We start from the raw sequence: 56,678 nt of genomic DNA on the forward strand, positions 1-56,678 counted from the left end.
GCGGACCAGGGATTCGCCGAGGAGGGTGGACACCCGGCGGACGTCGGCGCGCAGTTCGGCGGCGAGATCGGTGCCGGAAGTCATTGCAGTGTCAGCCATGGAAACATCTTTCGAGGGTTCGACGTGGCTCGTACACTGCGCTGGATACTGTGAGCCGGGTTACTTGTACCCATGGGATGTTACCCGGCTCACGCGAGAGCCGGGAATCCGTCTCACCTAGCGTCCCGCCCTGTGGGGTCCGGCGCAGGGCTATCCGGGCGTCCGGCGGACCTCGATCCGCCCCTCGTTCAGGCGCGTCTCGTAGCGGGGCTGCGGGCGGGTCGCGGGGCCTCGGACGACGCTGCCGTCCTTCAGGCGGAAGGTGCTGCCGTGCCAGGGGCAGACGACGCAGCCGCCGTCGATCTCGCCCTGTTCAAGCGGGCCGCCCATGTGGCTGCAGACGCTGTCCACGGCCAGGATCCTCGAACCCGAGCGGTACAGCAGCACCGAGACCTTGCCGGCCTCCACCTTGCGGTGGCCGCCGTCGGGCAGCTCGGCGTCGTCGAGCACCGGGGTCCATTTCGCCGGGCCGGTCCGGTTGGCCGTCCGGTTCACGTTCACCCCATTGGCGTAGCTGAGGTGGCCGCCCAGGAAGCCGCCGACCATCAGGATGCCGAATCCGGCCAGGCCCAGCGTTTTGCCCAGCCCGCGGCTTCCCTTCGACCGGGCGACGCCGGACGCGGCGTAGAGGCCGAGCGCCGCGCTGTTGGCCGCGGCGTGCACCAGCCCCACCCGGCGGGGTTTTCCCTGGGTGTCCGACCAGTCGTTGAGCCCGGCCGCGGCCGTCGGAACGGCGGCGGCGATCCCGACGGCCACCAGGAGGTCGGCGGCGGGCTTCATGGTCTCGCCGCCCAGGGTGTCCAGCAGGGCCGCCATGCTCCAGGCGCCGATCGGGAGATCGGTGAGCAGCGGATGGACCGGGTGGCCGATGAGGGTGCCGCTGAGGACGTTCCGGACAACTCGCGGTTGCACCGCCTTGCCGACCACCCCGGCGAGGGCGGCCGAGACCCCGTCCAGCCGGTCAAAGCGCTCGATCGAAGCTACGAGGGAATCCAGCGGGTTCATGTCTACTCCTGGGTTTCGGGCCGGAGAAGTGCGCAGGGCACCCAGTGTTCCACCCGGCCTGCGGGCGGATCAAGGCCCGAAAGCACCCCTAGCGGGCAATCTTGAAGTTGAAGTCCGCGTTGCCGAGGGCGCCCCACAGCCGGAGCCAGATCGGCAGGAGCATCTCCGTGCCGCGGGCCGTGGTGATGTCGCCGAGGTCGATGATGTCGCGGTGCCCCAGCTCGGCGAGCAGCCCCGCCACCACCGCCTTGGCATCCGCGTCGTTGCCGGAGACAAACACCGAGTGGTCCCCGCCGGCCACGCTCGCCGGGTCGACCATGACGGCCGCGTTCATCGTGTTGAGCGTCTTCACCACCCGGGCCTCGGGAAAAGCGCGCTGGAGCTGCTCGCCGAGGCTGTCCGTGTTCACCGGATTCAACGACGGCGGGAAGCCCTGGGAGAAGTCGAGCGGGTTGGCGATGTCGATGACGACCTTGCCAGCAAGGTTGCTTGCACCCGCTGCGGTCAGGGCGTCCAGCGAGCCGCTGCCGTTGGTGGCGTTGACCACGATCTCGCTGCCGGCGGCTGCCTCCGCGAAACCGGTCAGGGGGATCCCGCTGTGTTCGGCGTGCCACTGCGAAAACGGCGCGCCGCCCATCGGACCGGCCTCGGTCCGGGCCAGCGTTGCCTGCGGGTCGCGGGTGCCGATGACGACGTCGTGGCCCAGCGCGGCGAGGGCGGCCGCGACCGTGGGGCCGACCGTGCCGGTGCCGAATACTGCGATTTTCATGGGGACCTCATTCGGGAAGAAGGGATTGGGCTCGCAACGGGTAGACAAGTTCGTCTACCGCAAACGAGACGCTATCAGACAGAACTGTCTACGGCAATCACTGTTTGGACAGACTCGTCTGTGTACCATGAAGTTATGACCCCGTCCGCAGCCGCCGCCCCCACCGCCGCCGCCGAGGCCGGCCCGCGGGCAGCGCGGACCCCGGCCGGAGCAGCCCGGGAGAAGATCCTCGCCACCGCCTTCCGGCTCTTTTACGCCCAGGGCCTCCGTGCCGCCGGCGTCGACACGATCATCGCCGAGTCCGGCGTCGCCAAAGCAACCTTCTACAAGTACTTCCCGGCCAAGGACGACCTGATCCTGGCGTATCTGGAGCAGGTCGACGGCGTGTGGACCGGGCAGTTGCGCGCCGCCGCCGAAGCTGCGGGCCCGGACCCCGCGGACCAGCTGGTCGGACTCTTTGACGCGCTCTCCAGCGCCTGCCGGCGCGACGGTTACCGGGGCTGCGCGTTCATCAACGCCGCCGCCGAAGCGCCGTCGGGCACGCGCGTGCATGAGCGCACGGTCGCCCACAAACAGCAGATCCTGGCCTGGATCCGGGGGCTGGCCGAGCAGGCGGGGGCCGCCGACCCGGACCAGCTGGCGCGCAGCCTCACCCTGGTCCTCGACGGCGGGCTGGCCAGCGGCGTGCTCGACGCCGACCCCGCCGCCGCCACCGCCGCCCGCAACACCGCCGCGCAGCTGGTGGCCGCCGCCCTTCCGTCCCCGCCTGCCCGCCACTGACCTGCCGGAGAATCTCATGACCACCGACGCTCCCGCCGCCGACGCCCAGCTGGTCCGCTGGCAGCGCTTCCGGAAGAACCGCAACGAAGCCTTGGCCGCCGATTACGGCTGGCTCACCCTAACGTCCTTCCAGTGGCTCCCGGCGTCGCCCGCCGCCGTCGAAACCGCCCCGGGACTGTGGTCCACCGACGGCTCGACGGCGGTTCTCACCGCTGCCGCGGCCGACGGGCTGACCCTCGTGGAGACCGGCGAACCCGTGGACGGAACCATCCGCGCCGTCCTAGCCGACGAGGAGTCCCTGCTCTGGGTCCAGTTCGGCGGGGCGGACGGGCGCCGGGTCCGGGTGGAACTGGCCATGCGGGCCGGCAGGTACGCGATCCGCACCCGGGATTCGGCGTCGCCGGTGTTCACCGGGTTCGACGGCGTGCCCACCTTCGACTACCGGCCGGACCTGGTCATCGAAGCCCGCTTCGAGCCCTACCCGGAGCCGGTGGACGTGCCTATCGGGACCGCCAACCCGCTGGTGGACGGGGTGCACCGGTCGGTGGGCGAACTCGTCTTCCGGCTTCCCGGGCAGGCGCATGAGTGCCGCCTGCAGGCCGAGGAGGAAAAACTCGGCGCCCTGACGGTGACGTTCCACGACGAAACCAACGGCGACACGACAGACGAGTGGCGCAAGGTGTCGACGGCCCGGCCAAGGCCCGACGGCAGCGTCATCCTAGATTTCAACCGGGCGATCAACTACCCCAGCGCCTTCACCCCCTACGGCACCTGCCCCATGCCGGTGAAGATCAACAGCCTGGACTACCGGATCGAAGCCGGCGAGAAGGCCCCGTTCGCCTGATCCCCCAGCGCGAACGGACACTTCGCGCCCAAAAAAGCGCGGCGACGCAGGGCCTGAAGTGTACGTTCGCGCGCAAAGCACGCAGACGCAGGGCCTGAAGTGTACGTTCGCGCGCAAAGCACGCAGACGCAGGGCCTGAAGTGTACGTTCGCGCGTAAGGCCGCCGACGCAGGGCCTGAAGTGTACGTTCGCGCTCTGGGGGTTAGACGATGGCCGACACGCCAGTCACGGCCCGGCCCACGATCAGGGTGTTGATCTCGTACGACCCCTCGTAGGTGTAAATCGCTTCGGCGTCGGCGAAGATCTTGGCCATCCGGTAGTCGGTGACGATCCCGTTGCCGCCCAGCAGGGACCGGCCCATCGCGACGGTTTCCCGCATCCGGGCGCTGACATACGACTTCGCCAGCGCCACCTGCGGCATATCCGCGGCGCCGTCGGCCTGCAGCTGCGCCAGCCGGACCATCATGCCCATGCTTGCCACCGCGTTGCCCAGCATCGCCACCAGCTGCTGCTGGACCAGTTGGAACTTCGCCAGCGGCCGGCCGAACTGCTGGCGTTCGACGGCGTACTGCCGGGCGACGTCGAACGCGGCCAGCTGCTGGCCCACACCCTGCCAGGCGACCATGATCCGGGAGCCGCGGAGCAGTTCGTTGGTGTCCTCGAAGCTGTTGATCCCGGCGAAGCGGTCGGCCTCGGCCACCCGGACGTCGGTGAACTCGATGTCCGCGTTCTGCACCGTGCGCAGCGCGATCTTGTTCTCGATCCGGCTCCGGCGCACGCCGGGCAGCGCCGCGTCGACGATGAACCCGCGGATGCTGCCGTCGGCCTCGTCGCGGGCCCAGACCAGCATGTAGTCACAGAACGTGCCGTTGCCGATCCAGCGCTTGGCGCCGTTGAGCACCCAGTAGTCGCCGGAGTCCCCGCCGGACACGCGCCGCGCCGTGGTCTCCATGCCGCCGGCGACGTCGGAGCCGTGGTCCGGCTCGGTCAGCGCGAAGGCCCCGGTGGTGCGCAGGGCAGCCGCGTCGGCCAGCAGCCGGGCCTTCTGGTCCTCGGAGCCGAAGCCGTAGAGCGACTCCACGAACAGGTCGTGGTGGACGAGGAAGAAGGTGGCGAGCGAGGTGTCCACCCGGGTCATCTCGGCGATGACGAGCCCGGCGAAGAGGTGGCTGTAGCCGCGCTGCGCCGGGGCGCTGAGTTCCAGCGCGGCGAGCTTGGGCAGGATGTGCGCCGGGAATTCGGCGTCATTCCACCACTGGGTGGCGAACGGCGCCACCTCGCGCGCCAGGAAGTCCCGCAGTTCCGCCAGCTTGGCCTGCTCCGCGGCGCTGAGCAGCGCCTCGAACCCGTAGAAATCCGCGGTCGGCAGCCCGGCGGCGCCGCCGGCGGGAGTGCCGGAGGCGGCGGGGGCGTCCACGCCGAGGCTCACTTCGGTCCCATGCGGATGGCGCCGTCGAGCCGGATGGTTTCGCCGTTGAGCATCGCGTTGTCCACGATGTGCGCGGCGAGGTTGGCGTACTCCGCGGGTCGGCCGAGCCGGGACGGGTGGGGCACCTGCGCCCCGAGGGAGTCCTGCGCTTCCTGCGGCAGGCCCGCCATCATGGGGGTCTCGAAGATGCCGGGGGCGATCGTCACCACGCGGATCAGCGAGCGCGCCAGTTCCCGGGCAATCGGCAGCGTCATCGCAGCCACCGCGCCCTTGGAGGCGGAGTAGGCTGGCTGGCCGATCTGGCCGTCGAACGCGGCGACCGAGGCGGTATTGATGATGACGCCGCGCTCCGGGCCGCCGAGCTCCGTGGCGACCGGCTCGGTGGCGGCCATCGCGGCGGCAGCCAGGCGGATGACATTGAACGTGCCCACCAGGTTGATCTGGATGACGCGGCTGAAGGTCTCCAGCGGCAGTACGCCTTCACGGCCCAGCACCTTCCCCGGGGTGGCGATGCCGGCGCAGTTCACCACGATCCGGAGGGGGCCAAGGTCGACGGCGGCGTCGACGGCGGCCTGCACCTGCTCCTCGCTGGTGACATCCGCGGGGACAAAGACGGCCCGGTTGGCCGCTTCGGGCGCGCCGCCGCCGGCCGACGCGTTGAGATCGGCAGCGAAGGCTTCCCCGGCCGAGTTTGGCAGGTCGACCAGCACCACGGACGCCCCGGCGTCGAACAGCCGCCGCGCGGTCGCGGCCCCCAGCCCGGACGCGCCGCCCGTAATCAGCGCAACAGTACCCGAGACGTCCATGCATCCTCCTTGATGTGGAACGAAACCCCGGCACTGACACCTGTCGGGCCCGCCGGCCGGGGAACGCTTAGTTAGTTTAGGTTAACTGGAATAGGAATGTTGCGCACCCCCGCGCCGGGTTTCCGCGCTGAAGCCGCGGCCGCCACTAGGCTTGGTCCATGACCGCAGCACCCGCCCACTCCCCCGCCCCGAACTGGTCCTTCCGCGCCGACGAGGCCGCGCGTTCGGTGACCCGGCTGTTCGGGCAGCGCCTCTTCTTCCTGCCCAGCACCCACATTGCCGCCATCACCCGCCCCTCGGGCCGGCTGAAGAACCTGGCCCGGCCCTGGCATTACTGGTGGCAGGCGCACTACGTGGACGTCCTGGTGGACACCGGCCGCCGCGAACTCGGCACCGACGGCCACACGCCGGGGAAGTTCGACGGCGACAACCTGCCCAGCGCCGGCAGGCTCGCCTCCCGGCTGGTCACCGGCATCCGGCTCCGCAACTTCCTGAGAATCGTCAACAACTACTACGACGACATGGCGTGGCTGGCCCTGGCAACCCTGCGGCTGGAGACGCTGGCCGCGGACAGCCGCAAGACCGCCGGCCGCCGCCGCAACGCCAAAGTACTCCGGAGCCTGACCCTCCAGTTCGATTCGGCCTCCACCGACGACCTGGGCGGCGGCACCTTCTGGAGCAAGAAGCGGGACTTCAAGAACACCCCCGCCACCGGCCCCGTGGCCCTGTACTACGCCCGGACCGGGCAGGCCGGGAAGGCCCAGGCCCTGCTCGACTGGCTCGACGCCAAGCTTTACGACCCCGAACAGGGCATGTACCGCGACGGCCTGCGGATCACCCCCGGCGGCGAGCCGGTCCTGGAGGACGCCATCTACACCTACAACCAGGGCCCGGTGCTGGGCGCCCTGCTGGAACTGGGCGGCGAGTCCAACCTCGAGCGCGCGGCCGCGCTGGTGGCGGCCGCCGGACGCAGCCTGACGGTGGACGCCCCGCTGATGGGGCGGAAGGCGACCGTGCTGCGTTCCGAGGGGACGGGCGACGGCGGCCTCTTCACCGGGATCCTGGTCCGATACCTCGCCCTGGCCGCGGTCGACGAGCGGCTGCCCGCGGAGACCCGGGCCGAGGCGGCCCTCCTGGTAACAGACACGGCGGAGGCCTTCTGGGAAGGCAGGCGCCTGGTCGCGGCACAGGAGCCGCTGGCACGCCGGGGAGCCCGGCTGGTCTTCTCGGCCCGCCCCGAGCTGCCGGCCCGCCGCACCTACCCGTCCGGATCCGCCGTCGAACTCTCCACCCAGCTGCAGGCCTGGATGGTCCTGGAGGCGGCCGCCTCGATCGCCGGGAAGCTCCCCGCGGTGGGCGCGCCCGCCCCGGCATCCGTGCCGGCCGCCGCACAGGAACCCGCCCCCACGGATCCCGCCGCGCAGGACCCCGCCCCCGCGGACCCCGCGCGACCCGCCGCTGGCAATTAAGTCACGCAATAGTTTCGTAATTCGTGTGATCCTGCTCACTTAAGGCCTTCTCGGCTTGGTTACTTAGGTACGGCTAACTACAGTTTTTCGTAGTGAGCATGCCCTAACTTCCCCGCTCACGGAGGTTAGGCACCAACGCCCATTTCCTTGCAGAAAGCAGTCCCATGAAGATCCGCACCAACGCGCTGGCAGGCATCGCCCTGGCCGCTTCCGCCGCCCTTGGCCTGTCCGCCTGCGGCGCCGGCACCTCGACCTCCGGCAGCACTACCGGAGCCGACGGAAAGCCCGCCGGCGAAATCACGGTCTACAACGCCCAGCACGAATCCCTGACCAAGGAGTGGGTGGACGCCTTCACCGCGGAGACCGGCATCAAGGTCACCCTCCGCCAGGGCGACGACACCGAGATGTCCAACCAGATCATCCAGGAAGGCGCAGCCTCCCGCGCCGACGTCTTCCTCACCGAGAACTCCCCCGCCATGGCCCAGGTCGAAAACGCCGGGCTGTTCGCGGACGTGGACAAGGCCACCCTCGACCAGGTCCCCGCCGAATTCCGCCCCTCCACGAACAAGTGGACCGGCATCGCCGCCCGCTCCACCGTCCTGGTGTACGACAAGACCAAGCTGTCCGCCGACAAGCTGCCAAAGTCGATGCTGGACCTGGCCAAGCCGGAGTGGAAGGGCAAGTGGGCGGCATCGCCGTCCGGCGCCGACTTCCAGGCGATCGTCTCCGCCCTGCTCGAACTCAAGGGCGAAGCCGCCACCGAGGAATGGCTCAAGGGCATGAAGGAAAACTACAAGGCCTACAAGGGCAACAGCACGGCCATGAAGGCCGTCAACGCCGGCGAGGTGGACGCCGCCCTGATCTACCACTACTACTACTACGGCGACCAGGCCAAGACCGGCGAGAACTCCAAGAACGTCACGCCGTTCTACTTCAAAAACCAGGACCCCGGCGCGTTCGTGTCCGTCTCCGGCGGCGGCGTACTGAAGTCCTCGAAGAACGCGGCAGGCGCCCAGGCGTTCCTGAAGTTCATCACCGGCAAGAAGGGCCAGGAAGTCCTGCAGAAGGGCAACTCCTTCGAGTACGCCGTCGGCTCGGACGTCCCGTCCAACGACAAGCTGGTTCCGCTCAAGGAACTGCAGGCGCCCAAGGTCGACCCGGCCAAGCTGAACTCCGCCAAGGTCACCGAGCTGATGACCAAGGCAGGCCTGCTCTAAGCAGTGGCAAAAACGCTAACGGCTTCCGGAACCACCGGAGGCACGACGACGGCGGGCAGGGGCAAGCGCCCCCGCCCGCCTTTCGGCGTTTCCGCAGTGGGCGTCGTGGCCGTCCTGATCGCGCTCTTTTCGCTGATCCCGCTCGGCTACGTGGTCTTCATGACCGTCGCCACCGGCTGGGACACCGCCGTCGCCCTGATCTTCCGCTCGCGGGTGGGCGAGCTGCTGCTGAACACCGTGCTGCTGATGATTGTCACCGTGCCGCTGTGCGTCGTCCTCGGCGTCGGCGGCGCCTGGCTGGTGGAACGCACCAGCCTCAAGGGCCACAAGGTGTGGGCCGTGCTGCTCGCGGCCCCGCTGGCCATTCCCGCGTTCGTCAACAGCTACGCCTGGGTTTCCGCGGTGCCCTCGCTCGGCGGGCTCTGGTCCGGCGTGCTGATCGCCACGCTCTCCTATTTCCCCCTGGTCTACATTCCCGCCGCCGCGACGCTCAGCCGGCTGGACCCGGCGATCGAGCAGTCCGCCGCCTCCCTGGGCCTCGGCGCGTGGCGGGCCTTCTTCCGCGTGGTGCTGCCCCAGCTCCGGATCGCCATGACCGGCGGCGCGCTGCTGGTCTCGCTGCACCTGCTGGCCGAATACGGCGCCTTCGCGATGATCCGCTTCGACACCTTCACCACCGCGATCATGGTCCAGTACCAGTCGACGTTCAACGGAACGGCCGGGAACATGCTCGCCAGCGTGCTGGTGTTCTTCTGCCTGATCCTGCTCCTGGTGGAGGTCCGCGGCCGCGGCACCGCGCGCTACGCCCGCGTCGGCTCCGGCGCCCAGGCCCGCGCGCTGCGCCTGCCGCTGCATGTCTACCAGGTGCCGGCGCAGCTGGCCCTGCTGGCCCTCACCGCGCTGGCCTTCGGGCTCCCGCTGACCTTCGTGCTGCGCTGGATCTTCGCCGGCGGACCGGAGATCTGGGCCGCCGACGAGTTCGCGCCGGCGCTGCTGCAGACCCTCGGCTACGGCCTGGGCGGTGCCGCGGCCACCGTCGTCGTCGCCTTCCCCATGGCCTACCTCGCCGTGCGGCACCCGGGCTGGTTCAGCAAGGCCCTGGAACTGTCGAACTATGTCACCAGCTCCATGCCCGGAATCGTCGTCGGCCTCGCGTTCGTCACGGTGAGCATCCGGATGGCCCCGGACCTCTACCAGACCACGGCCGTGCTGCTCGCCGCGTACGTGCTGCTGTTCCTGCCGCGGGCCCTGGTCAACCTCCGCTCCGGTCTCGCCCAGGCGCCCAAGGAGCTTGACGAGGCGGCGCAGGCCCTCGGCAAGCCGCCGCTGCTGGCGTTCCTGCGGGTCACCCTGCGCCTCACGGCCCCGGCGGCCGCGGGCGGCGCGGCGCTGGTCTTCCTCGGCATCGTCAACGAGCTCACCGCCACCCTGCTGCTCTCCCCCAACGGCACCCGCACCCTGGCCACCGAGTTCTGGAGCAAGAGCAGCGAAATCGACTACGCCGGAGCGGCCCCCTACGCGCTGCTGATGATCCTGATCTCGGCGCCGATGACCTACCTCCTCTTCCAGCAGTCCAAGAAAGCAGCGGGACAGTGACCGAACAAAACCCCTCCCGGCTTCCGGAGCCCCGGATCGCACCGTCCGTGGCGCCCAGCACCAACAGCCACTTGGACGTGCAGGCCGTGACCAAGAACTTCGGGCCCCAGGCCGTCCTCAAAGGCGTCAACCTTGCCGTGGCCAAGGGCGGAACGACGGCGATCGTGGGACCTTCCGGGTCCGGCAAGACCACGCTGCTGCGGCTGATCGCCGGGTTCGAACACCCCGACACCGGAACCATCTCGCTCAACGGCAGCCCGGTGGCCGGCGACGGCGTCTGGGTTCCGGCGCACAAGCGCCACGTCGGTTACGTCGCCCAGGACGGCGCCCTGTTCCCGCACCTGAACGTGGGCCAGAACATCTCCTTCGGGCTCGACGCCGGGAAGCTGCCCGGCGGCCACCGGGGCGTCAAGTCCCGGGTCGCCGAGTTGCTGGAGATGGTCGCCCTGGACCCGGCGATGGCCCGGCGCCGGCCGCACCAGCTCTCCGGCGGCCAGCAGCAGCGCGTCGCCCTGGCCCGCGCGCTGGCCCGGGAGCCCGAGCTGATGCTGCTCGACGAGCCGTTTTCCGCCCTCGACGCCGGCCTGCGCGTCGCCACCCGCCGCGCCGTCGGCAAGGTGCTGCAGGACGCCGGCGTCACCACCATCCTGGTCACCCACGACCAGGCGGAGGCACTCTCCTTCGCGGACCAGGTCGCGGTGATGCGCGGCGGCAAGCTCGCCCAGATCGGCAACCCGTTCGTGGTCTACACCCGGCCGGCGGACCGGGCCACCGCCGAGTTCCTGGGCGACGCCGTCATCCTGGATGCCTGGATGGAGGGCTCCCTGGCCACCTGCTCGCTGGGCGGCATCCCGGTCCGGCGTCCCCCGGCGCAGGGACGGGTCCAGCTCATGCTCCGGCCCGAACAGATCCGGATCGCCGAGGACGGCCCGATCCGCGGCACCGTGGTGGACACCGACTACTTCGGCCCGGAAACCACGGTGCGCCTCAAACTCTCGGTGCCGCCGGTGCTGGCCCAGGGCGCCGTCGCGGACCACCGCTACCCCGGCGGCGGGGAAATCATCACCATCCGGCACTGGAACGCCTCCATCGCCCGGCCCGGCATGGAGCTCTGCCTCCGAGTGGTCGGGGAGGCCGTGGCCTTCCCGATGGAGGACACCACCGAGGACTGAGCCCGGCCCGCAGGCTAGGTCCGGCCCCGCCCTCCGGCATAGGGTGGGCGCATGACTGTTCAGCCTGCGCTTCACCGACAGCACTGTTCCGTGGCAGCCCCCACCCAGGTCTGGCTGGACGCCGACGGCCGCCTGGGCGGCGCGGGCGGCGGGGGCGACGGAGGGCAGCCCGGGTGGTTCACCGGGCTGCTGCACGGGGACACCCGGATGCTGTGCCGCGCCGAGGTGACCGTCAACGGCTTCGCACCGGAACCGGCCACCGTGGAGGCCTCCCCCGGCGGCGTGCTCCGCGTCCGCGGCCTGGTCCGCGGCATCGAGGGCCCCACCGAAGACCCCGCCGTCGAACTCCTGCAGACCTGGACCGTGACGCCCGGCGCCGTCCGCGTGGCCCTGCGGCTGAGCACCTCGCTGGAGGCGCTGGACGCGGAGATCGAGGTGCGGCTCGCAGCGGACTTCACCGACATGGCCGCGATCCGGCTGGGCCGGTTCCGGGACCCGCTGCCTCCATCGGCAGCGGATGACTCCTCCCTGCGCTGGGCGGAGGACGGAAAGACCCTGACCATTGCCGCGCCCGGCCGGGTCGGCCCGGGCGAACGACTCACCTGGCGCGGCACCGCCGGCCGCGGGGCACCCCTGACGGCAGAGTGGCAGGCCGTGCTGTCCGACGACGGCGACGCCGTGCTGGCCGCCCCGCCGTCGACCACGGCCCGGGTGCAGCGCCGCCCCGAGGGCGCCCTGGGCCTGCTCCTGGACAACGCCCTGGACGAGCTCAACGGGCTCCGGCTGGCGACCCGCACCGCGCCCGACGCGCCGTTCCTGGCCGCCGGCGCCCCCTGGTACTTCACCCTTTTCGGCCGGGACTCGCTCTGGGCCGCACGGCTGTTGCTGCCGGTCGATACCGGGCTGGCCGCCGGCACCCTCCGGGCCCTCGCTGCCTACCAGGGCACCGGGACCGACCCCGCCGCGGCCGAGGAGCCGGGCAAGATCCTGCATGAACTGCGGGCCAAGGAACTCGTCCTCGAAAGCCAGTCCCTGCGGCTTCCCCCGGTGTACTTCGGCGCGGTGGACTCCACCCCGCTCTGGCTGTGCCTGCTCGCCGAACTGGGCCGGACCGGTGCCGAGGACGCCGCGGTCCGGGCGCTGCTGCCCAACGCCGCCCGCGCGGCGCAGTGGCTGCTGGCGGCCGGCGCCGCCACGGACAACACGGCCAACCGCGGGTTCCTCAGCTACCTGGATACCTCCGGGCACGGCCTGAGCAACCAGGGCTGGAAGGACTCCCGCGATGCGATGCAGTTCCGGGACGGGCGGCAGGCCGACGGGCCGATCGCCCTCGCGGAGGTGCAGGGCTACGCCTACCAGGCAGCCGTGGCGACAGCGGACCTCTTCGACGCCTACGGCGAACCCGGGGCCGCGGAGCTGCGCGACTTCGCCGCGGCGCTGCGGCAGCAATTCCGCGAACGGTTCTGGGTGGAGGACGACGGCGGACGGTTCCCCGCGATTGCCCTCGACGGCCACGGCGAGGCGCTGGATATCCCCGGGTCGAACATGGGACACCTGCTGGGCACCGGACTGCTGGATCCCGACGAGGCGCGGCTGGTGGCGGACCGGCTGCTGAGCCCGGAACTGTTCTCCGGGTACGGATTGCACACTCTGTCCCGACGGGCGGCGGGCTTCTGGCCGTTTAGCTACCACTGCGGGTCGGTCTGGAGCCACGACACCGCGATCGCCGTCAGGGGCCTGCTGGGCGAGGGATTCACCGCCGAGGCGCAGGTCCTCGCCGGCGGCCTGCTGGCGGCGGCCGGGGCCTTCGGAAACCGGCTGCCTGAACTCTTCGCCGGAGTCAGCACCGCGGAGTCCGGCCAGGCGGTGCCGTATCCGGCCTCGTGCCACCCGCAGGCGTGGTCCTCGGCGTCCGCGGTGGTGCTGGCCCAGGCCCTGGGCGCCGCGGTCTAGGCGCCGCGGCCACGGGCAGTACAGCTAGGGCAGCCGGCGGGAGGGAGCCGCGGCCTCCGGGGTGGCCGTGACGGCCGGGACGGCCTCGCCGGCGGGGTCCCGGCGTGCTGCGCGGAGCCCGTCGACCAGGATGGCGAGGCCGGTTACGGCCACCGCGAGGCCGAGCGACGCCACGACGTCGGTGAGCCAGTGATAGCCAAGGTAGAGCCGGCTGAACGCCACCAGCAGCGTCCCCAGCGCGGCGCCGGTAAAGGCGAGCACCGCCGTCGAGCGCCGTCCCGGGCCGGTGCGGCCGAGCAGCAGGTAGACGAGCACCAGCAGGAATACGCCGGTTCCGAAGGTATGGCCGGACGGGAAGGACAGGGCGTCGTCCGGCCCCATCAGGAAGTCCGCGGCGGAGGGCCGGCCGCGCCCGATCTGGTGCTTGATGAAGGTGGAGGCCGCGAAGGTGGCCGCCATCGCCCCGAGCAGCAGCCCGGGCCGCCACAGTTCCCGCTTCCGGACCGCCCAGGCCAACGCCACGGCTGTGCCGATGGCCGCCATCGCGCCCGGGGAGGTCACGGTGCTGACCGCGGCCAGCACGCCTGTGGCCAGCGGCGACCTGCCCGCCACCAGCTTGTTGTGGACGGCGCCGTCCAGCAGCGCCAGTCCCGAGTCCGTCTGGACGGCGGCGAGCATCAGCCAGAAAACGGCGTCGCCGGCCACCAGCAGTCCCGCGGCGGCGAAGAACAGCCGGCGCTGGGATCGCGGGGTGGGCTCGGCGCTTCGGGGCTGTCCGCGTTCTAGGGAAGGCATCCATCTACTTTGCCATGACCGGCTGCGGGTTGCCCGGACGGGTGCTGGGAGCTTACTGTCCGTCCGGCTCCGGCCGCCGCTTTTGCGGATGCGGGGTCTCGTGGCGGGCCAGCATCTCTACGAAACCCGCGATTCGGCGCTGCCGGGTGGCGGCCTGTTTGGCGGAGTTGGTCCGGTAAATCAGCGCGTACCGGTTCACCGAGGTCAGCACCTCGAACATCGCCTGCGCCCGCGGCTCGGCCGCGATGGCCGCGGCCAGGTCCTCCGGCACGTCAGCCGTCCCCTGTCCGGCGTAGGCCGCCTCCCAGCGGCCGTCCGCCTGGGCGCTCTCGACGGCGGCCCGCCCGGCCGGGGCCATCCGGCCCGCGGCTTCGAGCCGGCCGACCCGCTCCACGTTCCGCGCGGACCACACGCTCCGGCGGCTGCGCGGGGTCATCCGCTGGTAGGAGGTTTCCGCGTCCCGGCGCCTGCCCTGGCCGTCGATCCAGCCAAAGCACAGCGCCTCCTCGAGGGCGGCCTCGTAGTCCAGTTCCGTGACGGAGCCGCCCTTCTTGTGCAGCACCAGCCACACGCCGGGACTCTCGGCGTGGTGCCGCTCAAGCCAGGCCCGCCATTCGGCGGCGTCGCGGACCAACAGTTCCCTTAGTTCGGCAGCCATGGCACCATTGTGCTCCCAGCCCCGACCCGCCAGGGAGATTGCCATGCTGCGCGTGCGACCCATCCACTTCACCTCACGCCTCGACCAGTGGGAGCGCCTGCTGATTGACCTGGGCCTGGTCAAGACCGTCGACGAGGCCACCTGGCGGGAGTTCGACGCCGGCGGCGGCCGGCTTGCGCTGCACTTCGCCGAGGCGGGGTCGGCGAAGGACGGCTCCACCTCCTTTGGCGTGGAAGTGGGCGACCTCGCCGAATTCGCCCGGCGCACCACCGAGGCGGCCGGCGACGGCGGCACCACGGCGGAGGTCATCGAGGCCGACCACGGCTCGTCCTGCCGGGTGACGGCCCCCGACGGATTCGCGTTCCTCGCCGACCCTGCCGTCCGCGCCACGGACGGCAGCTGGGCCGGATCCCCGGAAGCGGAGCCGGACCTCACCGTCGTCGAAATCTGGTTCGCCGCGGACCCGACCGCCGCCACCCGGACGCTGCGCGACATCGGCGCCCGCCCCCGGGTGCCCGGAGCCCCGGGCGCGCCCGCTGCAGACCCCGGCGAGAGCGAGACGTTCACCGCCAAGAACGGCGGCGTGCTGATGGTCGGTGCCGGGACCGGACCGGCGGCCGGCAGCGCCGGGCTGGCCTTCGAATACGCCGGGGACCTCGTCGCACTCCGCGCCCGGCTCGCCGAGGCCGGCCACGAGGTGGCCGCCGTGGAGGACGCCGCCGTTCCGCTGCTGCACGTCGCCAATCCCGACGCGGACGGAGGCGCCGCCCACCCGCATGCCCTCTGGATCTCGGCGGCGCCGGAGACGTCCTAGGCGCCCTCGGCCAAGGCTCCCTCGCACAGCCGGCCGAGGACCTCGGTCAGCATCGCCACCCCGGCCACGGTGTCCTCGTCCCGGGTGAATTCGTGTTCGTTGTGGGAGATGCCGTCCACGCTGGGAACGAACAGCATGACGGTAGGGACCAGGTCCTTCATGTTGGTCGAGTCGTGGCCCGCCAGGGTCATCACCTCGCGGCTGGACAGGCCGAGGTCGGCGGCGACCTTGGCCGCGAGCTCCACTCCCTCGGGCTGGTAGGGGGTCACCGGCCAGGAGTGCGAGTGGTGGCGCTCGACTGAGACGTTGGCCAGCTGCTCGATCTCGCTGATCCGCCGGTGCAGCAGGGCGTCGGCTTCGGCCAGGACCGCTTCGTCCGCGCTGCGCAGGTCCAGCAGCAGGTTCACCCGGGAGGGCACGACGACGGGCGAATTGGGGTAGACGGTCAGCTGTCCCACCGAGGTGTGCAGGACGCCGGGGAACCGGTCGGCGAGTTCCCGGGCCGCCACCACCATCATCGAGGCACCGAGCAGGGCATCCCTGCGGTCGGCGATCACCGTGGAGCCGGTGTGGGCCTGTTCGCCGAGCACCACGAACTCGTACTTGTTGGCCGCCCAGTTGGAGTTGACCAGCCCGATCGTGACGCCGTCGCGTTCCATGCTGCGGCCCTGCTCGATGTGGATTTCGGCGCAACAGGCCGCTTCCGGGCCGCCGTAGTCGCCGCGTCCGCCGATCGCATCGAGGGCGTCGCGCACGCGGATCCCGGCGGCGTCCGTGGTTTCCAGCGCCGTCTCCAGGGACAGCTTGCCGGTGTAGACCGATGAGCCCATCATGGACGGTTTGAACCGCGAGCCTTCCTCGTTGAACCAGTTGACCACGGCGATATTGAACCTGGGTCCGCCGGCCGCGCGGGCGCGCTGGCCGCCGGACCATGCCTCGACCAGCCGGAATGCCGCGTGCGCCGCCGCGAGGACGCCGTAGGCGCCGTCGTACCTTCCCGCCGTCGGCTGCGAGTCCATGTGCGACCCAACCACCACAAACGGCGCCCCGGGGACGGCCTCGTACAGGCCCCACTGGTTGCCGGCCCGGTCGAACCGGACGCTGAATCCGCGGGATTCCAGCAATCCGGTGAGCCAGCGCCGCTGCTCCCCGTCGGCGGCGGTGGCGGCCTGCCGGTCGACCCCGCCGTTGGGGGTGGCGCCGAACCGGCTCATGGTGGCGAAGTCGCGGAGGAAGGCGGCGTCTTCGGGGCTGAAAGTGCTGGCGGTCATGGGTTCCCCTGGTGCTGGTGGACGGGATGAAATGGAAAAGGGCCGGGCGTGGCGGCGGGACTAGTGGTGCAGGGCTGCGGCGGTGCCTGCAGGGCGGTCCGGCAGCGCCTGGTGGGTGAAGCGGCCGCCGACGGCGGTGGCCAGGACTTCCAGCGCGTCGATCCGTTCGGCGGTCAGCGGCGAGCCGGACAGGACGGTGAAATCGGCGAGTTTCCCCGGTTCCAGTGAGCCCTTGGCCTGCGCGGCGCCGGTGGCCGCGGCCGCACCGGTGGTGTACGCCGCGAGCGCCTGCCGCGGGGTCAGGCGTTCGGTGGCGTTGCCGAACAGGGCGCCGGAGGAGGTCCGCCGGTCCACGAAGGCCTGCATGCCGCGCAGGACGTTGCCGTCCGCCACCGGCCGGTCCGAACTTCCGGCCAGGATTACCCCGGCGCTGAGGAAGGAGGAGGCCCGGTAGGCCCACCCGGTGCGTTCCGGTCCGAGGGAGGCGGTCATGCCGTCGCCGCCTTCGTGGAAGAAACTGGACTGCGGGGTGACGGCGATTCCCGCGGCGGCCAGCCGGTCGAGCTGGTCCGGCCGGGTCATGGAGGCGTGTTCAATCCGGTTCGGCACGGCGCGCGGCCCGAACCGACGGGCACAGCCGGTGATGATGTCCAGGGCCAGGTCCACGGCCCGGTCTCCGATGGCGTGCGCTGCGATGGACCAGCCCGCGGCGTAGGCGGCCTCGATGTTGTCCCGGAGGACCGCCGGGTCGGCCTGGAAGTAGCCGGTGTTCCCGGTGTTGTCCGTTCCGCCGTGGCTGCAGTACTCGTGGCTGACCGCGGCGGTTTCCCCCAGCAGCGAGCCGTCCAGAAACACTTTCGCCGGGCCCAGGGACAGGAGGTCGTCGCCGAAGCCGCTGGCCATGCCCAGGTCCAGGCCCGCCTGGGCGGCACCGCCCGGATGCTTCCCTTCGAGCGGGTGCAGGACGTCCAGGACGGGCATCAGTTGGGCGCGCGCGTGCAGCCGGCCGGCGGACGCCGCCCGCTGGTAGGCAGCCAGTTCCACCGGGCTGTGGCCGATCCAGCCGCCGCCGATCCCCGCCTCGGTGAAGCTGGTGATGCCCTCCGCCGCGTAGTACCGGGTGGCGCGGTCCAGCGCCGCTTCGATCGCCTCGGTGGAGTAGGGCAGGATCAGCTGCTGGATGAGCTGCTGCGCCGTCTCCTGCACCAGTCCCGTGGGGCGGCCGGCGTCGTCGCGGACGATGACGCCGCCGTCGGGATCCGCGAACGACGCTTGGTCCGCGCCGGCCAGCCGCAGCGCGGCGGTGTTGACCACGGCCATGTGGCCGGAGTTGTGGCGCATGAACAACGGGCGGTCGCCCGTGATCCTGTCCAGGACGGCGATGTCGGGGAACGCCCCGCCGTGCTGCTGCTGGCTGAAACCGGTGGCGAGCAGCCAGCCCGGTACCGCGGCCGGGGCCGCCGTGCCGCCTGCCGCTGTGCCGTCCGCCGCCATGCCCGCCTCCAGCAGCGCGTACAGCTGGTTGAGTCCGCGCGCGCCGGAGACGTCCAGTTCGCCCAGGCCCAGCCCGAACCAGGTGGTGTGGCAGTGGGCGTCGATGAAACCGGGGGTCACCGTGGCGCCGCCGAGGTCCAGGACTTCGGCCGCGGCCAGGCCCGCCACCTCCTCATCCAGCCCGACGACGCGTCCCTGCCAGATCCCCAGGCGCGTGGCCGAGGGCCGCCGCGGGTCCATGGTGATGACGTCAGCGTTGGTCAGCAGCAGATCGAGTTTCATGGCATACCTTGCGTCATTCTCAGCGGTGGGAGGTGGTGACGGACTTGATCCGGGTGTAGTCCTCGAGCCCGAAAACGGAGAGGTCCTTGCCGGTGCCCGAATGCTTGAAGCCGCCGTGCGGCGCCTCGGCGGGGATCACCTGGTGGCAGTTGATCCAGACCGAACCGAAGTCGAGTTCGTTCGCCACCCGGGTTACGGTGCCATGGTTGTTGGACCAGACGCTGGAGGCCAGGGCGTACTTCGTGCCGTTGGCGAGCTCCAGGGCCTCCGCTTCGTTGGCGAACGGCTGCACGGTGACGACCGGGCCGAAGATTTCCTCGGCGACGACCTCATCGGACTGGACGACGCCGTCGATCACCGTGGGGGCGAAGTGGAACCCCGTCCCGGTGCGCTTGCCGCCGGTCAATATGCGGGCGTTCGCGGGCAGCCGGGCCATGAAGCCCTCCACCCGGTCCAGCTGGGCGGCGCTGTTGAGCGGGCCGAGGTCCGCGTCCTCCCCGCCGGTGACCAGGGCCGACGCCGCGTCGGCGAGCGCCTGCGCGAACTCGGCGTGGATGGTTTCGTGGACCAGGACGCGGGTCACGGCGGTGCAGTCCTGCCCGGCGTTGAAGAAGGCACCGAGCGCGATCTCCCGGGCGGTTTGCGGGATGTCGACGTCGGCGAAGACGATCGCGGGGGCCTTGCCGCCCAGTTCCAGGTGGACGTCCTTCAAGGTGGCGGCGGCTGCCGACATCACCTGGGCGCCGGCCCGGGTGGACCCGGTGATCGAGACGAGTTCGGGTACGGGGTGGTCCACCATGGCGGCCCCGGTGTTCCGCCCGCCGCAGACGACGTTGACCACGCCGGCCGGGTAGACCTGCTGGGCCAGTTCGGCCAGGATCACCGAGGACCACGGCGTGGTGTCCGCCGGTTTGAGGACCACCGTGTTCCCGGCGGCGAGGGCCGGGCCGAGCTTCCAGACCGCCATCATGAAGGGATAGTTCCACGGGGTGATCTGGGCGACCACCCCCAACGGCTCGCGCCGCACGGTGGACGAGAATCCGGCCACGTATTCGGTCTGGGCCGTCCCGGAGACCACCCGGCAGGCGCCAGCGAAGAAGCGCAGCTGGTCCGCGCCGCGCAGGATCTCCAGGCTGCGGGTGATTGCCGCCGGCTTGCCGGTGCACGCGACCTCGGCCTCCAGCAGCCGGTCCGCGTTCGTTTCGACCAGGTCCGCGAGCGCCAGGAGCATGGCCTGCCGCTCGGCCGGCGTCGTGCGCTTGTAGGTGCGGAACGCTGCCTGCGCCGCGTTGAACGCCCGGTCCACTGTGGCGGCGTCGCTGTCCGGGGCGACCCCCAGCTGCCCGCCGGTACGCGGATCGTGGAACGGCAGGGTGGCGCCGGCCCCGCCGTCGTCGTGGCGGCCGTTGATGACGTTCTTCAGCGTAAGCACTCTCGCTCCAGTCAGTTGCTTGCGGTCTTGGGGGCGCGGACGGCGGGGTCCTGGGGCAGGTGCAGCACGGCCGGCAGCCCCGAGGCTGCGGCGCGGCGGAACGCTGCGGCGAAGTCCGCCGTTGACTCCACCCGCTCGCCGTAGCCGCCGTAGGAGCGCGCCAGGGCGGCGAAGTCCGGGTTGGTCATGTGCGTGCCGGAAGGCCGTCCCGGGTAGTGCTGCTCCTGGTGTTCGCGGATCGTCGCGAAGATTCCGTTGTCGACCACGAGTGCGATGAAGCGGGCGCCGTGGCCCATCGCGGTGGCGATCTCCTGCCCGTTCATGAGGAAGCAGCCGTCGCCGGCGACGGAGACCACTTGGCGCCCGGGGTAGGCCAGCGACGCCGCCACGGCGGCGGGGATCCCCATGCCCATGGCGCCGTTGCGGGGCGCCGCGAGCGAGTTGGCGGCGTTGTGCCGGAGGTACCGGGCCGGCCACAGCGAGTGGTTGCCGGCGCCGTAGGTGATGACGGCGTCGTCGTCCAGTTCCTGTTTGAGGATCTCCATCACCACGCCGAGGTCCACGTAGCCCGGGCCGCCGGCCGCGTCCGGCTGCGCGGTGGAGAACTTTTCGTAGTCGGCCCGGGCGTCCTCCAGCCAGCCTGCCGCCGGCCGTACGGCCGACGTCGTGCCGGAGATGGCGTCCGCGAAGGCGGCAACGTGGACCGGCAGGTGCTGGTCCAGCCGGCCGAAGTGGCCCTTGAGGTCGGCGTCGGGGTTGACCACGACGGTGACCGCATCCAGCCCGCGGGTGTAGCCGTCGGAGAGGACGTCGGAGCGCACGCAGCCCACGAAGACCAGGAGGTCCGCCTCATCAAGGCGGTGCGCGTTGGCGTCGCTCCGCGCGTAGCCGAGGTAGCCGGCGTAGCTGCCGCTGCCGTGCGGGATCGCGTCGTAGGCGCGGAAGTCGGCCAACACGGGGACGCCGTGGCGCGCGGCCCAGCCAGCCAGGGCGTCCGATGCCGCCTGGTCCCAGCCCTCGCCGCCGACGACGAGCAGGGGCCTGGCGGCGGAGGCCAACCGCTCTTCCAGCTCAGCGAGCCCGGGGTCGGCCGGCCGGGTCCGGGCCACCCGGCGCGGCTCGACGGTGCCGGCGTCCACGCTGCGGACCAGCACGTCCTCGGGCAGGCCGATGACCACGGGACCCGGCCGTCCGCTGAGGGCCGTGAAGATGGCGTCGTCCACCACCCGGGCGGCGGAGGCCGCGTCGTCGAGCGTCACGACCTTCTTGGCCGTGCTGCCGAACCAGGCGTTGATGTCGAACTCCTGGAACGACTCCCGCCCCCGGTCGGCCACCGGGATGAGCCCCACGAAGAGGATCATCGGCGTGGCGTCCTGGTGCGCGGTGTGGACGGCGATGAAGGCGTTGGCGGCGCCCGGCCCGCGGGTGACCATGGCCACGCCGGGAAGGTCGGTCAGCCGCCCCTCGGCCACGGCCATGAACCCGGCGCCGCCCTCGTGGCGGGTGACGACCGTCTCAATCGGCGAACCGTGCAGCCCGTCCAGGACGTCGAGGAAGCTTTCACCGGGCACCCCGTAGACCCGCCTGATGCCGGCCCGTTCCAGCTGCTCGACGATCAGGTGCCCGGCGGTGGTGCTCAATGCTTCATTCCTTCTTCCGCAATGCTCAGGGACGGCAGCAGCAGCCCGGAGAGCGCGGTCAGCGCGGAGACCACCAGGAGGATGAAGGCCCCGGGCCAGAACGAGTTGCCGGCCGCGGCAACCAGCGCGGTCGCGAACAGCGGGATGAAGCCGGAGATGACCCCGGCGCTGTTGGAGGTGATGGCCACGCCGGTGTAGCGGACTTTGGTGGCGAACAGCGCGGTGAGGGCCGTGCCGGAGACCGCGTACGGCACCGACAGGGTGGCCACGCCGAGGATCATGGCGGCGATCACGAGCACCGGGTTGGCGGTGTTGATGGCCAGGAAGACGGGGATCGCGACGACGGCGGACGCCACGCCGCCCCACAGGATGACCTTGCTGGCGCCGTACTTCTCGCCCATCCGACCGGCCCAGATCAGGACGAAGATTTCGAACACGGCCGCGAGCAGCGAACCGGCCAGCAGGATCTCGGAGGGCATCTTCAGGATCTTGGTGCCGTAGAAGACCACGAAGCTGGTGATGAGGTAGAAACCGCCAATGCCGAGCAGCGCCGAGCACATGCCCACCAGGATCTGGCGCCAGCTCTTCGTCAGCACCCCGCGGATGGGGGCGTGCTCGGTTTCGCCGGCCTCCATCAGCGCCTCGAACTCCGGGGATTCGCTGAGCTTGCTGCGGATCCAGAGCGAAACGGCCAGCAACGGCAGGGCCGCTACGAAGGGAATGCGCCAGCCCCAGGCGTCGAAGTTGCTCTGGCCGACCAGGGCGAGCATGCCGAAGAAGCCGCCCGAGGACAGGATGGTGCCGATCGGCGACCCGATCTGCGGAAGCGCGGCGTACCGTGCGCGCTTGGCGACCGGGGCGTTCTCGACGGCGATGATCACCGCGCCGCTCCACTCGCCGCCGACGGCGAGGCCCTGGAGGATGCGCAGGGCCACCAGGATGGCGGGGGCGGCGACGCCGATGCTCATGTAGTTCGGCAGTATGCCGATCAGGCCGGTGACGACGCCGATCCCGACGATCGTGACCATGAGGATCTTCTTGCGGCCGATCTTGTCGCCGAGGGCGCCGAAGATGAATCCGCCGATCGGCCGGGCGACGAAGCCGACGGCAAGGGTGGCGAAGGAACTCATGGCCGCGACGAAGGGGTCCTGCGAGACGAAGTACTGGGTGTTGAACACCAGGGCGGCCGCGGTGGTGAAGAGGAAGAAGTCGTACCATTCCAGGGCGGTGCCCACCAGGGCGGCGAGCGCGACCTTCTTGGTCACGCTCTCGTCGACGATGCGGGGCGGCTGGTTCAGCTGCGTTGTGGCGTTGCTTGCCATGGTTTCTCCAATGAGGCGGAAGGGACCGGGACGGCCGGCCATCCGGCAGTGCGGGACTGCGGAGTGCGCCGGTGCGGTGATGCTGCGTGAGTTGCTGCGTGAACAGCCGCTGCCTGGCCGCCCGAGTGCCTGCGGATGCTGTGGCGGCGGTGTGACTACGCTCACGCGGTTTCTTGTGCTCCATTCTGCCAGCACAATTCGCCCAAAAAACTATCAGTGCACCACGAAAATCCGCGCCTAGAATGTGTGAATGCACAGTTTTCATTCCCCGGGTGACTCCCGCCGCTGGGCCGAGCTCGTTGAGCTGCTCCACGGCCGGACCGACTCCCTGGCCGAGGTTTTCGCGGCAAGGGTCCGCGAGATCCCGGAATACGCCGACACCCAGCTCGGACCTGGCGACTTGGCCGAAACCGCCCGCGAGACCTTCAGCCGGCTGGTCGACGGCCTGCGCAGCAGGAAGCAGCACCTTCGCCCCGGCGACGAGGCGGGCGCGGAACCGGAGATGGAGTCGCTGCTGGGCTTCGCCGCCGGGCTGGGGGCCAAGAGGGCCCGGGCCGGCATCCCGCCGGAAGCGCTGATCTCCGCGGTGCGGCTGGACTTCAGCATCATCTGGGAGTGCCTGCTCCAGATCGCCGACGCCGGAGACGCCGCCCTGCTGGCCTCGCGGGTGGACCGGGTCTGGCGGGTGGTGGATGAATTCGCGACCCGCACCCACACCAGTTACCTGACCGAGCGGGTGCGGATGGCGCAGGAGGAGTCCAGCATCCGCCGCGAGTTCATCGCCCGTCTCTTCAACCAGTCCAGCCCGTCCGCGGATACGGTCAACCAGGTCGCCGCGGCGCTGGGGATTGACCCGGCCGCGCGCTTTGGCCTCGTGGCCGCCAGCGGTCCCGCGGCGGCCGCCTTGCGCCGTGCTGCGGCCCCGGGTTCCGGGCCGCAGCACCGGAGCCGCTTTTTCGTCCACGAATTCGGTGGCAATACGTACCTTTTCTGGCCGCTGCCGCAGCCCCGACCAGGGAGCCGGCCGACGGTTCCGGCCGCCCTCGCCGGCGTGGCCTGCGGCTACGTCCCGGAGGCCGCCGGCCTGCGCGCCCTGCCGGCGGCGGCCCGCACCGCTGAGACCCTCGCCTCCCTGCTGCAGGGCACGGACGCCGGCCCGCTCTCCGCCCACGAAGCGTGGACGCGGCTGGCCAAGCAGCAGCTGACCGACGCCGGACTGGATCTGCCGGCCGACCTGGACGCGGCCCTGGCGGTGTGCCGCAGCGGGGAACGCGAGCGGCTGGAGGAGACGGTCCGGCACTTCCTCCAGACCGGGAGCGTCACCGCCACGGCCGAGCGGCTGTTCTGCCACCGCAACACCATCCTCAACCGGATCGGCCGCTTCCAGGACCTCACCGGGCTCGACCTGGCAGTGCCCGCGCAGGCTGCCCGCGTCGTCGTCGCCTGGGCCTGAACGATGGGCCTGAAGTCCCGCCGGGCCCGGCGGGCCGCAACCATGCCCGCCGAACCGGGATGGGGTAGAACTTAAGCATGAACGTGCGCACTCCCGACCCCAATCCCGGCTGGCTTTCCGATGACGATCTCTTCGAAGCCCGCGGCCGGCTGCCGATGGTCTACGTCGAGGCGGTCCCGGTCCGGCTGGACCCGCTGGGGTTCGTGAACGAGGTCGGCACCCTGTTGCAGGCCGACGAGGACGGCACCATGGTCCGGTCGCTGGTGTCCGGCCGGGTGCTCTACCGCGAGACCATCCGGGCGGCCCTGCTGCGCCATATGGAAAAGGACCTCGGTCCGCTGGCGTTCCCGCAACTGCCGATCAGCCCGGTCCCGTTCACCGTGGCCGAATACTTCCCTTCCCCGTCCCACACCGGTTTTACCGATGACCGGCAGCACGCCGTCGCCCTCGCGTACATCATCCCGGTCACCGGGGAATGCTCCCCGCGGCAGGATGCGCTGGAACTGACCTGGATGACCCCGGACGAGGTGTTGAGCTCCGGCGTGCAGTTGGAGTTCAGCGGCGGCCGGGGCGCCCTGATCCGGCAGGCCCTGGCCTTCGCCGGCGTCGGCCACTAGGGCCCCGGGGCCGCGCCGTCGGACCGGCCCGGGGTGTCCGGGGCTCCCGGACGAACCCCGGCGTCCCCGACTTCGCACGCCTGCCTTTGTAGACTGGTGGGCGGACCGAAAGAGAATTTAAGGACTCCAGATGACCCACCCCACAGCCTCCCTGAACTACAGCGAACGGCAGGCGGGATCTCTGCGGACCGGGGATCTGCTGCTCCTGCCTGACGCCACGCGCACGGCCGAAATCCAGCGCGTGGACGTTGACGACGACGATTTCGGTTCCCCCGCGCTCATCCGGGCCACCCTCACCGGCGGCGGGGTGCTGCGGATCGCGGCCGGCTCCGTGGTCCTGGTCCAGGACCCTTCGGAGGACGGCGCTGGCCCCTCCGACGACGGCCCGGACACGGTGCCCGGCCAGGCCCCAGAGGCCGCCGGTTCCTCCCCGGCCAGCCCAGCCGCCGCTCACCCCGGTGACCCTGCCGGGGACGCCGCCCCGGACAACGGAGCCGAGCTCCAGCTCGTCCGGCCCGCCGCCGCGGCGGACACCGCGACGCCGGCGGCTCCCGCCGTCGTCGTTCCTCCGGCTCCCGTGGCGCCGCCCGCGGTGAGCGGGCCCAGCGAAGCCGACCTGGCCCTGATCCCGGCCGCCGGGGGGACCCCGGAATCGGTCGTCGAAGCCGCGGCCGGCGCGCACCCCGACGCGCCGGGCGTGCAGCTGCTTTGCGACCGGCTCGCCAAGGGCATCAACACCAAGTCCGGCAGCTGCCTCAAGGACCTCAGCGACCTGGCCCACGAGCTGTTCGTCGTGCTCAAGGACGCCGACAACGCACTGGCCGTCGCGGACCTGCTCAACGTGCTGCCCTTCGACGGAAACCGCGGCCGCTGGGCTTCCGTGCAGTCCTCCCTCGCGCTGGCCAGCTACATTTGCCGCCTGCGCGGCGAGTCGGACCGGGCCGCCGTCTACGAGAAGTTCCTGCGCGCCCCGGACTCCATGGAGACCGACCCGTTCAAGGCCAGGATCAACGCCAAGGTGCGCCAGCGCTCCCTGAACGAGCCAAACCTTTACGACAAGGAAATCTTCCGGGCGATCGACAACTCCAACGCGGACGCGGAGCGCGAATGGCGGCTCCTGCGGCTGGAGGCGCTCCTGTTCCTGCGCGCCCACGGCGGTTCGCAGACCATCGACGCGCCGGAGCTCGAACGCCGGATCGGTAACGAACTCGAGTCCGTCCGCGGCTGACCCCGGGGGGCCCGCGCGGCACCGCCGGGACGCCGCCGGGGCACCGCCGGGGCACCGCCGGGCGCCGGTGGACCCTACCCGGGCCGGGCCGGGTAGCGGTACATTCACCCCCATGACGAACAATCTCAGCGTCGTGATCAACTCCGACGCGCAGCAGGTCTGGACCATGCTGCGTGAACCCGCCAAAGTGGCCCAGTGGCACGGCTGGGAGGCCGACGACCAGTCCGCCGAGATCAACGCGATCTACTTCAGCCCCAACGTCGTCGAGAGCGCGGACCACACCTCGCTCGTCGTCGACGGCGGCGACATCTTCACGCTCAAGCCCGTCGCGGCCGGAACCGAGGTGAGCGTGACGCGCGCCGCGGTGGACCACAACTCCGAGTGGGCGGCGTGGGACGAGGACATCACCCAGGGCTGGCTGACCTTTTTGCACCAGCTCCGGTTCGCCCTCGAACGGCACCCGCACGGCACGCGGCGCACCTTCTTCTTCGCCGTCCCCGGTACCGCGGGCTCCGCGATCGAGAAGCTGGGCCTGGCCGACGTGCCCGCCCCGGGCGAGCCTTACTCGCTCACCCTGGCGACCGGCGAGGAGGTCGCCGGGAAGGTCTGGTACCGCAGCAACCACCAGGTGGGCCTGACCGTCCACAGCTACGCCGAACACGGTGACGGCCTGGTCATCGTGGCCGACCAGCCCGCCATTCCCGAGCTGCGGCCGGAGGGCGGTTCGCTCGTAATCGTCTCGACGTACGACCTCGGCGCCCACCAGCTGGAGGCCATCCGCGATTACTGGGACAGCTGGCGGGCTGAGAACTACCCCACATCCGACCCGCTGCACTAAGGCCCGGGCCGTGTTAGCTGGCACACTTGAACGGTGCCAGCTAACCCCGACTCCACGCCGTTGCCCGCCACTGCCGCCCGCCAGTCCGAGTTCTCGTTCCGGGTGGGCAAGCGCCTGAGCGAAACCTGCGCCCCGTCACCCGCGCAGGTCCAGCAGAACGGCGGGGAGTTCCTGGGCCGCACCGGCACCATCACGACCCCGCACGGCGAGATCAAGACGCCGGCCTTCATCGCCGTCGGCACCAAGGCCACGGTCAAATCCGTGCTGCCCGAGTCCGTCGCCGAACTCGGCGCGCAGGCGGTGCTCGCCAACGCCTACCACCTCTACCTGCAGCCGGGCGCGGACGTGCTGGACGAGGCCGGCGGGCTGGGCGCGTTCATGAACTGGCGCGGCCCGACGTTCACCGACTCCGGCGGGTTCCAGGTCATGAGCCTCGGCTCCGGGTTCAAGAAGGTCATCGACATGAAGTCGGTCGACTCCTCGGGTCCGGACGACGCCGTCGCGCCCGGCAAGGAACGCCTGGCCCACGTCGACGAGGAAGGCGTGTGGTTCAAGAGCCACCTCAACGGCGACCGGCACCGGTTCAGCCCCGAAATCTCGATGAATGTCCAGCACCAGATCGGCGCGGACATCATGTTCGCCTTCGATGAGCTGACCACGCTGCAGAACTCCCGCGGTTACCAGGAGGAGTCCCTGGAACGCACCCGGCGCTGGGCCGAACGCTGCATCTCCGAGCACTTCCGGCTCACGGAGGAGCGGGTCGGCAAGCCGTACCAGGCGCTCTTCGGCGTGATCCAGGGTGCACAGTACGAGGACCTGCGCCGGAAGGCCTGCCGGGACCTTGGCGCGATGAACTTCGACGGCTTCGGCATCGGCGGCGCGCTGGAGAAGGAGAACCTCGGCACGATCGTGCGCTGGTGCAACGAGGAGCTGCCGGAGGACAAGCCCCGGCACCTGCTGGGCATCTCCGAGCCGGACGACATCTTCACTGCGATCGAAAACGGCGCAGACACCTTCGACTGTGTCTCCCCCACCCGGGTGGCGCGCAACTCCGCCTTCTACCACCCCACCGGGCGGTACAACCTCTCCGGGGCCATGTACAAGCGCGACTTCGGGCCGCTGCAGGAAGGCTGCGACTGCTACGCCTGCTTGAACTACTCCCGGGCCTACATCCACCACCTGTTCAAGGCCAAGGAAATGGTCTCGGCCACCCTGATCTCGATCCACAACGAGCGTTTCGTGGTGAAGATGGTCGACGACGCCCGCCTCGCCATCGAGAACGGCACCTTCTTCGAGTTCAAGGCCGAAACCCTGGCCCGGTACTACTCCTAGCCGTTCTCCGAGCGGCCCGCCGCGGCCGGTGAAACGGCGTCGGATAGGCTGGCCGGATGTTTATCGAGATCCCTGCCGCAGACGGCACGGCCGAGGCCCTCGTGGCCCGCCCCTCCAGGACATGGCGCAGCGCATTGCCGACTGGGGCTACATCGTCCTGGCCCCGAACGTCTTCTACCGCGAAGGAACGGCGGCCGAGCTGGCCCCGGCCCTCGACATGACGACGCCGGAGGGCCGCGAGGCGGCGGGCGCAGCTGCCTTCCCGCGCGTCGGACGCCTCACCACGGACAAAGCCCTGCCGGACATCGACGCCTGGGTCCAGGCGCTGCGCGGGCTCGACGGCGTCGCACCGGGCCCCATCGGGGTCACCGGCTACTGCATGGGCGCGCGGCTGGCCGTCCGCACCGCCACCGCCCATCCGGACGAGGTGGCGGCCTGCGGCGGGTTCCACGGCGGCGGGCTGGCCACCGACGAGCCCGACAGCCCCCACCTGGGCCTCGGCACCGCCCGCGCCCGGTTCGTCTTCGGCCACGCCGACCATGACCGGAGCATGGACGCCGCCGCGGTGGCCCGGCTGGGCGAGGCACTGGACGCCGCCGGCCTGCAGTCCGCCAATGAAATTTACGCGGGGGCACCGCACGGCTATTCGATGGCGGACACGTCCGCGTTCCACCCGGAAGCCACCGAACGGCACTTCCGCGAGCTCCGCGACCTCCTCGACGGCACGCTCAAGTCCTGACACGGGCGCTCCGCCGGCCGGGGCCGGCTCCCCGTCGGCCGGACCCGGCGCCTACCCCTTACGGAGCCAGGTGTACTGAGCTAGGCCACCCCATAGCTCGGTTCGCGCTTCTTGACCCAGCCGATAGCGAGCGTGGTCAGCGGTACGAACGCGAACTCCACGAGGGTCTTGTAGAGGAACCCCACCAGGACGTAGTTCACAAACGTCGGAACATCGGGAATGCCGATCACCGAGGCGGCGATGCTGCAGAAAATCAGCGTGTCGACGAGTTCCCCGGCCACGGAGGAACCCATGATTCGGGCCCACAGCGACTTCTCCCCTGTCCGGGCCTTCATTTTCACCAGGATCCAGGAGTTGATGGTCTGGCCGGCGAGGAAGGCGAGCAGTGAGGCCAGCACGATCTGCGGGACGGGACCCAGGGCGTCTTCCAGCGCAGACTGCTTCGCCGCACCGTACTCGTCGTCGAAGCCGGGCAGCACGATGATGATCCAGTAGCTGAGGGAGGCGAAGACGGACAGCGCGAAGCTGGTGATAATTGCCTTGCGGGCGACCTTGAAGCCGTAGACCTCGCTGATGACGTCACCCAGGATGTAGGCCAGCGGGAAGAGGAAGAAGCCGCCGTCGGTGACGATCGGACCGATCGCCACGCCCTTGGAGGCCCCGATATTGGACAGGATCAGCACCACGGCCATGACGGCCAGCATGATGCCGAAGTAGGGGGAGCCGATCGACGCGAATTTTGGCGGGGCCGCGGCCGGGAAGGTCTTGGCGGAAGTCATGGGTGTTCCATTTCGTAGTGGTTCGCTCGGCGGCCCGTGACGTGCGCTGCCCTGGGCGGCCGGCTGTATTAGCACTGGAGGTTCCGGCCGCACGCCGCCCGGAACCGCCTCCATTCTCCCATCACACGGCGCACTCCCGGCGCGCCGGCCACTTAGCCCTTAACGACGACGGCGGGCCGCCGGCTAGCGGAACCGAAGTCCCGGAGCCGGCGACCCGCCGTCGTCCGTGGTGCGCCCGCGAGCCCTAGCGGCGCGAGGCGTCCACGAGGTCCTTGCCGTCGCCCTCGCGGGCGGCAGCGGACTCCCAGGCGTGGCCCTGTTCGTGGTCCAGGTGCGTGGACTTCTTGTTCTTCAGCGCGAAGATGTAGACCAGCAGCGAGAGGCCGATGGCGACCGTGACGTAGGTGAAGAACAGCTCTTCCTGGCCGGCCTTCTGCAGCGCCGCGCCGATCAGCGGAACGGTGCCGCCGAAGAGCGAGTTGGCGATCGCGTAGCCCAGGCCGACGCCGAGCGCGCGGATGGAGGCGGGGAACAGTTCGGCCTTCACGAGGGCGTTGATCGAGGTGTAGCCGCCGACGATCAGCAGGCCGCCCATCATCAGCAGGAATGCGGTGAACGGATCCTTGGTGCCGGCCAGGGTGGAGAGCAGCGGCCAGGTGAAGAGCACGCCGGTGATGCCGAACCAGAGCAGCAGCGGCTTACGGCCCACCTTGTCCGAGATGATGCCGTAGACCGGCTGGAGAAGCATGAAGATGAACAGCGCCCAGAAGTTGATCACGGAGGTCTCGGTCTTGGCGATGCCGGACGTATCGTTCATGAACTTCAGGATGAAGTTGGTGTACGTGTAGAACGCCACGGTGCCGCCGAGCGTGACGCCGATGCAGATCAGCAGCGGCTTCCAGTAGCTGGTGAACAGCAGCTTCATGGTGCCCGGCTGGGCCTGGCCGGCGACGACGGGGGCCTTGGCCGCCTCGATCTGTTCGTCGGAGACGGTCTCCTCCATGGAGCGGCGGAGCCACAGCACCACGAGCGCGGCGACGCCGCCGATGGCGAACGGGATCCGCCAGCCCCACTCACCAAGGTCGGACTTGGGCATGACGTTCTGCAGGATCACCAGGACCAGCAGGGCGAGCATCTGGCCGCCGACCAGCGTGACGTACTGGAAGCTGGAGAAGAAGCCGCGGCGCTGGCTGGTCGCGGCCTCGGACATGTACGTGGCGCTGGTGCCGTATTCGCCGCCGACGGAGAAGCCCTGGATCACGCGGATGAGTACCAGCAGAATCATCGCCCACAGGCCGATTTGCTGCTGCGTGGGCAGCACCGCGATGGCGAAGGATCCAGCGGACATCAGCGTCACGCTTAGGGTCAGTGCCGCCTTGCGGCCCTTGCGGTCGGCGTAGCGGCCGAAGAACCAGGCACCGATCGGCCGCATCAGGAACGACGTCGAGAAGACCGCCATCGCCTCAAGCCCGGCCTGCAGCTCGTCCTTGGAGTTGAAGAAGTGCGACTGGAAATACGCCGCGAATACTGTGTAGACGTAGAGGTCGTACCACTCCACGAGGTTGCCGGCAGATCCCTTGAGGATGTTGCCTACGGCTCGTCTGGTTTGTGCCGCTTCGGACAGCTGGGTGCTCATCAATGAACCTTCCTGGATCCGGCGCCGCGAAGTAAGCAACACCGTCCGCCACCTTAGTTCCGGTGATCCAGAACACTTGGGTTTTGGTCATATTGGTCATCCGCACAATGCGGGCGGATTTCGGCGGGTGGCAGGATGGGTCCATGACTTCCTATGCTGTGGACAACGTGACCTCCGGCGCGAGCGCCTACCCCGCCGTCGCCCTGACCATTGCCGGCTCCGAGGCGACCGGCGGCGCCGGCGCGCAGGCGGACCTGAAGACGTTCCAGGAACTGGGCGTCTTCGGCATCGCGAACCTCACCTGCATTGTCTCCTTCGACCCCAAGGACGACTGGAACCACCGCTTCGTCGCGGTGGACCAGCAAGTCATCGCCGACCAGCTGGAGGCGACGACGGCGGCGTACGGCGCCGCGTCCGGCGCACCGTCCGTGCTCGACACAGTCAAGATCGGCATGCTGGGCAGCCCGGCGACGATCTCCACGGTCGCGTCGGCGCTGGCCGACTCCGCTTTCCCGAACGTGGTCCTGGACCCGGTGCTGATCTGCAAGGGCCAGGAACCGGGCCACGCCCTGGACACCGACCAGGCGCTCAAGGCGCAGATCCTGCCGCTGGCCACCTTCGTCACGCCGAACCACTTCGAGGCCGAGTCGCTCTCCGGACTGGAGATCACCGACGTCGAATCCCTCAAGGCCGCGGCCGTGCGCATCCACGAACTGAGCGGCGCCGCCGTACTGGCCAAGGGCGGCGTGCGCTTGGCCGGGCCCGACGCCGTCGACGTCTACTACGACGGCGAGACGCTGGAGGTCCTCTCCGCCCCGAAGGTGGGCGAGGTGGCCGTTTCCGGCGCCGGCTGCTCGCTGGCGGCCGCGGTGACGGCCGAGCTGGCCAAGGGCGCCACCCCGCTGGAGGCCGCCCGGACGGCGAAGGACTTCGTCACCGCCGGCATCCGCAACCGGGTGGCCTCGGGCGCCCCGTTCGACGCCCTCTGGCAGGGCGGCCCCCGCTAGGACCGCCTGCTTTCCCGCGGCGCGCCTGTCAGCGCCGCGGGATGTTGCGCAGGTTGCTGCGCGCCATGCTCACGGCCTCGCCGGCCCCACGGTTCAGGACCACCTTGGACATGGCCGTGGCGAAGCCAAGGATCTGCGCGCCCTTGATCTTCGGCGGGATCGAGAGGGCCTTCGGATCGGTGATGAGCTCCACCAGGGACGGGCCGGGGTGCGCGAACGCCTCCCGGTACGCGGTCTCGATTTTGGCCGGGTCCGTGACGCGGACGGCATGGAACCCGAGGGCCCGGGCGACTTCCGCGTAGTTGGCGTCCGGCACGTCCACGCCGAAGTCGGGCAGCCCGTCCACCAGCATCTCGAGCTTGACCATGCCGAGCGTCGAGTTGTTGAACACCACCACGTTGACCGGCAGCCGGTGCGCGGCCACTGTGATCAGCTCCCCCAGCAGCATCGACAGGCCGCCGTCGCCGGAGACCGACACCACCTGGCGGCCGGGGTAGGCCAGCTGGGCGCCGATTGCGTGCGGCAGAGCGTTGGCCATGGAGCCGTGCAGGTACGAGCCGATCAGCCGGCGGGTGCCCAACGGGTTGATGTACCGCGCGGTCCAGACGTTGCACATGCCCGTGTCAGCGGTGAAGACCGCGTCCTCGGCCGCGACCTGGTCCAGCAGCGACGCGGCGTATTCGGGATGGATCGGCTGGGTCTTCTCCACTTTGCGGGTGTACGCGCCGACGGCCTTGTTCATCAGCCGGTCGTGCTTCTTCAGCATCGCGTCCAGGAAACGGCTGCTCTTTTTCGCCTTGAGCAGCGGCATCAGTGCGGCGAGCGTGGGCAGCACGTCACCGTGCACGGCGATGTCGACGTCGGTGCGCCGGCCCAGGTTCTGCGCGGCACGGTCGACCTGCGCGGTCCGGGTCCCGGGGAGGAACTGGTCGTAGGGGAAGTCCGTGCCGAGCAGGATCAGCAGGTCCGCGTCCTCGATCCCCTCGGCCGCGGCGCCGTAGCCGAGCAGCCCGGTCATGCCGATGTCGTAGGGGTTGTCGTACTGCATGAAGTCCTTGCCGCGCAGTGAGTGCCCGATCGGGGCCTTCACCAGTTCGGCGAGCGCGATCACTTCGTCATGCGCGCCGTCGACGCCGGCCCCGGCGAAGATGGCGACCTTGCCGGCGTCGTTGATGGCGTCCGCGAGCTCCCGCACGCTGGCGGGGTCCGGCACGAGCGCGGCCGGCCGGAACGACGCCGGCGCCGGGGTTTCGGCGGTCGCTTCCAGTCCTGCGATGTCGCCGGGCAGGGTCACGACGGCGACCCCGCGGAGCGCGACGGCGTGCTGGATGGCGCTGTGCATGACGCGCGGCGCCTGTTCGGCGGTGCTGATGAGTTCGGAGTAGACCGAGCACTCGTTGAACAGCCGGTCCGGGTGGGTTTCCTGGAAGAAGCTGCTGCCGATCTGCTTGCTCGGGATGTGCGAGGCGATGGCCAGCACCGGAGCGCCGGAACGGTTGGCGTCGTACAGGCCGTTGATCAGGTGCAGGTTTCCCGGGCCGCAGGACCCGGCGCAGACCGCGAGCTTGCCGGTCAGCTGCGCCTCGGCCGCGGCGGCGAAGGCGGCGGCTTCCTCATGCCGGACGTGGATCCAATCGATCCCGCCCTTCGCGGCGCCCCCGGTCTTCCGGACGGCGTCGACGATCGGGTTGAGGCTGTCGCCGACGATCCCGTAAATGCGCTGCACGCCGGCAGCCTGGAGTTGTTCGACAAGCTGGGTGGCTAATTCCTTGGCCATAGTGCACGCTCCCGCGGGTTGGTCGATGAGCTGACACTGGCCAATATAGTCCGCGCACCTTGGCGCGCATTTTGTGGTTATGGGGGGACTGAATTAGCTGGCCGCGCGGTGACACCCGTTTTCCACATACGAATGGCCGCCGTTGAGGCCCGGAGTTCCACACTCATAGCGTTGTGGGTAGGCATTGCGCCTCCTGCCACCACCCACCGAGAGGATCGATTGTGGCCAAAAAACCCCGGTGTCGGCCGGCAATCCGGAGCGCCGGCGGGCACCGGGCAGGGAACGCGGCCTACAGTGCGAAGAATTCCCTCGCTTCGCATCGGAGCGCCCAGGAACTGGATTCCCTTGTTCCCGCATTCGTGCGTTGGCACTCGGAGCACGCGATAGTAAACGACGTGTCAGTCGTCCTGAAGCTGCTGACCGCATTCTTCCAGGTTCATGCCGAAATCTATGGCGACGCCACTGTCAGCGCGATAGAGCCGGAAGACACGGCCGAACTCGTGGCGTTGCTCATTGAGCGCGATGCCGATTTTGCGGTCCTTTTCTGTGGTTCCCTATTTGAATTCGTGCACTTTCTGATGGACAAGGACCGGTGGTCCGGTACCCCGGAAAGCTACCAGGCCGTGCGCTGCATCCTCTATAACGGGCTGCTCAGCGCGAGATTCTTACCCGAAGGCTGGCCGGGCAAGCGAGCCGCCAACATTCATCATGCCTCCCGCAACGGTGCGGGAGCGTCCCGGAAACACCCGCCAGACCTGAGGGAGCGTCACCCAAACACCCGCCAGACCTGAGGGAGCGTCGGGAGGGGGTCAGGAGCCCGAATGGGCCTGAAGGAAGGAGTAGACCTCGGTCTCGTCCACGCCGGGGAAGGCGCCGGGCGGCATCGCGGCGAGCAGGTGGGAGTGGGCGCGGGCGGACGGCCAGGCATTCCCGGCCCACTCCGCGGTCAGCGACGCCGGAGGCCGGCGGCAGCAGCTCTCGTCCGGGCAGGTCGACTTGGACCGTTCCGTGGTGTCCCTTCCGCGGAACCATTTGACCTGCGCGTAGGGCACGCCCACGGAGAGCGAGAACTCCCCGTTCGCGGAACGTTCCGTCCGGGCCGTGCACCAGTACGTCCCGGCGGGGGTATCGGTGTACTGGTTGTAGGCGCTGAACTTGTCCGGCACGTCGAACACCACACGGGAGGTCCAGTTCTTGCACGAGGGCTGGCCCTCGATGGCACCGGTGTGGTCCTGCGGGAACGTCACGCCGTCATTCTCGTACGCCTTGTAGATAATCCCGCTCTTGTGCGTCTTCTGGAAGTGCGTGCGTAGGTCCAAATGCTCGGTGGCGAGGTTGGTGAACCGGTGCGCCGCGGTCTCGTAGGAGACTGCGAACGCATCCCGGATGTCCTCGACCGCGATTTCCTTGGCCTGCTTGGCGCGTTTCAGGAACTCAACGGTGGCCTGCTCCGGCAGCAGCAGCGCGGCGGCAAAGTAGTTGGTGGCCACCCGCTGCATCAGGAAGTCACCGTAGTTCGTGGGCGTCTGGTGGCCCAACACGTAGTGGCCCAGGGCCTGCAGCAGCACCGACCGGGGGTCATGGTCGCTCCGGGCGTTCTGCGTGAGGTAAATTCGGCGGTTCTTCAGGTCCGTCACCGAGCGGGTGGAATGGGGCAGGTCGCCCACGTGGTGCAGGCTGAAACCGAGGTGCCCGGCAATGTCCGCGATGACGTGGTGGGACAGCGGCCCGGAGGTGTGCCCGACCGAAGCCAGGACCTTCTGCGCCTCCGCCTCGTACTCCGGGAAATAGTTGTTCCGTTCCCGCATCATGGCCCGCAGTTCGCCGTTCGCCCGGCGGGCTTCCTCCGGCGTGGCGACCTGCTCGTTGAGCCGGCGTTCCAGCTCGTGCTGCAGGCCCACCATGGACTCCAGCACATCCATCGGAAGCCGCGAACTGATGCGGATTTTCGGCAGTTTCAGGGACTCGTACAGCGGGCTCCGCTGGTACCGCTCCAGCTCGATTTCCAGCGCCGCGCGCCGGTTCGGCGGTTCCGCGCCGAGCAGTTCGTCGATGGTGGTGCCCAGCGCGGCGGCGAGCTGCTGCAGCAGGCCGAGCTTGGGTTCGCGCTTGCCGTTTTCGATCAGGCTCAGCTGGCTCGGCGCGGTGCCGACGGCGGCGCTGAGGTCATCGAGCGTGAGCCCGGCCGCCTTGCGCAGGTGCCGGACCCTGCGGCCCATGCTGATGACGTCGGCTTCCGGTTCGACGGCGGCGGAGGGGGACGCGACGCGGCGGTTCCAGCTGTTCGGATGCATTTCTGAAGAATACGGGAAGAACTGCATTTCTTTCCACAGTTTTGGTCTAGAAACCCCCTTGAAACTGCAGAAAAGTTGGTCGTACGGAAAAGTTATTCGCCCGGGCCACCCGGTACCACTGTGAAGAAGCAGCAGGCACCGGCCGGGTCATCAAAGGAGATCAACAATGACTGCAGCATTTGAGCCCACCCAGCAGACGCCCGAAGAGCAGGCCGCCGCCCTGGAGCTCGAGTGGGCTGCCAACCCGCGCTGGGAAGGCGTCACTCGGGACTACTCGGCCTCCGACGTCGTCCGTCTCCGCGGCAGGGTCTCCGAGGAACACACGCTGGCCCGCCGCGGCTCGGAGAAGCTCTGGAAGCAGCTGACCGAAGAGCACAAGACCGGCAAGTACACCAACGCCCTGGGCGCCCTGACCGGCAACCAGGCCGTGCAGCAGGTCAAGGCCGGCCTCCGCGCCATCTACCTCTCCGGCTGGCAGGTCGCCGCCGACGCCAACAACTCCGGCCACACCTACCCGGACCAGTCGCTCTACCCGGCCAACTCCGTCCCCACGGTGGTCCGCCGCATCAACAACGCGCTGCTCCGCGCGGACCAGATCGAGTTCTCCGAGGGCATCCAGACCGTCGAGGACTGGATGGTGCCGATCGTCGCCGACGCCGAGGCCGGCTTCGGCGGCCCGCTGAACGCCTACGAACTGATGAAATCCATGATCCAGGCCGGCGCCTCCGGCGTGCACTGGGAAGACCAGCTCGCCTCGGAGAAGAAGTGCGGCCACCTCGGCGGCAAGGTCCTGATCCCCACCCAGCAGCACATCCGCACGCTGAACGCGGCCCGGCTGGCGGCCGACGTCGCCGGAACGCCGTCGGTCATCATCGCCCGCACCGACGCCGAGGCCGCAACCCTGATCACCTCCGACGTCGACGAGCGCGACCAGGAATTCATCACCGGCGAGCGCACCCCCGAGGGCTTCTACAAGGTCCGCAACGGGATCGAACCCTGCATCGCCCGGGCCAAGGCCTACGCGCCGTACTCCGACCTCATCTGGATGGAGACCGGCACCCCGGACCTGGAGCTGGCCCGCAAGTTCGCCGAGTCGGTCAAGGCCGAATTCCCGGACCAGATGCTTTCCTACAACTGCTCGCCGTCGTTCAACTGGCGCAAGCACCTCGACGACGCCACGATCGCGAAGTTCCAGCGCGAACTCGGCGCCATGGGCTTCACCTTCCAGTTCATTACCCTGGCCGGCTTCCACGCCCTGAACTACTCGATGTTCGACCTCGCCCACGGCTACGCCCGGGAAGGCATGAGCGCCTACGTCGAGCTGCAGGAGAAGGAATTCGCCTCCGAAGCACGCGGCTACACCGCCACCAAGCACCAGCGCGAAGTCGGCACCGGCTACTTCGACGACATCGCCACCGCGCTCAACCCGAACGCATCCACCCTGGCCCTGGTGGGATCCACCGAAGAAGGCCAGTTCCACTAATCCCCAGCCGCCCCTCCGCTCGCAAGCTCGCGAGGGAACCCGGCGGCCGTGGGCCCACACTTTACCCGCCCGTTGCCCTATCACTTAGCGCCGTCACGGACCCCGCTTAGGGACCGAAAGTGATAGGGCAACGGCGGACTTTCCAAGGAGCAACTCCCATGAACAGCTTCACTGACAACTTCACCATCAACGGGATTACGTTGACCGCACAGCCGATTTGCCGGCAGGGCGAGGTCCTGACGCCGGATGCGCTGGCCTTCATCGGCAACCTGCACCGGGCGACGGCGGAGCGCCGGCAGGAGCTGCTTCGGGCCCGGCAGGAACGGCGCCAGCAGATTACCAAGGGCCAGGACCCGCGATTCCTCCCCGAAACCGAGTCCATCCGCAATGACCCGGAGTGGCGCGTCGCTCCCCCGGCGCCGGGCCTGGAGGACCGCCGCGTCGAAATCACCGGCCCGGTGGACAAGAAGATGACCATCAACGCGCTGAACTCCGGCGCCAAGGTCTGGCTCGCCGACATGGAGGACTCCTCCACGCCGTCGTGGCGCAACGTCATCCAGGGCCAGCTGAACCTCACCGACGCGCTGGAACGCCGGATCGACTTCACCTCCCCGGAGGGCAAGGAGTACAAGCTCCGCGCCGCCGAGGACCTGCCGACCATCGTGGTCCGCCCCCGCGGCTGGCACCTGCCGGAAAAGCACATGCTGATCGACGGCGTTCCGGTGGCCGGCGGCATCGTCGACTTCGGCCTGCACTTCTTCCACAACGCCCGCCGGCTGATCGCCCAGGGCAAGGGGCCCTACTTCTACCTGCCGAAGATTGAGAACCACCTCGAGGCGCGGCTGTGGAACGACATCTTCGTTCTGGCCCAGGACCTGCTGGGCATCCCGCAGGGCACCATCCGGGCCACGGTGCTGATCGAGACCATCACCGCAGCGTTCGAGATGGAGGAGATCCTCTACGAACTGCGCGACCACGCCGCGGGCCTGAACGCCGGCCGCTGGGACTACATTTTCTCGCTGATCAAGAACTTCCGCACCCGCGGCCCGCGCTTCGTGCTCCCGGACCGCGGCCAGGTCACCATGACCCAGCCGTTCATGCGCGCCTACACCGAACAGCTGGTGCGCGCCTGCCACAAGCGCGGCGCCATGGCGATCGGCGGCATGGCCGCGGCCGTCCCCAACCGCAAGGACGAGGAAGCCAACGCCATCGCCTTCGAGAAGGTCCGCGCCGACAAGACCCGTGAGGCCGGCGACGGTTTCGACGGCTCCTGGGTGGCGCACCCGGACCTGGTGCCGGTGTGCCGGGAGGTGTTCGACGGCGTCCTCGGCGACCGCCCGAACCAGCTGGACCGGCTCCGCGAGGATGTCACGCCGGACGACCGCGCGCTGATCGACATCGCCTCCACCACCGGGACGATCACCGAACAGGGAGTGCGGAACAACATCGAGGTCGGCATCCGGTACATCGAGTCCTGGCTGCGCGGCAACGGCGCGGTGGCCATCCACAACCTCATGGAGGACGCGGCAACGGCGGAAATCTCGCGCTCGCAGCTGTGGCAGTGGATCTTCTCCCGGGCCATCACCGACGACGGCGACGTCATCACCCACGAATGGGTCGAGGACATGCTGGACGAGGAGTTCGCCAAGCTCGAGCGGTTCGAGGGCGACCGCTTTGCCGACGCCCGCGACATCTTCGAGGAGGTCACGCTCAGCAACGAGTTCCCGGCCTTCCTGACCCTGCCGGCGTACGACCGCTTCCTGCACGAAGCCCGTGACGGCGCCGCGGAGGTTCGCGGCGCGGATCTGGTCGCCGCCTAGACTTCCGTCCGCCGGGCTGCCACGCCCTTCGCAACAGGCTCCCCGAGATCCGGGGCGGCAGCCCGGCAACGGAAAACCCTCCGCAGACCACCCGACAACGGCGTCGAACGGACACTTGGGGCCCATGTTCTCTTCAGAGCATGGGCCCCAAGTGTCCGTTCGCGCTGGCGGGCGCCGGGGTAAGGGCCCCAAGTGTCCGTTCGCGCTGGAGTTAGTGCGTCTTCGGGATGTGCCGCAGGGACAGCGCGCACCCGACAATGAACAGTCCCACCGAGCCCAGGATCATCAGCAGCGGCCCGGTCCACGAACCCGAAACACCGTGCACGTAGCCCAGCAAGGTGGGCGCCGCCGCGCCAAAGCAATAGCCGGCGCCCTGGACCACGGCGGACATCCTCCCGGCGGAGGCCTGGTCCCGGGCCAGCCGGATGATGGCGAGGAAGATCAGGGTAATGCCGCCGCCCTGCGCCACCCCGCCGATCGAGGACCACAGCCACCACAGTTCCGGGGCGAACAGCAGCCCCAGCGGAACCGTCAGCCACAGCGCGCCCAGGGTGAGGCCGACCGCCGTCGTGCTGGCAAAACGCGCCGCCAGCGGAACGCCGAGCCCGCCTGCGATCGCCAGGATCTGGAACAGCGAGGACCCGGCACCCGCCGCCGCCGGGGCCAGGCCCAGCTCATCCCCGAGGAGGCTGGGCAGCCAGGCGGTCACGCCGTAGTAGGAGAAGGCCTGCCCGGCGAACCCCGCCGTCAGCGCCACGGTAATCCAGCGCGACGCGGGCCGGCCCGCCGTCCGGTCCGGGTCCACGCCCGGGATAGGCTCGGCCCGCAGCGAACTTCTGCCGGCAGCCACCACCCACACCGCGCCGGCCGCGAGGGCAAAAAGGGCGCACGCCGCGATGGCCGGACGCCAGCCGAGCAGTTCCGCCAGCGGGGCCGTGACCATCGAGGTGACGAACGAACCGATGTTCAGCGTCGCCGTGTAGGTGCCCATTGCGGCGCCCTGCTGGGCCGGACTGAAGTCGCGCCGGATGATCAGCGGCACGACGATGTTGCCGATGGTGATCGCAATGCCGAGGATAACTGTGCCCAGCATCACCACGGCTCCCCCGCCGGCGGAACGGACCACGACGCCGGCCAGCACCCCCAGCAGGGTCAGCGTGATCGCGAACTCCGGGCCGAGCTTCCGCCCGGTCAGCGACGCCAACGGGGCCGCGAGGGCGAAGCAAAGCACCGGAATGCCGGTCAGGAAGCCGATCTCCACCGGGGAGAAGCCCAGATCGCGCTGCATGTCGCCCACCACCGGCGCCACCGCCACGAACGGGCCGCGCATGTTCAAGGCGATGAGGCCGATCGCGATCATCAGGAGCACCCCGCGCGGGACCCTGCCCAGGGCGCTCACCCGGCGGCCCGGGACCCGGCGCGGCAGAAATATGTTTTCATCAGTCCCATTGCTATCACGCACCGTGAGCGCCGGCGCCGCACCCGCCCGAACATGACGGCCCAGATTCACGAAGATCCCCGGGCACCGTCCGCGGGCTAGGGTTTTTGGCATGACCCACCTCATCCGGAAAGCCACCGCCGACGACGCCGCGCCGCTGGCCGAACTTGCCGCTGTCACGTTTCCGCTCGCCTGCCCGCCGGAGTCCCGGCCGGAAGACATCGCCGCGCACCTGGCAAACACGCTCAGCGCGGCCAACTTCCGCGGCTACCTGGCCGATCCGGATGTCACGGTGCTGGTCCTCGACGTCGACGGCGCCCTCCGCGGCTACAGCCTGCTGTTGGCCCGGCCGGCGCAGGACCCGGAGGTGGCCGCGGCGCTGCGCACCAGCCCTGCCACGGAACTGAGCAAGTGCTACGTTCATCCGGACCACCACGGCCTCGGCGCAGCCACGGAGCTGATGCGGGCCAGCATCGCCACCGCGGCTGCCGCCGGCGCCGGCGGCCTGTGGCTGGGCGTCAACGACCAGAACGCCCGCGCGATCCGCTTCTATGAGAAGTCCGGCTTCCGGAAGGTCGGGACGAAATCCTTCACCCTCGGCGCCGCCGTCGAGCACGACTTCGTGATGGAACGCCCGGTCCCCGACGTCCCGGCCCGCAACCCGGCGGGAATGGTCCCGGGGCGGCCGCGGTTGTCGCCAGCATGAAGATTGAGATCTGGTCCGACGTGGCCTGCCCCTGGTGCTACATCGGCAAGCGCCGCTTTGAAACCGCCCTCGCGGCCTTCCTGCACCGCGACTCCGTCGAGGTGCAGTGGCGCAGCTTCCAGCTGGACCCCTCCCTGCCGGAGCATTATGACGGCACCGAACTGGACTACCTGAGCACCCGCAAGGGCATGGCGCCGGCGCAGGTCAGCGGCATGTTCGAGCAGGTGGCCGCCGTGGCCGCCGCGGAGGGCCTGACCTACCGGTTCGACGACGTCGTGGTGGCCAACAGCTTCACGGCCCACCGGCTGATCCATCTGGCCGCCGCCCACGGCAAGCAGGACGCCGCCAAGGAACGGCTGCTCAGCGACCACTTTGAGCACGGCCGCGACATCGGCAGCCGTGACTACCTGACCTCGCTGGGCCGGGACCTCGGGATCGACGCCGCCGCGGTGGAGGAGCTGTTCAGCACCGACAGGTTCGCGGACGAGGTCCGGCAGGACTTCGCCGAAGGCCGCGCCCTCGGCATCAGCGGCGTGCCGTTCTTCGTAATCGACCGCAAGTACGGGCTCTCGGGCGCGCAGCCGGCGGAAACCTTCACCGCTGCCCTGGAACAGGCCTGGCAGGAAAGCCACCCGCTGGTCATGGTCGACGCCGGCTCGCCGGCAACCGGCGAAGACGGCGCCGTGTGCGGGCCGGACGGCTGCGCCGTCTGAGGCGGCGCCGGCCCGGCGGGACCGCGGCCCCGGCGGGACGGCAGGTGCCGCTTTTAGTGACAGATCGCGCTAAAGTGTCCGTATGCCCAGGATTTCGGCCGCGAGCAACGCCGCCCAACGCGCCGAGACCCAGCGCCGCATCCTGACCGCCTTCGGCGAACTGCTGTTCACCCACGGCCTGCCCGGGCTGACCATGACCGATGTCGCCCGCCACGCGCGGATCGGCCGCACCGCGGTGTACAACTACTACGCGGACATCGAAGAACTCCTCATCGCCTACGCCCTGGACGAGACGGAGCGGTTCCTCGTGGAACTGCGCGATTCCCTGGCCTCGCTCGAGAATCCCGTCGAGCGCCTGGCCCTGTACGTCCGCGCGCAGGTGGCGGACCTGAGCCGGCGCCACCTGCCGCCCGGCCCGGCCATGGGCGCGGTGCTCTCCCCGGCGTCGTTCGCGAAACTGGCGGACCATGTGGGCGAGCTCAGCGTCCTGTTGCAGGGCATCCTCCGCGACGGCATGGCCCAGGGCTACCTCCCGGCCGCGGACATCGGCCAGCTCGCCCAGCTCATCCACGGCACCCTCTCCTCCAGCGCGGCCCGCGGCGACGGGGCCGGCGCGGACGCGGAGGCAGAGGCGCGGATCGCCCGCACGGTCCGCTTCATCCAGCTGGGCGCCGGGGCCCGGTTCGACGACGCCGGCCGCCCGCTCCGCCTGGAAGGCTAGGCGGCTGAAGGTCAGGGCTTGGGGCTGGCCGGCACCACGGTCGGCACCACCGGCGCCGCCGGATCCTCGACCACCCGCCGGGATTCCCGCGGGCAGCTGAGCTTGCCCGGCGTCTGGTCCACGAGCGCGGGCTTGGCCAGCGCCTTGAAGTCGCCGGTCAGGATGACATCCACGCTCGAGTCGTTGCGGGCGTCCTGTACGTAGTCCGATCCGGGCAGGTTGCGCTGGACGCTGAATGCCCCGGACTGGCCCGCGGCGCCGGAGACCACCAGGGCCACGCCGCGGAAGCCGGAGGACGTGTTGCCCACCGCGCCCACGGTGAACTTGCGCGCCCGGAGCTCGTTGGCCACGGTGAGCGCCAGGCCGGGCCGGCTGGTGGAATTGTAGACATTCACTTTGATCTTGGCGTGCGGCGTGTAATCGTACGTTGCCTGCGGGCACACCGTCGCCGCCGCCTGGCTGCGCTCCGCCGTCGGAAGTTTGATCTGGCCGTCGCGGATCTGGAGGGCGACGACGACGGCGGCGGTCACCAGCGCGAGCAGGAGGACCAGGACCACGCCGTGCAGGATCCGGCGCCGCATCCGCGCCGGGTTCTCGAGCTCATCATCCTCCGCGAACGCGGCCCGCAGTTCGGAGCCGGTAACGACGTGATGGCCGTGCAGGACGGTCGGGTCCTTGGGCTTCCTAGCCATTGAGCACCAGGACACGGGCGTGGATCGCGGTGCGCTGGTGCAGGGCGGTGCGGACGGCGCGGTGCAGCCCGTCCTCAAGGTAGAGCACACCACGGTATTCGACGACGTGCGGGAACAGGTCTCCGAAGAAGGTCGAATCCTCGGCGAGCAGGGCGTCCAGGTCCAGGGTCCGCTTGGTCGTGACAAGCTCGTCCAGCCGGACGGGCCGCGGCGGCAGGGCGGCCCAGTCCTTGGGCGTGTTGAAACCATGGTCGGGGTACGGGCGTCCCTCGCCCACAGCTTTAAAGATCACCATGCAAGCCTAAGGAAGATCAACGGCCAGGGGAATCACAGCGGGGTTGGCGCCGGAGGTTGTGGCCAAACAGTGATCATTTGTCACACGGCCGGCCGCGCGTCATGAACGGCGACCGGCGGGCGGCTCCCGGGCCCCGGCTGAGAGAATGGAGCCATGACTGAAACCGCACGCCCCGCCGCGCCCCTGACTCCGCCTCTGGCCCTGCTGCTCGACGTCGACGGCCCGGTGGCCAGTCCGTTGACCCGCGACGTCCGGCCCGCCATCATTGCGGATCTGCTGGCCCTGGCGGCGGCCGGGATCCCGGTGGTGTTCAACACCGGGCGTTCGGATGCGTTCATCCGTGAGCAGGTGATGGCCCCGATGATCGCCGCCGGGATGCCGGAGGGGCTCCTGGTCCACGCCATCTGCGAGAAGGGCGCGGTGTGGTTCAGCTACACCGCCGCGGGGCCGGGCCCGGTGCACGTGGACCGCGAACTGGCAGTCCCGCAGGCCTTCGGCGACGACGTGCGCCGGCTCGTCGCCGAGGACTACGCCAGCCACATGTTCTTCGACGAGACAAAGCGCGCCATGGTCTCGGTGGAGCAGCACATCGACGTCGCCAATGCCGAGTACCGCCAGGAACAGGCGCTGTTCGACGCCGATGCCATGGACCTGATGGCCCGGCACGGCCTGGGTGTGGCCCGGCTGGACCACCATGCCCCGGACAGCGATGACCGCATCGACTACCGGGTGGACCCCACCATCATCTCCACCGACATCGAATCCGTCCGGCTGGGCAAGGACCTGGGCGCCAGCCGCGCGGTGGAACTGCTGGCCGGCCAGGGCATCACCCCGCAGGCCTGGCGCACCGTCGGCGATTCGCGGACCGACTACGCCATGGCGGACTGGCTGCATCACAACGACCACCCGGTCAAGCACGTGGATGTCCGGCCGGCCGACGGCGTTCCGGTCAAGCCGTACGACGTGCTGACCGCCTCGGACCTGGGGCTCGGCGCGGAGGTCATCCACGACGACGCCGGCGCAGCTTTCCTGCGCAGCTGGCGCGAGGCCCTGGCCGGGTAGCCCCCCGGGCCGGTTTTGCGGCGCGGGATATTATGCAAGTAGAGAACCCTGTAGGCCTTCAACGACTCGGAGAACTGACATTACGGACGCATTGATCCAGGACGAGATTTACTACGGCAGCCAGGCGACCGAGGACAACCACGCCCACGCCGAGGTCACCTCGCCGGCCGCAGTCGCACGGCTCCGCACGCGCCCCGACGTCGTGCGCCGGCACGGCAGATACGCCCTGATCAATGAGAACCGCACCCCGTACCAGGCCATGGTCGAGGACCTGATTTTCCTTCGGGCGGTCCTGGACGATGCGAACCTGGACTACCTGCTGGTCCGGGGCAACAACGACCGGCCGGTGCTGGCCGTGGACTGGAAGAACCGCCGGAAGCTCCGGGCGGCGCTGGTCGAAGCCTGCCGGGACGAACCGTTCTACTCCATGACCGTCGACGCCAAGAAGAAGTCCTCCGTGCTGGTCGCCGACGGCGAACTCTCACCCAACCGCCAGGGCCGCATCTTCCGGCTGTACCGGCCCCGGGTGGAGCCCGGCGGCGGGCTGGAGTTTGGCGCCTCGGCCGGAGTCCAGCTGGAGCTGTGGAGCTTCGAGGGCGACGAGTTGATCCTGCCGATTGAAAACTCGCTGACCCGGCGGACCCTGCTGGCGCAGGACGCCGTCCGCGGCACGGTGGAACGCTACGGCCACACGTGGCCCACGATCGAGAACATGTTCGCGGACCACGCCAGCGACATCAGCTTCGACATCGATCTGGTGTTCTCCTGGGTGGACGGCAGCTCCCCGGAGTACATCGCGGCGCGGCGGGCGCAGATGGCCGGCGTCGTGGTCGGCGAGGGCGACGATCACGAGGCCCGCTTCCGGCAGATCAACGAACTGAAGTACGCGCTCCGCTCGGTCTACATGTTCGCGCCGTGGATCCGCCGGATCTTCATCGCGACGGACTCCCCGGCACCGGAGTGGCTCGCGGACCACCCGGGCGTGACGATCGTGCGCAGCGAGGAGTTCTTCGCCGACCCCTCGGTGCTGCCGACGCACAATTCCCAGGCCGTGGAGTGCCAGCTCCACCACATCGAGGGCCTCTCCGAACACTTCCTGTACTCCAACGACGACATGTTCTTCGGCCGCACGGTCCGGCCGGACATGTTCTTCACCCCGGGCGGCATCACCAAGTTCATTGAGGCGGAGACGCGCATCGGCCTCGGTGAAAACGACGCCGAGCGCAGCGGGTTCGAAAACGCGGCGCGGGTCAACCGCAAGCTGCTGTGGGACCGCTTCGGACGGATCACGACCCGGCACCTGGAACACACCGCGGCGCCGCTCCGGCGCAGCCTGGTGGCCCAGATGGAGGAGGAGTTCCCCGCAGAATTCGCCAAGACGGCGGCCAGCAGGTTCCGCGCCGCGGACAACATCTCGGTGACCAACTCGTTCTACCACTACTACGCACTGCTGACCGGCCGGGCCGTGACCCAGACGGCGGCCAAGGTGCGGTACGTGGATACGACCGCACGGGCGGGCCTGAACTACCTGCCGAAGCTGCTGGCCAAGCGGAACATGGACTTCTTCTGCCTCAACGACGGCAGCTTCCCGGAGGTCCCGGCCGATGAGCGCGCCGAAGTGGTCACTGATTTCCTGGAGAAGTACTTCCCGATCAAGGCGCCCTGGGAGAAATAACCTCGGCTAGTTGCGGGTGGCGATGCTGCGCTGGCCAGGCCCGGCCGCAGGGTCCTCAAGCCTGGCCTGGCGCGGGAGGCGGATCCCGGCGGCGGCGATGCGCCGCTGGGCTTCCTCGGCCGTGACGAATTCGCCCACCGCCGGCAGGGTGTCCCCGACCTGCACCACCGAGTGGACGATCGTGTGCTCGTAGACGTGGACCAAGTTGAAGGACTGGCCGCTGTCCCGGCCGCGGCTGCCGCCGACGGGGACGTTCAGATCCTGGGTGTAGCAGGTGGCCGAGGCCACCGAAACGGGAATGCCCGCGAACGTCGCCGTCGTCGAATAGTGCAGGTGGCCGCCAAGAATGGCGCGCACGTCGGAATTCCGCAGCACCCCGGCGAGCGCCGCCTGGCCGCGCAGCTCCACGAGCACCGCCAGGTCCAGCACGGAGGGCACGGGAGGATGGTGCAGCGCCAGGATAGTGCCGTCCGGCGCCGGGGTGGAGAGTTCGGCGGCGAGCCACTCCAGCTGTTCGGGGTCCAATTCGCCGTGGTGGAAACCGGGGACGGACGTGTCCAGGGTGATCACCCGCAGGCCGTTGATGAAGTAGCTGCGGTCCACCGGCGCCCCGTCCGCCGGCTGGTCCAGCAGGCCGGTCCGGAAGTTGGACCGGTCATCGTGGTTGCCCATGGCCCAGATGGCTTTGGCGCCCATCGCCCGGCAGGCGGGGTCAACGATGGCCCGGAGCTTTGCATAGGCGGCGGCCTCGCCGCGGTCGGCCAGGTCGCCGGTGAAAATCACGGCTTCAGGGCGGGCGCCGGAGGCGAGGACCTGATCAAAGAGTTGTCTCAAGCGGGTATCGCTGGCCACCACGCCGTGCAGGGGATCCGTGCCGCCCAGCAGGTGCGGATCGCTCAGGTGGAGTAGGAAATGGCGTGGCCGGGGGTGCTCGGCCTCGATGAGCTCCATTGCAGACCTTCCTGGTTGGGTGGGGGCGGTGGCCCCCTGCGTCCCTCTCAGTACTATCTATCCAACCAGACAATTGGCCTGCGGTGTGCAAACTCCAGTAGGCATGTTTCAAAAGTGGCAATAACCAAGTGTTCCGGCGGGCACATACCTGTCCCGGCATGGACAGGCGGTGCCCGCCGGAAGCGGTTTTACTTGGGTTGCGGGCGGCTAGCTCAGGTAGCCGTTCGGGTTGAGCACGTACTTCGTGGCCGCGCCGGCGTCGAACTCGGCGTAGCCCTTGGGTGCGTCCTCAAGGGTGATCGACTTGGCGTTGACGTTCTTGGCGATGTGCACCTTATCGTGCAGGATCGCCATCATGAGGCCGCGGTTGTACTTCATCACCGGGCACTGGCCGGTGGTGAAGCTCAACGACTTCGCCCAGCCGGTGCCCAGGCTGAGGGAGAGGGCGCCCTTCTTGGCCGCCTCGTCGATGCCGCCCGGGTCGCCGGTGACGTAGAGGCCCGGGATGCCGAGGGCACCACCGGCCGCCGTGAGCTCCATCAGGGAGTTCAGTACCGTCGCCGGAGCTTCCTTGGCATCGTGGCCGTGTCCCTTGGCCTCGAAGCCGACCGCATCGACGCCGCAGTCGACCTCCGGAACGCCCAGGATCTGCTCGATCTGCTCGGCCGGGCCGCCCTTGGACAGGTCCACCGTCTCGCAGCCGAAGGAGCGCGCCTGCTTCAGCCGGTCCTCGTTCATGTCGCCCACGATCACCACCGCGGCGCCCAGCAGCTGAGCGCTCGTGGCCGCCGCCAGGCCGACCGGGCCGGCGCCGGCAACGTAGACCGTGGAGCCCACCCCGACGCCGGCCGAGACGGCGCCATGGAAGCCGGTCGGGAAGATGTCCGAGAGCATGGCCAGGTCCAGGATCTTCTCAAGGGCCTGGTCCTTGTCCGGGAACTTCAGCAGGTTCCAGTCCGCGTAAGGGACCAGCACGTAGTTGGCCTGGCCGCCTACCCAGCCGCCCATGTCGACGTAGCCGTAGGCACTGCCAGGCCGGTCCGGGTTGACGTTCAGGCAGATGCCGGTCTTGCGTTCCTTGCAGTTGCGGCAGCGCCCACAGGCGATGTTGAAGGGGACCGAACAGATGTCCCCCACCTTGATGAACTCGACGTCCGGACCCACTTCCACGACTTCGCCGGTGATTTCGTGGCCGAGGACCAGGTCGGCTGGTGCGGTGGTGCGTCCGCGGACCATGTGCTGGTCCGACCCGCAAATGTTCGTGGCAACGGTTTTGAGGATCACGCCATGGCGCACCTGCCGGCCCACGTTGGCGGGGTTGACCCCCGGGCCGTCCTTGAGTTCGAAAGTGGGGTAATCGATGTCGATCAGTTCGACTTTTCCTGGCCCCTTGTAGGCAACGGCTTTGTTTCCTGTCATCACTTTCCTCCTGGTTTCACGGACCCCAATGTTGAGTGCCCAGTTGTGATTCTCGAAGCGTGCTGATGCACCTCCCGCGGGCCCCCGCGGCCGGCTGCGTCGCCGGCAGGGCAGACCAGTCTGCCCGGCGGTGGTGGCTAGATGTCGGAAGGTTCGGCCAGTCTAGGCCGTGATGCCGCGGAGGGATAGGGTCCCTTGTGCCCTTGCCTTCGAGGGGGCGATCGCCGGTTCTCCGCCGCCTGGATCAGGCGAGGGCCTGCCGGACCGCTTCGATAATCTCGGGCGAGTCGGGCTCGACCGTCGGGGCGAAACGGGCGATGACCACGCCGTCGCGGTTCACCAGGAACTTCTCGAAGTTCCACTTCACGAACCCGGGCAGGAGGCCGGTCCGGAATTTCGTGAGCTGGGCGTAGAGCGGGTGCTGTTTCCGGCCGCGGACGTCCGCCTTGGCGGTCAGCGGGAAGGTCACACCGAAATTGCGCTGGCAGAACGCGGCGATTCCGGCGTCGTCCTCCGGCTCCTGCCCGGCGAACTGGTTGCACGGGACGCCGAGGACGCTGAAGCCCTCGGCGCGGAACTTGTTGTGCAGGGCTTCGAGGCCGGTGTACTGGGGTGTGAAGCCGCACTGGGAGGCGACGTTCACCACCAGCACCACGCGTCCTTTGAATGCGCCGAAGTCCGTCTCGGTGCCGTCGTTGAGGGTCAGTGGAATGGAGTGCAGGGCGGTCATGGGCGCGTTCCTCGCTCGTAGGGGCCGGAAAGGGTCATGACACTGGTTCGTTGCCGCCCCGCACCGGTATGGGCCTGCCGCGGCAGGGAGTCCCGGGGCGGCCGGCCCCGGCTACGGCGACGCCGTTGCCAACGGTTCCAGGCCGGCCGACGGCTTGGTGGCGGTGCTCTCCGCGGGCGCCGCAGTCACGGTCGGCGAGGGGGCCGGCGGGGGCGGGGCGACGGTTGCGGACGGCCCCGTTGCCGACGCCGGATCGGTCACCACGGGCGCCGGGGCCGGCGCGAGGGTCGGGTCGGGGCTGGGCTGCACCGCGGGCTGGGTCTCGGTCGGTGTGGGCGTCGGTGCCGGGGCCGTGGGAACGCCCGGCGTCGGCGTCGCCGTGGGCGTGGGCGTCGCAGAGGGGGCCGTGGGGACGTCCGGCGAAGGCGTCGCAGTGGGCGTGGGCGTTGCGGTGGGCGTGGGGTCGGAAGTGGGCGTCGTGGCGGCCCCCGGCGTCTTGGTCGCCGTCGGCGCGGTGCGGGCGCCGTCGGCGTGGGCCACCGGCTTTTCCTGGATGCCTCCGGTGACCGCGTGGGTGTGGTCTGCCGCCACCGGGATCGCCCAGTCGGCGTCGGGGCTGCCGTCCCCGGCCTTGTCGGCGCCGGGGGCGTAGCTGGTCATCCGGATGGCGTCGAGCTTGTCGACCTGCCGGGTGGGGAGGAACTTCCAGTCCAGCGGGTTCGCGTGCGCGCCATTGAGGATCGTCTCGAAGTGCAGGTGGCAGCCGGTGGAGGATCCGGTGGTGCCGACGAGGGCGATCACCTCATCTACCCCCACTGATTCGCCCTTGTGCACTGCGATGCCCTGCAGGTGGTTGTAGGTCGTGATCAGGCCGTTGCCGTGGTCGATTTCGACCCGGTTTCCGCCGCCCCAGGGGTGCCAGCCCACTGCCCGGACCACGCCGGCGTCGGCGGAATACACTCGGGTGCCGCACGGCGCAGCGAAATCCTGGCCCCAGTGGAATTCCCCGGCCGCTCCGGTCAGGGGGCTGGTGCGCAGGCCGAAGTGCGAGGACTGGTTGAGCGTCTCGAGGGGAGCCATCAGGAAGCCCTTGCCCGGCCGGGACAGACCGGCCGATGCTGCCCGCAGTTCGACCTTGCCTGTTTTGGACCGGGTCTGGACGGTGGTCCGGGCGAAGGAGACCAGGGCGCGGCGGTCCACTGTCAGCGGACCGGCCGCCGTCGCGGGCCCGTTGCCGGCCACGGCGGATGTGTCGTCTCGGGCATCGAGAAGTCCGGGGCCCACGGAACCGGCCGCGGCCGGCGTCGTCGTGTCCCGGGTGCCGGGGCCCGCGGGCGCGGGTGAGCCGAAAAGCAGCAGGGCCAGGGCCACCCCGGAGGCCGCGGACAGGGCGCGCACGACAATAGTCGAAGCCCTGGACCGTCCATTCGATGAGTTTCCCCAGTGTTTTCCCACGATGCGACTCCCGCAGTTCTGTCCGTCAGGCCCCATTCCCGTCGGACCCACCTCCTTATGTGAACACACTCCCCCGGCCCTGTGAACCTCCCTGGTGCCCTGTCTGCGGGCACTTCCGCGCCGTCCCAGTAGCCGCGGCTCGAAAGCAGGTACCGGCCCCGTGCGGCCCGGGTAAGAATAGGGGTATGCGCAATGTCCTTCGGGAGTGGCAGGCCGAGCTCAAGTACACGTTCACCGGAACCCGGGACGCCGTCCCGGAGTGGGTGGGGCGCCTCGCCGAGGGCGACGACGCCGGGTACCACCGTCCCGGCTCCGCTGTCTGGGCCGTCCACGGAGACATGCCCACGATCGTGGCCGGCATCCGCGCCCTGCTGATGCAGGCCCTGCACCCCGGCGCGCTGGCCGGCGTGCACGACCACTCGCGCTTCCGTGAGGATCCTTTGGGACGGCTCGCCGGAACGATCCGCTGGATCTTCACCGTCACCTACGGCTCCACCGAAGCGGCCCGCGCGGCGTCGAACTGGGTGTTGCGGCTGCATGAGCCGGTGCGCGGCACGTATGTGGACGGACGCGGGGCGGTGCAGCCCTATGCGGCCAACGATCCGGACCTGCTCCGCTGGGTCCACATCGCTTTCACCGACGCCTTCCTTTCGGCACACAAGCTCTGGGGCCGGCCCATTCCGGGCGGGCCGGACGCCTATGTCCGCGAATGGGCGCAGGCGGGCACGTTGATGGGCGTGGAGTCGCCCCCGCTGAGCGAGGCCCAGATGCGCGCGCAGCTGGACCGCTGGTACGACGACGGCGAACTCACCGCGGACAGCCGGGTGGCCGAAACCGTGGCCTTTATCCGCAATCCCCCGCTCCACCCCGTCCTCCGGCCGGGATACCGAGTGTTGTTCGCGGCGGCGGTGGCCAGCCTCGAACCGAAGTATCGGGCGATGCTGGGGCTGCGGATGCCTCGGCTGGGGCCGTTCCCCCTGCCGGTCCGGCTGGCCACGAAGGCCACGCTCGGCATCGTCCATCTGGCCCTCGGCAGGATGGGCCCGAGCGAACAGGCCGCCAGGTCGAGGTTGCGCCGGCTGGGGTATGAGGAGCCGTCCGGGGCCTGAGCCTGGGATCGGGCCTGGCCGGGGCCCGCGCAGACCGGCCCGGGCTGGGCATGCAAAAAGGCCCCGGTCCTCAGGACCGGGGCCAACCGCGGAGAATGGGGGATTTGAACCCCCGAGGGCGTTAACCCAACACGCGTTCCAGGCGTGCGCCATAGGCCGCTAGGCGAATTCTCCAGTTGCTTCTGAATCAAAAGCAGATACTAGACTACCTGAACTTCCCGGCTTCGCCCAATTCCGTCCCCGCCGCCGACCGAAGACCTCCGGCACCGCCCGCCCTCCGGCCATCTCCTTCCCCGCCAACGGACATGCCCAGCCGCCCTCTCCACCACTGAGCATGACCCGGCATGCCCACCCCTTGCCGCGAAGGATGGGCATGTCCGTCACAGCCCGTCCGGCGCCGCGAGAGGCCGGATTCGGGGCAGTCCCGATTGTCGGGTAAAGTAGTCGACGGCCCCTCATGTGGCGTCATCCTGTTGAACTCCCCCAGGACCGGAAGGTAGCAAGGGTAAATGGGCTCTGGCGGGTGCATGGGGGGTCTTTTATGTCTGTGCCGATTGGTAGGGTTTAGCTGTGACTGTTACAACCGCTCTTTACCGTAGATACCGCCCCGATTCGTTCGCGGACGTTATCGGACAGGAGCACGTCACCGAGCCGCTCATGACGGCCCTGCGGAAGAACCGCGTCAACCACGCCTACCTCTTTTCCGGACCGCGCGGCTGCGGCAAAACCACGTCGGCGCGCATTCTGGCGCGCTGCCTGAACTGCGCCGAAGGCCCCACCGACACCCCCTGCGGCGTCTGCCCCAGCTGCATCGAACTGGCCCGCGGCGGCGCCGGCTCGCTCGACGTGATCGAGATCGACGCGGCCAGCCACGGCGGTGTCGACGATGCCCGTGACCTGCGCGAACGCGCCACTTACGCGCCGGTGCGTGACCGGTACAAAATCTTCATCATCGACGAAGCCCACATGGTCACCTCGGCCGGCTTCAACGCCCTGCTCAAGATCGTCGAAGAGCCGCCGGAACACATCAAGTTCATCTTCGCCACCACGGAGCCGGACAAGGTCATCGGCACCATCCGGTCCCGGACCCACCACTACCCGTTCCGGCTGGTTCCGCCCGAGCCGCTGATGGCGTACCTTGAGCTGCTGTGCCAGCAGGAAAACGTTCCGGTCGCTCCGGGCGTGCTCTCCCTCGTGATCCGCGCCGGCGGCGGTTCGGTGCGCGATTCGCTGTCGGTCCTGGACCAGCTCATGGCCGGGGCAGGCCCGAACGGGCTGGACTACGAGCTCGCGGTGGCACTGCTCGGCTACACCCACGCCTCGCTGCTGGACGACGTCGTCGAGGCCGTTGCCGCCTCCGACGCCGCGACGGTCTTCCGCGCCGTGGACCGCGTGATCCAGACCGGCCACGACCCCCGCCGTTTCGTGGAGGACCTGCTGGAGCGGTTCCGCGACCTCATCATCGTCCAGGCCATGCCGGAGAGCGCCCAGTCGATCCTCCGGGGCATGCCGGCGGACCAGATCGCACGCCTGCAGAACCAGGCCCACAACCTTGGCGCAGCGGAGCTGTCCCGCGCCGCGGACGTCAGCAATACCGCCCTGACGGAGATGACCGGCGCCACCTCCCCGCGGCTTCACCTGGAGCTCCTGTGCGCCCGGATCCTGCTGCCCAGCTCCGAGCAGACCGAACGCGGCATCGCCGCCCGCATCGACCGGGTGGAGCGGCGCCTGAACTACGCCGGGAACGACGTCGGCGCCCCGGCCGCCGCCAGCCCCGCACCGTCCACCCCTCCCGCTCCCGCTCCCGCCGCCGCTGCAGCTTCGGCCCCGGACGCCGTGGCCGCCCCCGCCGCCGCTGCGGCCCCGGCCCCGAACGCCGCAGCCGCCCGGCCCGCGGAACATGGCGCAGCTCCCGCAGCGGCACCCGCCGAACAAGGGTCGCCGCAGGGCCATCAGGAACGGACCCCGATCACAGCGCCGCGGGTCAGCACGAACGACTGGCCCGTTGAAGAGGCCGGCGCCTCCAACGGCGGCTCCCGCCCGGCCGGGCAGGCCCCGAGCGCGGCCCCGCGGGCCGGCGAGGCCGAGCGTCCGCAGGCAGCAGCCCCAGCGCCGGCGGCTGCTCCCTCACCCGCGGCCACACCCGCTCCTGCGTCAGCAACCGCGCCCGCACCCGCTGCGCCGGCCAACGCCCCGGCGGCCGCCGCCCCCGCCCCTGCCGGCTCTTCCGCCGACGTCGAGGTGCTGCGCCGCGCCTGGCCCGAGATCCTGCAGGCCCTGACCAAGATCAAGCGGAGCACCTGGGCGCTCGTCGAACCCAACGCGCAGGTGGGCCACTTCGAGGGCCAGGTCCTCACGCTGTCCTTCACCACGCAGGGCCTCGCCGGTGCCTTCGGCCGCGCCGATCACGCCGAGAACCTGCGCCAGGCGATTTCCCGGACCATCGGCATCGACTGCCAGATCACCGCCGTCGCCGGCGGCGCCAGCAGCGCAGCGAGCTCTGAGCCAAACCCAAAAGCGCCTACTAGCCGGGAAGTGCCGGCCACGGCCACGTCGGCGGACGTCGCCTGGGGGCTGGCCCCGGCCCCGGCGGAGCCCGAGCACCGGCAGCCCGCCGCCGGGACCACAGATTCCCGGAACGCATCCGGCGCTGCCGACGGCGCCGGGGTGACAGATGCGGCGCCCGGATCTCCCACCGCGGACCGGGAACGGAACCCGGCACCGGCCGCTTCCCGCGACGTCGACCCTGCTCCCTCCGCTGCACCAGCGGCCGCCCCGGAAGTTACTTCAGTGTCCCCGCGTCCGGCAGCACCGCAGGAGAGCGCAACCCCCGACACCGCCGGGTCGTACTCCTACCCGGACGACGACTGGGGTCCGCCCCGGGATGAAGACGCTCCGCCGCTGGACGAAGAACCGCCCATGGACTGGAGCCCCTCCCACGGCGCCCCGGTTCGGCCGGCAGCGTCCCGCGCGACCGGGCAGGCCACCCCAGCGCCCTCTCCCACACCGGATCCTTTGCGGGCTGCGCCCGGGGAAACCGCGGGACAGGTCTCCTCGGCGACGACCCGCGACGCCGCGGGCGCCGCGGGCACCGCGGAGGACCCGTGGGCCCGTGCCGTCGAGCAGTCCCCCGGGGTCTGGACCGTCGGGACGGAACTGAACGTGGGCCGACGCGGCACCAGGCAGCCCGCGGCGGCTCCGGCGGGACGCGGCGAGGAGCCCGAGCCCCCGCACTACGAACCGGCCGCGGCCCAGATCCCGGAGCCGGTGGGCGCATTCCGCGCTGGAGCCTCATCCCAGCAGGCCGAAGCCTCCCCGGAGCCGGCCCCTCCCGGCGCGGCCAGGCTCGGGAGCCCGGAGCCGGTGCTCGTGCCGACCACCACCGGGTCCGCCGTCATCACCGCGGCGACCGCGTCCGTTACGACGACGGCCCCCGTCGGCGCCCCTCCGGCGTCCGGACGACAAAGCCTGTACCAGCGCCTGTCGAACAGCCCCGAAGCGGAGGCCGGACGCGCCAAGGCCCCGGCGCGGGCGGCGGTCGCGGCCACCAGTTACGAACAGGACATTCCCAGCGCCGACGACGAGACAATCGAAGAGTCGGGGGTCTTCGGCCGCGCCGCCGTCGAACGCATCCTCGGCGGAAAACTGCTCGAGGAGCGCTCCTTGGACGGAAGTCCCCTGGCGCCGCGCCTCTAGCCCCCGGCGGCCCCTTGGGCCCCACCCCTAATCGAACGAGGAAATTGTGTACGAAGGTGCAGTCCAGGAGCTGATCGATGAGCTCGGCCGTCTCCCCGGCGTCGGTCCCAAGTCCGCCCAGCGGCTCGCCTTCCACATTCTTGAGGCCGATCCGCAGGACATGAAG

Annotated in this window: 49 protein-coding genes, 1 tRNA gene and 1 other RNA gene (2 of these 51 only partly in view); 27 read left to right on the forward strand and 24 right to left on the reverse strand. The window is 69.8% G+C overall.

Translation table 11 applies throughout. The annotated features are described in order from the left end of the window. The 3 genes from ppc to ASG71_RS00530 form a co-directional block, all read right to left on the reverse strand. Positions 1–99: the 5' portion of a phosphoenolpyruvate carboxylase gene (gene ppc, locus ASG71_RS00520; RefSeq protein ID WP_056736050.1), read on the reverse strand. The gene continues 2,718 nt to the left of window position 1, outside the view; 99 of the gene's 2,817 nt are visible here — the first part of the coding sequence; the start codon lies at positions 97–99; its stop codon lies off the left edge, out of view. A 150-nt stretch (positions 100–249) separates the two neighbouring features. After that, positions 250–1,104: a Rieske (2Fe-2S) protein gene (locus ASG71_RS00525; protein WP_056736052.1), complete on the reverse strand. Its 855-nt coding sequence runs from the start codon at positions 1,102–1,104 to the stop codon at positions 250–252. 88 nt (positions 1,105–1,192) lie between these two features. Then, a complete protein-coding gene (locus tag ASG71_RS00530) occupies positions 1,193–1,873 on the reverse strand; it encodes an NADPH-dependent F420 reductase (protein WP_056736055.1) in 681 nt (226 codons plus the stop codon). A gap of 135 nt (positions 1,874–2,008) precedes the next feature. Here ASG71_RS00530 and ASG71_RS00535 point away from each other — a divergent pair, with 135 nt between their 5' ends. Beyond that, positions 2,009–2,653: a TetR/AcrR family transcriptional regulator gene (locus ASG71_RS00535; protein ID WP_056736056.1), complete on the forward strand. Its 645-nt coding sequence runs from the start codon at positions 2,009–2,011 to the stop codon at positions 2,651–2,653. A gap of 16 nt (positions 2,654–2,669) precedes the next feature. After that, the gene (locus ASG71_RS00540; protein WP_056736058.1) at positions 2,670–3,497 is read left to right on the forward strand and encodes a DUF1684 domain-containing protein; all 828 of its coding nucleotides are present in this window, start codon (positions 2,670–2,672) and stop codon (positions 3,495–3,497) included. 202 nt (positions 3,498–3,699) lie between these two features. On the opposite strand, the gene ASG71_RS00545 is transcribed toward ASG71_RS00540, so the two are convergent. Together ASG71_RS00545 and ASG71_RS00550 are read right to left on the reverse strand one after the other, a co-directional pair. Then, a complete protein-coding gene (locus ASG71_RS00545; RefSeq protein ID WP_235563891.1) occupies positions 3,700–4,926 on the reverse strand; it encodes an acyl-CoA dehydrogenase family protein in 1,227 nt (408 codons plus the stop codon). Beyond that, positions 4,923–5,732 (reverse strand): SDR family NAD(P)-dependent oxidoreductase, encoded by an 810-nt coding sequence (locus tag ASG71_RS00550; RefSeq protein WP_056736060.1) that lies wholly within the window; start codon positions 5,730–5,732, stop codon positions 4,923–4,925. The genes ASG71_RS00545 and ASG71_RS00550 overlap by 4 nt, the downstream gene beginning before the upstream one ends. A 158-nt stretch (positions 5,733–5,890) precedes the next feature. On the opposite strand from ASG71_RS00550, the gene ASG71_RS00555 reads away from it, so the two are divergent. The 5 genes from ASG71_RS00555 (at position 5,891) to ASG71_RS00575 (ending at position 13,139) form a co-directional block, all read left to right on the forward strand. Beyond that, a complete protein-coding gene (locus ASG71_RS00555; protein WP_082574713.1) occupies positions 5,891–7,201 on the forward strand; it encodes a glycoside hydrolase family 76 protein in 1,311 nt (436 codons plus the stop codon). 164 nt (positions 7,202–7,365) lie between these two features. Next, positions 7,366–8,418 (forward strand): iron ABC transporter substrate-binding protein, encoded by a 1,053-nt coding sequence (locus ASG71_RS00560; RefSeq protein ID WP_056736062.1) that lies wholly within the window; start codon positions 7,366–7,368, stop codon positions 8,416–8,418. 96 nt (positions 8,419–8,514) lie between these two features. Continuing rightward, entirely contained in the window at positions 8,515–10,014 is a 1,500-nt protein-coding gene (locus ASG71_RS00565; RefSeq protein ID WP_056736064.1) for an ABC transporter permease, read from the forward strand. After that, the gene (locus ASG71_RS00570) at positions 10,011–11,186 is read left to right on the forward strand and encodes an ABC transporter ATP-binding protein (protein WP_200947913.1); all 1,176 of its coding nucleotides are present in this window, start codon (positions 10,011–10,013) and stop codon (positions 11,184–11,186) included. Before ASG71_RS00565 ends, ASG71_RS00570 begins: the two co-directional genes overlap by 4 nt. Positions 11,187–11,276: 90 nt before the next feature. After that, positions 11,277–13,139, forward strand: coding sequence for a glycogen debranching N-terminal domain-containing protein (locus ASG71_RS00575; protein ID WP_056736066.1), 1,863 nt, complete (start codon positions 11,277–11,279; stop codon positions 13,137–13,139). A 24-nt stretch (positions 13,140–13,163) separates the two neighbouring features. On the opposite strand, the gene ASG71_RS00580 is transcribed toward ASG71_RS00575, so the two are convergent. Then, positions 13,164–13,934, reverse strand: coding sequence for a phosphatase PAP2 family protein (locus tag ASG71_RS00580; RefSeq protein ID WP_056736068.1), 771 nt, complete (start codon positions 13,932–13,934; stop codon positions 13,164–13,166). 52 nt (positions 13,935–13,986) lie between these two features. Continuing rightward, a complete protein-coding gene (locus tag ASG71_RS00585) occupies positions 13,987–14,592 on the reverse strand; it encodes a YdeI/OmpD-associated family protein (protein WP_056736070.1) in 606 nt (201 codons plus the stop codon). Positions 14,593–14,635: 43 nt separating this feature from the next. On the opposite strand from ASG71_RS00585, the gene ASG71_RS00590 reads away from it, so the two are divergent. Then, complete coding sequence (locus ASG71_RS00590; RefSeq protein WP_056736072.1) at positions 14,636–15,406, forward strand: hypothetical protein; 771 nt, start codon at positions 14,636–14,638, stop codon at positions 15,404–15,406. On the opposite strand, the gene ASG71_RS00595 is transcribed toward ASG71_RS00590, so the two are convergent. Genes ASG71_RS00595 through ASG71_RS00615 form a run of 5 tightly spaced genes read right to left on the reverse strand, consistent with a single transcriptional unit; the run spans position 15,403 to position 22,847 of the window. Continuing rightward, positions 15,403–16,677 (reverse strand): M20 family metallo-hydrolase, encoded by a 1,275-nt coding sequence (locus ASG71_RS00595; RefSeq protein WP_056736073.1) that lies wholly within the window; start codon positions 16,675–16,677, stop codon positions 15,403–15,405. The genes ASG71_RS00590 and ASG71_RS00595 overlap by 4 nt on opposite strands. Positions 16,678–16,737: 60 nt before the next feature. Next, positions 16,738–18,453 (reverse strand): amidohydrolase, encoded by a 1,716-nt coding sequence (locus ASG71_RS00600; protein ID WP_056736075.1) that lies wholly within the window; start codon positions 18,451–18,453, stop codon positions 16,738–16,740. 19 nt (positions 18,454–18,472) lie between these two features. After that, complete coding sequence (locus tag ASG71_RS00605) at positions 18,473–19,885, reverse strand: gamma-aminobutyraldehyde dehydrogenase (RefSeq protein ID WP_082574717.1); 1,413 nt, start codon at positions 19,883–19,885, stop codon at positions 18,473–18,475. Positions 19,886–19,896: 11 nt separating this feature from the next. After that, positions 19,897–21,525, reverse strand: a complete 1,629-nt coding sequence (locus ASG71_RS00610) for a thiamine pyrophosphate-dependent enzyme (RefSeq protein ID WP_056736077.1) — start codon at positions 21,523–21,525, stop codon at positions 19,897–19,899. Further along, positions 21,522–22,847: an MFS transporter gene (locus tag ASG71_RS00615; RefSeq protein WP_056736079.1), complete on the reverse strand. Its 1,326-nt coding sequence runs from the start codon at positions 22,845–22,847 to the stop codon at positions 21,522–21,524. The genes ASG71_RS00610 and ASG71_RS00615 overlap by 4 nt, the downstream gene beginning before the upstream one ends. 250 nt (positions 22,848–23,097) lie before the next feature. Here ASG71_RS00615 and ASG71_RS00620 point away from each other — a divergent pair, with 250 nt between their 5' ends. The 6 genes from ASG71_RS00620 (at position 23,098) to ASG71_RS00645 (ending at position 29,054) form a co-directional block, all read left to right on the forward strand. After that, the gene (locus ASG71_RS00620) at positions 23,098–24,300 is read left to right on the forward strand and encodes a PucR family transcriptional regulator (protein WP_056736080.1); all 1,203 of its coding nucleotides are present in this window, start codon (positions 23,098–23,100) and stop codon (positions 24,298–24,300) included. A 77-nt stretch (positions 24,301–24,377) separates the two neighbouring features. Beyond that, entirely contained in the window at positions 24,378–24,917 is a 540-nt protein-coding gene (locus tag ASG71_RS00625) for an NUDIX hydrolase family protein (protein WP_056736082.1), read from the forward strand. Positions 24,918–25,047: 130 nt separating this feature from the next. Further along, positions 25,048–26,145: a DUF6707 family protein gene (locus ASG71_RS00630; RefSeq protein WP_056736084.1), complete on the forward strand. Its 1,098-nt coding sequence runs from the start codon at positions 25,048–25,050 to the stop codon at positions 26,143–26,145. Positions 26,146–26,257: 112 nt separating this feature from the next. Next, positions 26,258–26,983 carry a hypothetical protein gene (locus tag ASG71_RS00635; RefSeq protein ID WP_056736085.1) on the forward strand — a complete coding sequence of 242 codons (726 nt, stop codon included), beginning with the start codon at positions 26,258–26,260 and terminating at the stop codon, positions 26,981–26,983. A 33-nt stretch (positions 26,984–27,016) separates the two neighbouring features. Continuing rightward, positions 27,017–28,315, forward strand: a complete 1,299-nt coding sequence (gene tgt / locus ASG71_RS00640; protein ID WP_056736087.1) for a tRNA guanosine(34) transglycosylase Tgt — start codon at positions 27,017–27,019, stop codon at positions 28,313–28,315. Positions 28,316–28,436: 121 nt separating this feature from the next. Beyond that, on the forward strand, positions 28,437–29,054 hold the full coding sequence (locus tag ASG71_RS00645; protein ID WP_235563892.1) for a dienelactone hydrolase family protein: 618 nt from the start codon (positions 28,437–28,439) through the stop codon (positions 29,052–29,054). 80 nt (positions 29,055–29,134) lie between these two features. On the opposite strand, the gene ASG71_RS00650 is transcribed toward ASG71_RS00645, so the two are convergent. After that, positions 29,135–29,833: a queuosine precursor transporter gene (locus tag ASG71_RS00650; protein WP_056736089.1), complete on the reverse strand. Its 699-nt coding sequence runs from the start codon at positions 29,831–29,833 to the stop codon at positions 29,135–29,137. Positions 29,834–30,077: 244 nt separating this feature from the next. Further along, positions 30,078–31,469, reverse strand: a complete 1,392-nt coding sequence (locus ASG71_RS00655; protein WP_056736092.1) for an MFS transporter — start codon at positions 31,467–31,469, stop codon at positions 30,078–30,080. 143 nt (positions 31,470–31,612) lie between these two features. Between ASG71_RS00655 and ASG71_RS00660 the strand changes: the two genes are divergently transcribed. Continuing rightward, a complete protein-coding gene (locus tag ASG71_RS00660; RefSeq protein WP_056736094.1) occupies positions 31,613–32,476 on the forward strand; it encodes a hydroxymethylpyrimidine/phosphomethylpyrimidine kinase in 864 nt (287 codons plus the stop codon). Positions 32,477–32,504: 28 nt separating this feature from the next. Here ASG71_RS00660 and ASG71_RS00665 read toward each other — a convergent pair whose 3' ends face one another. Then, positions 32,505–34,253: a pyruvate dehydrogenase gene (locus ASG71_RS00665; RefSeq protein ID WP_056736096.1), complete on the reverse strand. Its 1,749-nt coding sequence runs from the start codon at positions 34,251–34,253 to the stop codon at positions 32,505–32,507. A 395-nt stretch (positions 34,254–34,648) separates the two neighbouring features. On the opposite strand from ASG71_RS00665, the gene ASG71_RS00670 reads away from it, so the two are divergent. After that, positions 34,649–35,044: a hypothetical protein gene (locus ASG71_RS00670; RefSeq protein WP_157366137.1), complete on the forward strand. Its 396-nt coding sequence runs from the start codon at positions 34,649–34,651 to the stop codon at positions 35,042–35,044. An 18-nt stretch (positions 35,045–35,062) separates the two neighbouring features. Here ASG71_RS00670 and ASG71_RS00675 read toward each other — a convergent pair whose 3' ends face one another. Further along, complete coding sequence (locus tag ASG71_RS00675) at positions 35,063–36,574, reverse strand: helix-turn-helix transcriptional regulator (RefSeq protein ID WP_056736101.1); 1,512 nt, start codon at positions 36,572–36,574, stop codon at positions 35,063–35,065. Between the two features lie 139 nt (positions 36,575–36,713). On the opposite strand from ASG71_RS00675, the gene aceA reads away from it, so the two are divergent. Further along, entirely contained in the window at positions 36,714–38,030 is a 1,317-nt protein-coding gene (gene aceA / locus ASG71_RS00680) for an isocitrate lyase (RefSeq protein ID WP_056736103.1), read from the forward strand. Between the two features lie 158 nt (positions 38,031–38,188). Further along, positions 38,189–39,850 carry a malate synthase A gene (aceB, locus tag ASG71_RS00685; protein ID WP_056736105.1) on the forward strand — a complete coding sequence of 554 codons (1,662 nt, stop codon included), beginning with the start codon at positions 38,189–38,191 and terminating at the stop codon, positions 39,848–39,850. A gap of 211 nt (positions 39,851–40,061) precedes the next feature. Here aceB and ASG71_RS00690 read toward each other — a convergent pair whose 3' ends face one another. Beyond that, positions 40,062–41,210 carry a CynX/NimT family MFS transporter gene (locus tag ASG71_RS00690; protein ID WP_056737146.1) on the reverse strand — a complete coding sequence of 383 codons (1,149 nt, stop codon included), beginning with the start codon at positions 41,208–41,210 and terminating at the stop codon, positions 40,062–40,064. 190 nt (positions 41,211–41,400) lie between these two features. Between ASG71_RS00690 and ASG71_RS00695 the strand changes: the two genes are divergently transcribed. The 3 genes from ASG71_RS00695 to ASG71_RS00705 all read left to right on the forward strand — a co-directional run bounded on the left by ASG71_RS00695 (position 41,401) and on the right by ASG71_RS00705 (position 43,428). Next, positions 41,401–41,994, forward strand: coding sequence for a GNAT family N-acetyltransferase (locus ASG71_RS00695; protein WP_082574719.1), 594 nt, complete (start codon positions 41,401–41,403; stop codon positions 41,992–41,994). Further along, positions 41,991–42,707 carry a DsbA family oxidoreductase gene (locus ASG71_RS00700; RefSeq protein ID WP_056736108.1) on the forward strand — a complete coding sequence of 239 codons (717 nt, stop codon included), beginning with the start codon at positions 41,991–41,993 and terminating at the stop codon, positions 42,705–42,707. Before ASG71_RS00695 ends, ASG71_RS00700 begins: the two co-directional genes overlap by 4 nt. A gap of 82 nt (positions 42,708–42,789) precedes the next feature. Continuing rightward, on the forward strand, positions 42,790–43,428 hold the full coding sequence (locus tag ASG71_RS00705) for a TetR/AcrR family transcriptional regulator (RefSeq protein ID WP_056736110.1): 639 nt from the start codon (positions 42,790–42,792) through the stop codon (positions 43,426–43,428). Positions 43,429–43,439: 11 nt separating this feature from the next. Here ASG71_RS00705 and ASG71_RS00710 read toward each other — a convergent pair whose 3' ends face one another. Together ASG71_RS00710 and ASG71_RS00715 are read right to left on the reverse strand one after the other, a co-directional pair. Continuing rightward, positions 43,440–44,120 carry a LytR C-terminal domain-containing protein gene (locus tag ASG71_RS00710; RefSeq protein ID WP_056736112.1) on the reverse strand — a complete coding sequence of 227 codons (681 nt, stop codon included), beginning with the start codon at positions 44,118–44,120 and terminating at the stop codon, positions 43,440–43,442. Further along, on the reverse strand, positions 44,113–44,412 hold the full coding sequence (locus ASG71_RS00715) for a type II toxin-antitoxin system VapB family antitoxin (protein WP_200947924.1): 300 nt from the start codon (positions 44,410–44,412) through the stop codon (positions 44,113–44,115). The genes ASG71_RS00710 and ASG71_RS00715 overlap by 8 nt, the downstream gene beginning before the upstream one ends. Before the next feature lie 156 nt (positions 44,413–44,568). On the opposite strand from ASG71_RS00715, the gene ASG71_RS00720 reads away from it, so the two are divergent. After that, positions 44,569–45,477, forward strand: coding sequence for a hypothetical protein (locus tag ASG71_RS00720; RefSeq protein ID WP_056736116.1), 909 nt, complete (start codon positions 44,569–44,571; stop codon positions 45,475–45,477). Between the two features lie 91 nt (positions 45,478–45,568). Then, positions 45,569–47,152 carry a stealth family protein gene (locus ASG71_RS00725; protein WP_235563893.1) on the forward strand — a complete coding sequence of 528 codons (1,584 nt, stop codon included), beginning with the start codon at positions 45,569–45,571 and terminating at the stop codon, positions 47,150–47,152. A gap of 6 nt (positions 47,153–47,158) precedes the next feature. Here the strand turns inward: ASG71_RS00725 and ASG71_RS00730 are convergent, their stop codons facing one another. The 4 genes from ASG71_RS00730 to ASG71_RS00745 all read right to left on the reverse strand — a co-directional run bounded on the left by ASG71_RS00730 (position 47,159) and on the right by ASG71_RS00745 (position 51,650). Then, complete coding sequence (locus ASG71_RS00730) at positions 47,159–48,103, reverse strand: phosphodiesterase (protein WP_056736118.1); 945 nt, start codon at positions 48,101–48,103, stop codon at positions 47,159–47,161. Between the two features lie 207 nt (positions 48,104–48,310). Further along, positions 48,311–49,522, reverse strand: a complete 1,212-nt coding sequence (gene fdhA / locus ASG71_RS00735) for a formaldehyde dehydrogenase, glutathione-independent (RefSeq protein WP_056736123.1) — start codon at positions 49,520–49,522, stop codon at positions 48,311–48,313. Positions 49,523–49,766: 244 nt separating this feature from the next. After that, on the reverse strand, positions 49,767–50,252 hold the full coding sequence (locus tag ASG71_RS00740) for a glutathione peroxidase (RefSeq protein WP_056736125.1): 486 nt from the start codon (positions 50,250–50,252) through the stop codon (positions 49,767–49,769). Positions 50,253–50,363: 111 nt separating this feature from the next. Next, a complete protein-coding gene (locus tag ASG71_RS00745; protein WP_056736127.1) occupies positions 50,364–51,650 on the reverse strand; it encodes a M23 family metallopeptidase in 1,287 nt (428 codons plus the stop codon). A gap of 242 nt (positions 51,651–51,892) precedes the next feature. Here ASG71_RS00745 and ASG71_RS00750 point away from each other — a divergent pair, with 242 nt between their 5' ends. Next, positions 51,893–52,816: an oxygenase MpaB family protein gene (locus tag ASG71_RS00750; RefSeq protein ID WP_056736128.1), complete on the forward strand. Its 924-nt coding sequence runs from the start codon at positions 51,893–51,895 to the stop codon at positions 52,814–52,816. Positions 52,817–52,905: 89 nt separating this feature from the next. Here ASG71_RS00750 and ASG71_RS00755 read toward each other — a convergent pair. Further along, a tRNA-Ser gene (locus ASG71_RS00755) sits at positions 52,906–52,990 on the reverse strand. Positions 52,991–53,262: 272 nt separating this feature from the next. Between ASG71_RS00755 and ffs the strand changes: the two genes are divergently transcribed. From ffs to recR, 3 genes are all read left to right on the forward strand, one after another. Beyond that, positions 53,263–53,359: signal recognition particle sRNA small type (gene ffs, locus ASG71_RS16235), an RNA gene on the forward strand. 27 nt (positions 53,360–53,386) lie between these two features. Further along, positions 53,387–56,512 (forward strand): DNA polymerase III subunit gamma and tau, encoded by a 3,126-nt coding sequence (locus ASG71_RS00760; RefSeq protein ID WP_082574723.1) that lies wholly within the window; start codon positions 53,387–53,389, stop codon positions 56,510–56,512. A gap of 46 nt (positions 56,513–56,558) precedes the next feature. Beyond that, on the forward strand, positions 56,559–56,678 hold the 5' end (the start) of the coding sequence (gene recR, locus ASG71_RS00765; protein WP_056736130.1) for a recombination mediator RecR. 480 nt of this gene lie beyond the right edge of the window; only the first 120 of its 600 coding nucleotides appear in the window; its start codon is at positions 56,559–56,561; its stop codon lies beyond the right edge, outside the window.

It is taken from the genome of Arthrobacter sp. Soil763, from assembly GCF_001428365.1.
Lineage (GTDB): Bacteria > Actinomycetota > Actinomycetes > Actinomycetales > Micrococcaceae > Arthrobacter.

Excerpts from the sequence above, each read along its gene's own strand:
- ASG71_RS00580 (WP_056736068.1), bottom strand. The coding sequence starts at position 13,934 with ATGCCTTCCCTAGAACGCGGACAGCCCCGAAGCGCCGAGCCCACCCCG.
- ASG71_RS00710 (WP_056736112.1), bottom strand. The coding sequence starts at position 44,120 with ATGGCTAGGAAGCCCAAGGACCCGACCGTCCTGCACGGCCATCACGTC.
- ASG71_RS00665 (WP_056736096.1), bottom strand. The coding sequence starts at position 34,253 with ATGGCCAAGGAATTAGCCACCCAGCTTGTCGAACAACTCCAGGCTGCC.
- ASG71_RS00690 (WP_056737146.1), bottom strand. The coding sequence starts at position 41,210 with ATGATCGCGATCGGCCTCATCGCCTTGAACATGCGCGGCCCGTTCGTG.
- ASG71_RS00750 (WP_056736128.1), top strand. The coding sequence starts at position 51,893 with ATGCGCAATGTCCTTCGGGAGTGGCAGGCCGAGCTCAAGTACACGTTC.
- ASG71_RS00550 (WP_056736060.1), bottom strand. The coding sequence starts at position 5,732 with ATGGACGTCTCGGGTACTGTTGCGCTGATTACGGGCGGCGCGTCCGGG.
- ASG71_RS00625 (WP_056736082.1), top strand. The coding sequence starts at position 24,378 with ATGAACGTGCGCACTCCCGACCCCAATCCCGGCTGGCTTTCCGATGAC.
- ASG71_RS00595 (WP_056736073.1), bottom strand. The coding sequence starts at position 16,677 with ATGACCGCCAGCACTTTCAGCCCCGAAGACGCCGCCTTCCTCCGCGAC.
- fdhA (WP_056736123.1), bottom strand. The coding sequence starts at position 49,522 with ATGACAGGAAACAAAGCCGTTGCCTACAAGGGGCCAGGAAAAGTCGAA.
- ASG71_RS00620 (WP_056736080.1), top strand. The coding sequence starts at position 23,098 with ATGCACAGTTTTCATTCCCCGGGTGACTCCCGCCGCTGGGCCGAGCTC.
- ASG71_RS00675 (WP_056736101.1), bottom strand. The coding sequence starts at position 36,574 with ATGCAGTTCTTCCCGTATTCTTCAGAAATGCATCCGAACAGCTGGAAC.
- ASG71_RS00585 (WP_056736070.1), bottom strand. The coding sequence starts at position 14,592 with ATGGCTGCCGAACTAAGGGAACTGTTGGTCCGCGACGCCGCCGAATGG.
- ASG71_RS00530 (WP_056736055.1), bottom strand. The coding sequence starts at position 1,873 with ATGAAAATCGCAGTATTCGGCACCGGCACGGTCGGCCCCACGGTCGCG.
- ASG71_RS00630 (WP_056736084.1), top strand. The coding sequence starts at position 25,048 with ATGACCCACCCCACAGCCTCCCTGAACTACAGCGAACGGCAGGCGGGA.
- ASG71_RS00540 (WP_056736058.1), top strand. The coding sequence starts at position 2,670 with ATGACCACCGACGCTCCCGCCGCCGACGCCCAGCTGGTCCGCTGGCAG.
- ASG71_RS00740 (WP_056736125.1), bottom strand. The coding sequence starts at position 50,252 with ATGACCGCCCTGCACTCCATTCCACTGACCCTCAACGACGGCACCGAG.
- ASG71_RS00535 (WP_056736056.1), top strand. The coding sequence starts at position 2,009 with ATGACCCCGTCCGCAGCCGCCGCCCCCACCGCCGCCGCCGAGGCCGGC.
- ASG71_RS00705 (WP_056736110.1), top strand. The coding sequence starts at position 42,790 with ATGCCCAGGATTTCGGCCGCGAGCAACGCCGCCCAACGCGCCGAGACC.
- ASG71_RS00730 (WP_056736118.1), bottom strand. The coding sequence starts at position 48,103 with ATGGAGCTCATCGAGGCCGAGCACCCCCGGCCACGCCATTTCCTACTC.
- ASG71_RS00555 (WP_082574713.1), top strand. The coding sequence starts at position 5,891 with ATGACCGCAGCACCCGCCCACTCCCCCGCCCCGAACTGGTCCTTCCGC.
- ASG71_RS00615 (WP_056736079.1), bottom strand. The coding sequence starts at position 22,847 with ATGGCAAGCAACGCCACAACGCAGCTGAACCAGCCGCCCCGCATCGTC.
- ASG71_RS00645 (WP_235563892.1), top strand. The coding sequence starts at position 28,437 with ATGGCGCAGCGCATTGCCGACTGGGGCTACATCGTCCTGGCCCCGAAC.
- ASG71_RS00695 (WP_082574719.1), top strand. The coding sequence starts at position 41,401 with ATGACCCACCTCATCCGGAAAGCCACCGCCGACGACGCCGCGCCGCTG.
- ASG71_RS00700 (WP_056736108.1), top strand. The coding sequence starts at position 41,991 with ATGAAGATTGAGATCTGGTCCGACGTGGCCTGCCCCTGGTGCTACATC.
- ASG71_RS00525 (WP_056736052.1), bottom strand. The coding sequence starts at position 1,104 with ATGAACCCGCTGGATTCCCTCGTAGCTTCGATCGAGCGCTTTGACCGG.
- ASG71_RS00590 (WP_056736072.1), top strand. The coding sequence starts at position 14,636 with ATGCTGCGCGTGCGACCCATCCACTTCACCTCACGCCTCGACCAGTGG.
- ASG71_RS00720 (WP_056736116.1), top strand. The coding sequence starts at position 44,569 with ATGACTGAAACCGCACGCCCCGCCGCGCCCCTGACTCCGCCTCTGGCC.
- ASG71_RS00635 (WP_056736085.1), top strand. The coding sequence starts at position 26,258 with ATGACGAACAATCTCAGCGTCGTGATCAACTCCGACGCGCAGCAGGTC.
- ASG71_RS00660 (WP_056736094.1), top strand. The coding sequence starts at position 31,613 with ATGACTTCCTATGCTGTGGACAACGTGACCTCCGGCGCGAGCGCCTAC.
- ASG71_RS00560 (WP_056736062.1), top strand. The coding sequence starts at position 7,366 with ATGAAGATCCGCACCAACGCGCTGGCAGGCATCGCCCTGGCCGCTTCC.
- ASG71_RS00600 (WP_056736075.1), bottom strand. The coding sequence starts at position 18,453 with ATGAAACTCGATCTGCTGCTGACCAACGCTGACGTCATCACCATGGAC.
- aceA (WP_056736103.1), top strand. The coding sequence starts at position 36,714 with ATGACTGCAGCATTTGAGCCCACCCAGCAGACGCCCGAAGAGCAGGCC.
- ASG71_RS00655 (WP_056736092.1), bottom strand. The coding sequence starts at position 31,469 with ATGAGCACCCAGCTGTCCGAAGCGGCACAAACCAGACGAGCCGTAGGC.
- aceB (WP_056736105.1), top strand. The coding sequence starts at position 38,189 with ATGAACAGCTTCACTGACAACTTCACCATCAACGGGATTACGTTGACC.
- ASG71_RS00650 (WP_056736089.1), bottom strand. The coding sequence starts at position 29,833 with ATGACTTCCGCCAAGACCTTCCCGGCCGCGGCCCCGCCAAAATTCGCG.